General features: G+C 63.5%; 54 protein-coding genes, 1 tRNA gene and 1 pseudogene (2 of these 56 cut by a window edge). 23 read left to right on the top strand and 33 right to left on the bottom strand.

Annotation, left to right across the window (positions count from 1 at the left end; genetic code table 11):
• The 7 genes from CAY82_RS10765 to CAY82_RS10735 form a co-directional block, all read left to right on the top strand.
• Window positions 1–1,247, top strand: partial view of a nitrite/sulfite reductase gene (locus CAY82_RS10765; RefSeq protein WP_087501169.1) — the 3' portion only. 406 nt of this gene lie to the left of the window's left edge; 1,247 of the gene's 1,653 nt are visible here — the last part of the coding sequence; its start codon lies off the left edge, out of view; the stop codon is at window positions 1,245–1,247.
• The gene (locus tag CAY82_RS10760; protein WP_087501168.1) at window positions 1,231–1,725 is read left to right on the top strand and encodes a DUF934 domain-containing protein; all 495 of its coding nucleotides are present in this window, start codon (window positions 1,231–1,233) and stop codon (window positions 1,723–1,725) included. Before CAY82_RS10765 ends, CAY82_RS10760 begins: the two co-directional genes overlap by 17 nt.
• A gap of 127 nt (window positions 1,726–1,852) precedes the next feature.
• Window positions 1,853–3,424 carry a hypothetical protein gene (locus CAY82_RS10755; protein WP_087501167.1) on the top strand — a complete coding sequence of 524 codons (1,572 nt, stop codon included), beginning with the start codon at window positions 1,853–1,855 and terminating at the stop codon, window positions 3,422–3,424.
• Window positions 3,425–3,662: 238 nt separating this feature from the next.
• Entirely contained in the window at window positions 3,663–4,466 is an 804-nt protein-coding gene (dkgB, locus tag CAY82_RS10750) for a 2,5-didehydrogluconate reductase DkgB (protein ID WP_087501166.1), read from the top strand.
• Window positions 4,467–4,470: 4 nt separating this feature from the next.
• Window positions 4,471–5,463: a TIGR03571 family LLM class oxidoreductase gene (locus tag CAY82_RS10745; RefSeq protein ID WP_087501165.1), complete on the top strand. Its 993-nt coding sequence runs from the start codon at window positions 4,471–4,473 to the stop codon at window positions 5,461–5,463.
• Window positions 5,460–6,632, top strand: coding sequence for an MFS transporter (locus CAY82_RS10740; RefSeq protein ID WP_087501164.1), 1,173 nt, complete (start codon window positions 5,460–5,462; stop codon window positions 6,630–6,632). The genes CAY82_RS10745 and CAY82_RS10740 overlap by 4 nt, the downstream gene beginning before the upstream one ends.
• 147 nt (window positions 6,633–6,779) lie before the next feature.
• Window positions 6,780–7,244 (top strand): nuclear transport factor 2 family protein, encoded by a 465-nt coding sequence (locus CAY82_RS10735; RefSeq protein WP_087501163.1) that lies wholly within the window; start codon window positions 6,780–6,782, stop codon window positions 7,242–7,244.
• Here the strand turns inward: CAY82_RS10735 and CAY82_RS10730 are convergent, their stop codons facing one another.
• Both CAY82_RS10730 and CAY82_RS10725 read right to left on the bottom strand, forming a co-directional pair.
• Complete coding sequence (locus CAY82_RS10730) at window positions 7,245–8,600, bottom strand: ATP-binding protein (protein WP_087501162.1); 1,356 nt, start codon at window positions 8,598–8,600, stop codon at window positions 7,245–7,247. It abuts the gene before it with no gap.
• A complete protein-coding gene (locus tag CAY82_RS10725) occupies window positions 8,597–9,307 on the bottom strand; it encodes a response regulator (protein ID WP_087501161.1) in 711 nt (236 codons plus the stop codon). The genes CAY82_RS10730 and CAY82_RS10725 overlap by 4 nt, the downstream gene beginning before the upstream one ends.
• A gap of 168 nt (window positions 9,308–9,475) precedes the next feature.
• Between CAY82_RS10725 and CAY82_RS10720 the strand changes: the two genes are divergently transcribed.
• Together CAY82_RS10720 and CAY82_RS10715 are read left to right on the top strand one after the other, a co-directional pair.
• A complete protein-coding gene (locus CAY82_RS10720) occupies window positions 9,476–10,258 on the top strand; it encodes a VacJ family lipoprotein (protein WP_087501160.1) in 783 nt (260 codons plus the stop codon).
• 13 nt (window positions 10,259–10,271) lie between these two features.
• Window positions 10,272–10,487 carry a hypothetical protein gene (locus CAY82_RS10715; protein WP_087501369.1) on the top strand — a complete coding sequence of 72 codons (216 nt, stop codon included), beginning with the start codon at window positions 10,272–10,274 and terminating at the stop codon, window positions 10,485–10,487.
• A 41-nt stretch (window positions 10,488–10,528) separates the two neighbouring features.
• Here CAY82_RS10715 and CAY82_RS27240 read toward each other — a convergent pair.
• A pseudogene (locus tag CAY82_RS27240) lies at window positions 10,529–10,639 on the bottom strand (DUF3303 family protein); the annotation flags it as partial.
• Between the two features lie 205 nt (window positions 10,640–10,844).
• Here CAY82_RS27240 and CAY82_RS10710 point away from each other — a divergent pair.
• Entirely contained in the window at window positions 10,845–11,993 is a 1,149-nt protein-coding gene (locus CAY82_RS10710; RefSeq protein ID WP_087501159.1) for a M14-type cytosolic carboxypeptidase, read from the top strand.
• Between the two features lie 193 nt (window positions 11,994–12,186).
• On the opposite strand, the gene CAY82_RS10705 is transcribed toward CAY82_RS10710, so the two are convergent.
• The 8 genes from CAY82_RS10705 to CAY82_RS10670 form a co-directional block, all read right to left on the bottom strand.
• Entirely contained in the window at window positions 12,187–13,158 is a 972-nt protein-coding gene (locus CAY82_RS10705; RefSeq protein ID WP_087501158.1) for a spore coat U domain-containing protein, read from the bottom strand.
• Window positions 13,155–15,452: a fimbria/pilus outer membrane usher protein gene (locus CAY82_RS10700; protein ID WP_087501368.1), complete on the bottom strand. Its 2,298-nt coding sequence runs from the start codon at window positions 15,450–15,452 to the stop codon at window positions 13,155–13,157. The genes CAY82_RS10705 and CAY82_RS10700 overlap by 4 nt, the downstream gene beginning before the upstream one ends.
• A gap of 108 nt (window positions 15,453–15,560) precedes the next feature.
• Window positions 15,561–16,337 (bottom strand): molecular chaperone, encoded by a 777-nt coding sequence (locus CAY82_RS10695; protein ID WP_087501157.1) that lies wholly within the window; start codon window positions 16,335–16,337, stop codon window positions 15,561–15,563.
• A gap of 39 nt (window positions 16,338–16,376) precedes the next feature.
• The gene (locus tag CAY82_RS10690; RefSeq protein WP_087501156.1) at window positions 16,377–16,880 is read right to left on the bottom strand and encodes a spore coat U domain-containing protein; all 504 of its coding nucleotides are present in this window, start codon (window positions 16,878–16,880) and stop codon (window positions 16,377–16,379) included.
• 3 nt (window positions 16,881–16,883) lie between these two features.
• A complete protein-coding gene (locus CAY82_RS10685) occupies window positions 16,884–17,411 on the bottom strand; it encodes a spore coat U domain-containing protein (protein ID WP_087501155.1) in 528 nt (175 codons plus the stop codon).
• An 18-nt stretch (window positions 17,412–17,429) separates the two neighbouring features.
• Entirely contained in the window at window positions 17,430–17,966 is a 537-nt protein-coding gene (locus CAY82_RS10680; RefSeq protein ID WP_087501154.1) for a spore coat U domain-containing protein, read from the bottom strand.
• A gap of 30 nt (window positions 17,967–17,996) precedes the next feature.
• Window positions 17,997–18,524, bottom strand: a complete 528-nt coding sequence (locus CAY82_RS10675; protein ID WP_087501153.1) for a spore coat U domain-containing protein — start codon at window positions 18,522–18,524, stop codon at window positions 17,997–17,999.
• A gap of 195 nt (window positions 18,525–18,719) precedes the next feature.
• Window positions 18,720–18,794: transfer RNA gene (locus CAY82_RS10670), tRNA-Gln, on the bottom strand.
• 260 nt (window positions 18,795–19,054) lie between these two features.
• On the opposite strand from CAY82_RS10670, the gene CAY82_RS10665 reads away from it, so the two are divergent.
• Window positions 19,055–19,297, top strand: a complete 243-nt coding sequence (locus tag CAY82_RS10665) for a DUF465 domain-containing protein (protein ID WP_063914043.1) — start codon at window positions 19,055–19,057, stop codon at window positions 19,295–19,297.
• 1 nt (window position 19,298) lies between these two features.
• Here the strand turns inward: CAY82_RS10665 and CAY82_RS10660 are convergent, their stop codons facing one another.
• The gene (locus CAY82_RS10660; protein ID WP_087501152.1) at window positions 19,299–19,724 is read right to left on the bottom strand and encodes a DUF1810 domain-containing protein; all 426 of its coding nucleotides are present in this window, start codon (window positions 19,722–19,724) and stop codon (window positions 19,299–19,301) included.
• Window positions 19,725–19,881: 157 nt separating this feature from the next.
• Between CAY82_RS10660 and zapE the strand changes: the two genes are divergently transcribed.
• Window positions 19,882–20,952, top strand: coding sequence for a cell division protein ZapE (gene zapE, locus CAY82_RS10655; RefSeq protein WP_087501151.1), 1,071 nt, complete (start codon window positions 19,882–19,884; stop codon window positions 20,950–20,952).
• A gap of 65 nt (window positions 20,953–21,017) precedes the next feature.
• Here zapE and CAY82_RS10650 read toward each other — a convergent pair whose 3' ends face one another.
• Entirely contained in the window at window positions 21,018–22,907 is a 1,890-nt protein-coding gene (locus CAY82_RS10650; RefSeq protein ID WP_087501150.1) for a propionyl-CoA synthetase, read from the bottom strand.
• A gap of 179 nt (window positions 22,908–23,086) precedes the next feature.
• On the opposite strand from CAY82_RS10650, the gene CAY82_RS10645 reads away from it, so the two are divergent.
• Window positions 23,087–23,953 (top strand): LysR family transcriptional regulator, encoded by an 867-nt coding sequence (locus tag CAY82_RS10645; RefSeq protein ID WP_087501149.1) that lies wholly within the window; start codon window positions 23,087–23,089, stop codon window positions 23,951–23,953.
• On the opposite strand, the gene CAY82_RS10640 is transcribed toward CAY82_RS10645, so the two are convergent.
• From CAY82_RS10640 to CAY82_RS10615, 5 genes are all read right to left on the bottom strand, one after another.
• On the bottom strand, window positions 23,927–25,081 hold the full coding sequence (locus CAY82_RS10640; protein WP_087501148.1) for an HPP family protein: 1,155 nt from the start codon (window positions 25,079–25,081) through the stop codon (window positions 23,927–23,929). The two genes, CAY82_RS10645 and CAY82_RS10640, sit on opposite strands and share 27 nt — an antisense overlap.
• A 341-nt stretch (window positions 25,082–25,422) precedes the next feature.
• On the bottom strand, window positions 25,423–26,742 hold the full coding sequence (locus CAY82_RS10630) for a sensor histidine kinase (protein WP_087501147.1): 1,320 nt from the start codon (window positions 26,740–26,742) through the stop codon (window positions 25,423–25,425).
• Window positions 26,739–27,407 carry a response regulator transcription factor gene (locus CAY82_RS10625; protein ID WP_087501146.1) on the bottom strand — a complete coding sequence of 223 codons (669 nt, stop codon included), beginning with the start codon at window positions 27,405–27,407 and terminating at the stop codon, window positions 26,739–26,741. The genes CAY82_RS10630 and CAY82_RS10625 overlap by 4 nt, the downstream gene beginning before the upstream one ends.
• Entirely contained in the window at window positions 27,408–27,722 is a 315-nt protein-coding gene (locus tag CAY82_RS10620; protein ID WP_087501145.1) for a PepSY domain-containing protein, read from the bottom strand.
• Window positions 27,722–28,033, bottom strand: coding sequence for a PepSY domain-containing protein (locus CAY82_RS10615; protein ID WP_087501144.1), 312 nt, complete (start codon window positions 28,031–28,033; stop codon window positions 27,722–27,724). The genes CAY82_RS10620 and CAY82_RS10615 overlap by 1 nt, the downstream gene beginning before the upstream one ends.
• A gap of 189 nt (window positions 28,034–28,222) precedes the next feature.
• Between CAY82_RS10615 and CAY82_RS10610 the strand changes: the two genes are divergently transcribed.
• Together CAY82_RS10610 and queD are read left to right on the top strand one after the other, a co-directional pair.
• The gene (locus CAY82_RS10610; RefSeq protein ID WP_087501143.1) at window positions 28,223–29,302 is read left to right on the top strand and encodes a patatin-like phospholipase family protein; all 1,080 of its coding nucleotides are present in this window, start codon (window positions 28,223–28,225) and stop codon (window positions 29,300–29,302) included.
• 53 nt (window positions 29,303–29,355) lie between these two features.
• Window positions 29,356–29,712, top strand: a complete 357-nt coding sequence (gene queD / locus CAY82_RS10605) for a 6-carboxytetrahydropterin synthase QueD (protein WP_025338446.1) — start codon at window positions 29,356–29,358, stop codon at window positions 29,710–29,712.
• A 41-nt stretch (window positions 29,713–29,753) separates the two neighbouring features.
• On the opposite strand, the gene CAY82_RS10600 is transcribed toward queD, so the two are convergent.
• Both CAY82_RS10600 and CAY82_RS10595 read right to left on the bottom strand, forming a co-directional pair.
• Complete coding sequence (locus CAY82_RS10600) at window positions 29,754–31,013, bottom strand: hypothetical protein (RefSeq protein ID WP_087501142.1); 1,260 nt, start codon at window positions 31,011–31,013, stop codon at window positions 29,754–29,756.
• Window positions 31,014–31,084: 71 nt separating this feature from the next.
• Window positions 31,085–31,552, bottom strand: a complete 468-nt coding sequence (locus tag CAY82_RS10595) for a DUF1289 domain-containing protein (protein ID WP_170931063.1) — start codon at window positions 31,550–31,552, stop codon at window positions 31,085–31,087.
• 406 nt (window positions 31,553–31,958) lie between these two features.
• On the opposite strand from CAY82_RS10595, the gene acnB reads away from it, so the two are divergent.
• Window positions 31,959–34,568, top strand: coding sequence for a bifunctional aconitate hydratase 2/2-methylisocitrate dehydratase (acnB, locus tag CAY82_RS10590; protein ID WP_087501140.1), 2,610 nt, complete (start codon window positions 31,959–31,961; stop codon window positions 34,566–34,568).
• Window positions 34,569–34,744: 176 nt separating this feature from the next.
• Here acnB and prpD read toward each other — a convergent pair whose 3' ends face one another.
• From prpD to CAY82_RS10560, 6 genes are all read right to left on the bottom strand, one after another.
• Window positions 34,745–36,229, bottom strand: a complete 1,485-nt coding sequence (gene prpD, locus CAY82_RS10585; RefSeq protein WP_087501139.1) for a 2-methylcitrate dehydratase — start codon at window positions 36,227–36,229, stop codon at window positions 34,745–34,747.
• A gap of 162 nt (window positions 36,230–36,391) precedes the next feature.
• Window positions 36,392–37,582: a 2-methylaconitate cis-trans isomerase PrpF gene (gene prpF, locus CAY82_RS10580; protein WP_087501138.1), complete on the bottom strand. Its 1,191-nt coding sequence runs from the start codon at window positions 37,580–37,582 to the stop codon at window positions 36,392–36,394.
• A 134-nt stretch (window positions 37,583–37,716) separates the two neighbouring features.
• A complete protein-coding gene (acnD, locus tag CAY82_RS10575) occupies window positions 37,717–40,305 on the bottom strand; it encodes a Fe/S-dependent 2-methylisocitrate dehydratase AcnD (RefSeq protein ID WP_087501137.1) in 2,589 nt (862 codons plus the stop codon).
• Window positions 40,306–40,474: 169 nt separating this feature from the next.
• On the bottom strand, window positions 40,475–41,602 hold the full coding sequence (gene prpC, locus CAY82_RS10570; RefSeq protein ID WP_087501136.1) for a 2-methylcitrate synthase: 1,128 nt from the start codon (window positions 41,600–41,602) through the stop codon (window positions 40,475–40,477).
• A gap of 179 nt (window positions 41,603–41,781) precedes the next feature.
• Window positions 41,782–42,672, bottom strand: a complete 891-nt coding sequence (gene prpB, locus CAY82_RS10565) for a methylisocitrate lyase (RefSeq protein ID WP_003259689.1) — start codon at window positions 42,670–42,672, stop codon at window positions 41,782–41,784.
• On the bottom strand, window positions 42,669–43,385 hold the full coding sequence (locus CAY82_RS10560) for a GntR family transcriptional regulator (RefSeq protein WP_013971909.1): 717 nt from the start codon (window positions 43,383–43,385) through the stop codon (window positions 42,669–42,671). Before CAY82_RS10560 ends, prpB begins: the two co-directional genes overlap by 4 nt.
• A 329-nt stretch (window positions 43,386–43,714) precedes the next feature.
• Here CAY82_RS10560 and CAY82_RS10555 point away from each other — a divergent pair, with 329 nt between their 5' ends.
• The 5 genes from CAY82_RS10555 to CAY82_RS10535 all read left to right on the top strand — a co-directional run bounded on the left by CAY82_RS10555 (window position 43,715) and on the right by CAY82_RS10535 (window position 49,138).
• Complete coding sequence (locus CAY82_RS10555) at window positions 43,715–44,251, top strand: ATP-dependent zinc protease (protein WP_051097772.1); 537 nt, start codon at window positions 43,715–43,717, stop codon at window positions 44,249–44,251.
• Window positions 44,252–44,256: 5 nt separating this feature from the next.
• On the top strand, window positions 44,257–45,792 hold the full coding sequence (locus CAY82_RS10550; protein WP_025338437.1) for an inactive transglutaminase family protein: 1,536 nt from the start codon (window positions 44,257–44,259) through the stop codon (window positions 45,790–45,792).
• On the top strand, window positions 45,792–46,772 hold the full coding sequence (locus CAY82_RS10545; RefSeq protein ID WP_063914025.1) for an alpha-L-glutamate ligase-like protein: 981 nt from the start codon (window positions 45,792–45,794) through the stop codon (window positions 46,770–46,772). The genes CAY82_RS10550 and CAY82_RS10545 overlap by 1 nt, the downstream gene beginning before the upstream one ends.
• Window positions 46,773–46,944: 172 nt before the next feature.
• Window positions 46,945–48,288, top strand: a complete 1,344-nt coding sequence (pabB, locus tag CAY82_RS10540) for an aminodeoxychorismate synthase component I (RefSeq protein WP_087501135.1) — start codon at window positions 46,945–46,947, stop codon at window positions 48,286–48,288.
• A 115-nt stretch (window positions 48,289–48,403) separates the two neighbouring features.
• Complete coding sequence (locus CAY82_RS10535; RefSeq protein ID WP_087501134.1) at window positions 48,404–49,138, top strand: phosphoadenylyl-sulfate reductase; 735 nt, start codon at window positions 48,404–48,406, stop codon at window positions 49,136–49,138.
• Between the two features lie 122 nt (window positions 49,139–49,260).
• Here CAY82_RS10535 and cysB read toward each other — a convergent pair whose 3' ends face one another.
• From cysB to CAY82_RS10520, 3 genes are all read right to left on the bottom strand, one after another.
• The gene (cysB, locus tag CAY82_RS10530) at window positions 49,261–50,235 is read right to left on the bottom strand and encodes an HTH-type transcriptional regulator CysB (protein WP_087501133.1); all 975 of its coding nucleotides are present in this window, start codon (window positions 50,233–50,235) and stop codon (window positions 49,261–49,263) included.
• 128 nt (window positions 50,236–50,363) lie between these two features.
• On the bottom strand, window positions 50,364–50,861 hold the full coding sequence (locus CAY82_RS10525) for a universal stress protein (protein ID WP_087501132.1): 498 nt from the start codon (window positions 50,859–50,861) through the stop codon (window positions 50,364–50,366).
• Window positions 50,862–50,986: 125 nt separating this feature from the next.
• The gene (locus CAY82_RS10520; RefSeq protein WP_087501367.1) at window positions 50,987–51,934 is read right to left on the bottom strand and encodes a putative 2-dehydropantoate 2-reductase; all 948 of its coding nucleotides are present in this window, start codon (window positions 51,932–51,934) and stop codon (window positions 50,987–50,989) included.
• A gap of 231 nt (window positions 51,935–52,165) precedes the next feature.
• Between CAY82_RS10520 and CAY82_RS10515 the strand changes: the two genes are divergently transcribed.
• A complete protein-coding gene (locus CAY82_RS10515; protein WP_063914021.1) occupies window positions 52,166–53,242 on the top strand; it encodes a 3-deoxy-7-phosphoheptulonate synthase in 1,077 nt (358 codons plus the stop codon).
• A 130-nt stretch (window positions 53,243–53,372) separates the two neighbouring features.
• Here CAY82_RS10515 and CAY82_RS10510 read toward each other — a convergent pair whose 3' ends face one another.
• Window positions 53,373–53,654, bottom strand: a complete 282-nt coding sequence (locus tag CAY82_RS10510; protein ID WP_025338432.1) for a GNAT family N-acetyltransferase — start codon at window positions 53,652–53,654, stop codon at window positions 53,373–53,375.
• Window positions 53,655–54,161: 507 nt separating this feature from the next.
• Between CAY82_RS10510 and oprI the strand changes: the two genes are divergently transcribed.
• Window positions 54,162–54,413: an outer membrane lipoprotei OprI gene (gene oprI / locus CAY82_RS10505; RefSeq protein WP_003259780.1), complete on the top strand. Its 252-nt coding sequence runs from the start codon at window positions 54,162–54,164 to the stop codon at window positions 54,411–54,413.
• 132 nt (window positions 54,414–54,545) lie between these two features.
• Here oprI and CAY82_RS10500 read toward each other — a convergent pair whose 3' ends face one another.
• The 3 genes from CAY82_RS10500 to CAY82_RS10490 all read right to left on the bottom strand — a co-directional run.
• Window positions 54,546–55,523 carry a L,D-transpeptidase family protein gene (locus CAY82_RS10500; protein WP_087501131.1) on the bottom strand — a complete coding sequence of 326 codons (978 nt, stop codon included), beginning with the start codon at window positions 55,521–55,523 and terminating at the stop codon, window positions 54,546–54,548.
• 111 nt (window positions 55,524–55,634) lie between these two features.
• A complete protein-coding gene (locus CAY82_RS10495; RefSeq protein WP_013971899.1) occupies window positions 55,635–55,925 on the bottom strand; it encodes a hypothetical protein in 291 nt (96 codons plus the stop codon).
• A 58-nt stretch (window positions 55,926–55,983) separates the two neighbouring features.
• Window positions 55,984–56,445: the 3' portion of an arylesterase gene (locus CAY82_RS10490; protein WP_170931062.1), read on the bottom strand. 144 nt of this gene lie beyond the right edge of the window; 462 of the gene's 606 nt are visible here — the last part of the coding sequence; its start codon lies off the right edge, out of view; its stop codon occupies window positions 55,984–55,986.

The following is a 56,445-nucleotide window of genomic DNA, read 5'->3' as shown; positions in this document are numbered from 1 at the left end:
CAGACGAAATCATCGACCCGCGCCCGTGGTGCGAAATCGTCCGCCAGTGGACCACCTTCCACCCGGAATTCGCCTACCTGCCGCGCAAGTTCAAGATTGCCATCAACGGCTCGCAGGAAGACCGCGCCGCCATCGAAGTGCACGACATCGGCCTGGAGCCTGTGCGCAACGCCGCTGGCGAGCTGGGCTTCCGTGTGCTGGTCGGTGGCGGCCTGGGCCGTACCCCGGTGGTGGGCTCGTTCATCAACGAGTTCCTGCCGTGGCAAGACCTGATCAGCTACCTCGATGCCATCCTGCGCGTGTACAACCGTTACGGTCGCCGTGACAACAAGTACAAGGCGCGGATCAAGATCCTGGTCAAGGCCCTTACTCCGGAAGTGTTCGCCGAGAAGGTCGAGGCCGAAATGGTCCACCTGCGTGGCGGCAGCACCACCCTGACCGAAGCCGAAGTGCAGCGTGTATCGCGACACTTCGTCGACCCGGCCTACCTGGCCCTGGACAACGTCGACTACGCCGCCCAGGACGCCGAATACCCAGGCTTTGCCCGCTGGCGCTCGCGCAACACCCGCGCCCACAAGCGCCCTGGCTACGTGGCCGTGACCCTGTCGCTGAAGCCCACCGGCGTTGCCCCGGGTGACGTGACCGACAAGCAGCTGGACGCCGTGGCAGACCTGGCCGAGCGCTACAGCTTCGGCTTCCTGCGCACCTCGCACGAGCAGAACATCATCCTCGCCGACGTCGAACAGCGCCAGTTGCACGCCCTGTGGCTGGAATTGCGTGAAAGCGGCTTCGCCACCCCGAACATCGGCCTGCTGACCGACATCATCTGCTGCCCAGGTGGTGACTACTGCTCGCTGGCCAACGCCAAGTCGATCCCGATCGCCGAATCCATCCAGCGCCGCTTCGATGACCTGGACTACCTGTTCGACATCGGCGAAATCGACCTGAACATCTCCGGCTGCATGAACGCCTGCGGCCACCACCACGTGGGCCACATCGGCATCCTCGGCGTGGACAAGAAGGGCGAGGAGTTCTACCAGGTGTCGCTGGGCGGCAATGCCGCGCGTGGCGCGAGCCTGGGCAAGATCCTCGGCCCGTCGTTCGCCCAGGATGACATGGCTGATGTGATCGAAAAGCTGATCGCCGTGTACGTCGAGCAACGTACCGAGGAAGAGCGTTTCATCGACACCTACCAGCGTATCGGCATCGACCCCTTCAAGGAACGCGTCTATGCAGCGAATCATTAAGAACAACCAGATCGTCGACGAAACCTGGCATCTGCTGCCCAAGGAAACGTCCTTTGACGAGCTGACCAACTGCGACGACTACATTGTCCCGCTGCAGATGTGGCGCGACCATGCCCACGTACTCAAGGCCCGCGACGGCGGCCTGGGCGTGTGGCTGGACAGCGACGAGCAAGCGGAAGAAATCGGCGAGGACGTACATCACTTCCAGGTCATCGCGCTGAACTTCCCGGCGTTCACCGACGGGCGCAACTACTCCAATGCGCGTCTGCTGCGTGATCGCTACAAGTTCAAGGGCGAGTTGCGCGCCATTGGCGACGTGCTGCGCGACCAACTGTTCTACATGGCCCGTTGCGGTTTTGACGCGTTCGCCATCCGTGCCGACAAAGACCCGGAAGACGCGCTGCAAAGCCTGAAGGACTTCTCGGTGACCTACCAGGCCGCCGCCGACGAGCCGCTGCCACTGTTCCGCCGCCGCTGATCGTCACCTTGCAATACCAGACGGCCCGCCTATATGGCGGGCCGTTTCGTTTCCTGAGCGAATATTCAAGTTCGTTAATGGCCAGCCGACACCATGTACGAACGTACCAGAAGCGCAGGGAGCGTAGATGAATCCTATTACTCCAATCAATCGCACGTTGCTGACGTACCTTCCCGTTGCCAGGACAACGCCAGGCCACGCCATACAAGCCGCAACATCGACAGCCGCAAGCAGCCGAATCAGCATTGGCCAGTCAACCACCAGTGCAGAAACTGGCACCTACAATGCCAAAGGCACCCTCGACAGTAGGCCTGCTCGCTACGTCTGGGAGCACGACGGCATCGACAAGCTGAGCATGTACATGTACAGCGCGATCCAATCCTCATCCACCGGCTCCCGCTTCCGGGGCTTGGGTGCAGCACTGCTGGAACAGCTGGCAGCCAATGGCGGCCAGCGTATCTCCCAGTCAGGGTTTGCAGTGAACAGCGGCACTGCAACCGAGCCCATGCTGCTTGGCCTGCAACAGTCGAGACTGCGCGAGTTCGCCACAGACAGCGTGACCTTCACACTCAACACGGCCTCCGGCGCGACCGTTTCACTCGGGCTGTTCAACAGCGCCAGTGGCTTGGCCGTTGATGCCGAGGTTCTGGGTGGCAACCTGACCGTCAACGAACTCAAGGGCCTATCGATGTTGGCGGATAGTTTTCAGACCGCCCTCAACGGCCTTACCCAGACGCCACCGAGTTTGAAGCTCGGTACGCTGGTAACGCTCGACCCTACACTCTTCACCGGTCTGAAATTCGAAGCACAGCTGGAGACCGCCGACAGCGGTCGGCAGACGTTCACCTTGCAGATGGACCAGCATACGCGCCGCATGGAACTTCAAGCATCGTCCGGCAACGTGAAAATGAACTTCGATACACAAGGCGGCACCTTGCTGGGCAGCGAGGCGCAACGGCAAGCAGCGGTATCCAACTACCTGGCCCAGTTCGATGCAGCACAGAAACGCGGAAACGGCGATGAACACCTGATGACGCTGTTCAAGGATGGTTTTCGCCAGCTCACCAGTGTGGACGATGCCACGCTACGCCCAAAGAACCATGACACCCTGCTGAACCAAACCAGCCGCCTGCTGCTGAGTGGCATGGCCGATTTCAATGCATCGGTGACCCAGCCCGAGCGGCGAATCAACCCCATGCGCAAGAATGAAGTGGATAGCTTCGAATACAACGTCTCTCAGACGACCACCCTCAGGGGTGGAGCGGCGAACCGGAGCCTGCAACAGGACCAGCAAAGCGATCTGAAAGCCGCCTGGCACGAAAGCCTGAACCCATGGGTAGAGCTACGACTGAGCCTTGACAGCGAATCGCAAGACTACCGGTACCACGAGGTTCATGACCAGGCCAGCAGCTCGACTCGCATGGCATTTGCCAACAATGTGATGATCGAGGCCACAGCTACGCAACAAGCCAGTCAGCAGGAGCGTGTGCGCACTTACCAGCAAGCCGAACTGCAGGCCGATGAAACCACCACCGCCGCAGCCGAACAATCACGCGACCTGCTGGACATGCTCGAGAAACTCCTTGCCCAGGACCAGCAGGCGCGGCGCCTTGGCCTCGCCTCCAGCCTTGAACAACAACTCCAATCGCTGCGAGGTTTGTGGCTGCTGCAGTCCAACCCGTCACTGATCGACAAGTGATAGCTGCCCTTGCCTCTCCCTGGCGCCCTTCAATGAGCGTCAGGGACGACAAGGCTCAATTGCCTGTCCTTCAATCACGACCTGCGGCTGATTCTTGACCTCAAGTCAAATGATCTTGGCCCGGCCCCCACTTAATCAATCCCCCCCGACCCTTCACACTGCTCCCCACACGAAGAGCGATCGAACCCGAGCGACCAGGCTCGGTTCGGCTCCCCTCTCACTCACCAGGAGCAGATCCATGAGCATTCCATCCTTCGGCCTCGGCACCTTCCGCCTCACCGGCCAAGCCGTCATCGATTCTGTCAAGTCGGCCCTGGAGCTGGGCTACCGGGTCATCGACACCGCGCAGATCTACCAGAACGAAGCCGACGTTGGCCAGGCCATCGCCGAAAGTGGCGTCAAGCGCGACGAACTGTTCATCACCACCAAGATCTGGGTCGAAAACTACGCCGCCGACAAGCTGATTCTCAGCCTGCGCGACAGCCTGCAGAAACTGCGTACCGACTACGTCGACCTGCTGCTGATCCACTGGCCAGCCCCAGGCAACGGCGTTGAACTGCCCGAGTACATGGCCGCCCTGGCCGAAGCCAAGAAGCTGGGCCTGACCCGCCAGATCGGTGTGTCCAACTTCAACATCGAACTGACCCGCCAGGCCATCGATGTGGTCGGCAAAGGCGAAATCGCCACCAACCAGATCGAACTCAGTCCGTACCTGCAGAACAGCAAGCTGACCGCGTTCCTCAAGGAACAAGGCATCACCGTCACCTCGTACATGACCCTGGCCTACGGCAAGGTCCTGAAAGACCCGGTACTGGCCGACATCGCCGCCAAGCACAAGGCCACCGTCGCTCAGGTTGCCCTGGCCTGGGCCCTGCAGCTGGGCTACGCGGTGATCCCGTCGTCGACCAAGCGCGAAAACCTGGCCAGTAACCTGCTCGCCCGTGATCTGAAGCTGGACGCCGACGACATGGCACGCATCGCCAAGCTCGAGCGCAATGGCCGCGAAGTCAGCCCTGAAGGCCTGGCGCCAATCTGGGATTGATACCATGACCACGCCCCTCGAACGCCTGACCGCAGGCGGCTTCAGCATCGGCCTGGAAGCGCCGCTGGACCACGACTGGACGCCCGCCGGTGAACAGGCACGGCGCCGCGACGGCCGCCAGTTCGGCGAGCCGGACATGGCCCGCCATGCAGAACTGGCACAAATGGCCGACCGCCTGGGCTACCGCGCCCTGTGGGTCCGCGATGTGCCGCTGTACGACCCGTCGTTCGGCGACGCCGCCCAGGTGTTCGAGGTGTTTGCCTACCTCGGCTATCTGGCCGGGGTGACCCGCGACATCCTGCTCGGCACGGCTGCCGTGGTGCTGCCGATTCGCGAAGCGCTGCTGACTCTGAAGTCGGCCAACAGCGTGCAGCGCCTCAGCGGCAACCGCCTGCTGCTGGGCGTGGCCAGTGGTGACCGGCCGGTGGAGTACCCGCTGTTCGGTCGGGATTTCGAGGGACGTGGCAATACCTTCCGCGAACAGGTCGCGCTGCTGCGTGATGGTGCCAACGGCCACCTGCCCGAAGGGCTGGCCGTGTTACCCGGCACAGTCTCGCCGTTACCGCTGCTGGTAGCCGGCCTGGCCCAGCAGAGCCCGGCATGGATCGGCAGCAACCTGGATGGCTGCCTGGCCTATCCCGGTCCACCGGACGACCATCGCCGACGGGTCGCAGCCTGGCGCGCGGTGGCGGGCGACAAGCCCTATAGCAGCTTCATCCACCTGGATCTGGCGGACAACCCCGACGAACCGCTGCAGCGCTGGCGCTTCGGTTTCCGCGGCGGCCGCAAGTCACTGGCGGCCGAGCTCGGCGCCCTGCGTGCGGCGGGCGTCGACCATGTCGGCCTGCACCTGCGGCGTAACGTGCGGCCGCTGGACGAAACCCTGCACGAAATCGCCGAATACGTACTACCGCAATTCCATGAAACACAAGTCAAACTGACGGAGGCCACCCCATGCCCATTGACCGAGCTGGACGCGCAGGAGCACGCGCAATGAACGCCGGGCGCGTCCTGTTTGCCCTGGCCATCGGTGCCTTCGGCATCGGCACCACCGAGTTCACCCCGATGGGCCTGCTGCCGGTGATCGCTGAAGGTGTCGATGTCAGCATCCCCAGCGCTGGCATGCTGATTACCGCCTATGCCATTGGTGTGATGGTCGGAGCGCCGATCATGACCTTGCTGTTCAGCCGTTTCGGCAAGCGCGCTGCACTGATGGCGCTGATGGCCATCTTCACCCTCGGCAACCTGCTGTCGTCGCTGTCACCGGACTACTACACCCTGCTCGCCTCGCGGCTGGTCACCAGCCTCAACCATGGTGCGTTCTTCGGCCTTGGCGCGGTGGTGGCCGCCAGCGTGGTGCCCAAGGAGAAACAGGCCAGTGCCGTGGCCACCATGTTCATGGGCCTGACCATCGCCAATATCGGCGGCGTGCCGGCCGCCACCTGGATCGGCCAGCAGGTCGGATGGCGCATGGCCTTTGCCGGTACCGCCGTGCTGGGCCTGCTGGCCATGGCCGCGCTATGGTACGCCCTGCCCAAGGGTGAACGCGGTAGCGTGCCGCACGTGCGCAGGGAGCTGGCGGTCATCGCCCGCCCCAGCGTGCTGCTGGCAATGGCAACCACCGTGCTCGGTGCCGGCGCCATGTTCACCTTGTACACCTATGTCGCACCGGTACTGGCCGAACTGACTGGTGCCTCGGACAGCTTCGTCACCCTGGGCCTGGTCCTGATCGGTATTGGCTTCACCCTGGGCAACAGCCTGGGTGGCCGCCTGGCCGACTGGTCGCTGGATGGTGCAGCGCGGATCTTCCTCGCAGCGCTGGCAGTGATCATGTTACTGATGCCACTGGCACTGGGCAGTCACATCGGTGCTGCCATCGCCTTGCTGGTATGGGGCATGTTCACCTTCGCCGTGGTACCGCCGCTGCAGATGCGAGTAATGATCGCCGCCATCGAAGCACCAGGGCTGGCCTCGTCGATCAACGTCGGCGCCTTCAACCTGGGCAACGCCGTGGGCGCGGCGCTGGGGGGGGCGATGATCAGCCTGGAGCTGGGCTATGCGGCAGTGCCGATGGCAGGTGGCGTGCTGGCGGCTGCCGGGCTGCTGCTGGTGTGGCTGGGCGGACGTAGCAAGGCTGCCGGGAAAACTGCAGCCGAGATGGCCTGATCACGCCCGTACAACGGGGACCGCGCCTGGCATGGCACCTCAGCATTGTTCCACACACTGCAATTATGAAGTGCCAGGCACACCCATTCTCTGTTCGGCCATCGGCTACTACTCTCCTACAAGCCAATCGACCCGAGGAGTACCCCGATGTCCCGCCCACCCCTGCCGCCCTTCACCCGCGAAAGCGCCATCGAAAAGGTCCGCCTGGCCGAGGATGGCTGGAACAGCCGCGACCCGGCCAAGGTCGCCCTTGCCTATACCATCGACACCATGTGGCGTAACCGCGCCGAGTTCCCCCGCGGCCGAGCCGAGGTCGAGGCGTTCCTGACGCGTAAGTGGAACCATGAACTGGAGTACCGCCTGATCAAGGAGCTCTGGACTTTCACCGGCAACCGCATTGCCGTGCGCTATGCCTACGAGTACCACGACGACAGCGGCCAGTGGTACCGCGCCTATGGCAACGAGAACTGGGAATTTGCCGACGACGGGTTGATGCAGAACCGTCATTCGAGCATCAACGAACACCCCATCAGCGAAGCCGAGCGCAAGTTCCGCTGGCCGTTGGGCCGGCGCCCGGACAATCACCCCGGGCTCAGCGAGCTGGGGCTCTGATCAGCCCAGCGGCAGCATGATCCTGACTTCCAGCCCGCCACCCGGGCGGTTGCCCAGGGTCACGCTGCCCCCCTGCTCCAGCACGATGGCCCGTGCTGCGGGCAGGCCCAGCCCAACGCCACCAGTATTGCGGTTGCGTGAGCCTTCGATACGGTAGAACGGCGCGAATACCTGCTCATGCAGCTCCGGAGCGATGCCCGGCCCGCGATCCTGCACGGTAATCTCGATCTGCCTTGTGCTTACCGCCAAGACCACCGAGGGCTCACGGCCGTACTTCGCAGCATTGTCGATCAAGTTGACCAGCACACGCTTGATACCGACTGGCCGCCCCGTGTACACACAGCGGCGTGGCCCGCTGAGGCCGACCTCGACTCCCGCATCCTTGAAATCGTCCACCACGGTCAGCAGCAACTCGCCCAGGTCGAATACGGTCGTCTGTTCCAGCCGTGCATCATCACGGAAAAAACCCAGTGCCGCATCGACCATCGCCTGCATCTCATCGACGTCCTTGAACAACCTGGCCTGTAACTGGGCATCGTCAATGAACTCGGCGCGCAAGCGCATGCGCGTCAGCGGTGCACGCAAGTCATGGGAAATGGCCGCAAGCATCTGGGTGCGGTCGTTGAGAAAATGCTTGAGCTGCGCCTGGGTGGCATTGAACGCAAGAATGGCCTGGCGCAAATCGTGCGGGCCGACCACCGGAATGGGCGGAGCGTTGAAGTCCTTGCCAAATCGCCGCGCACCTTCGGCAAAGCGCTCCAGCGGCTTGGCCAGGTAGCGCGTGGCCAGTAGCGCGACGGCAAGGCTGGAAACCAGCATCAGGCCCAGGATGATCAGGTTGCGCGGCAGTTCGTCCAGGCCCCAGCTACGGCTGGTGGCACGGAACAGCACCCAGGACTTGTCGGTCAGCTCGATCATCAGCGCATAACCGCGTTCAGGTGAGTATTCCGGCATGTCGGACGGTGCGAAGGCCTCGACCCTGGCATCCGGGCGCTTGAGCAGTGCACGCAGGATCGGCGTGCCCTGGCTGAACGCGGCATCGACCAGCACTGGCACGCCCGCTTCGTCATGGCGGCGCAACCATCGCACGGAGTATGAGCCGTCGCCCGCCGCACTGGCGATGTTGGCACGCTGCGCCATGGGCGCGGCATCGAGGATGCGGGTGACCGCTGCCACCTTTTCGATCACCCCGCTCTCCAGCAGCGGTGGCTGCGCCCAGACACTCAGCAACAGGCTGAACAGCCCCTTGAGCAGCAGCAGGAACAGCATCGCCGTCAAGGTGGTCAGCGCGATCCAGCGGGCAATGGTGATTTTGGGTCGAGGCAGAGCCTGCCGAACCCTGGCGAGCAGCTTCATCGCTTCGCGACCGTGGGCGTGAAAAGGTAACCCGCGTTGCGCAGGGTACGGATCAAGGGCTCGTGGCCATGGTCGGTTTCAAGCTTGCGGCGTAGCCTGCTCACCTGGACATCAATGCTGCGATCATAGGCGTCGTAGGCATCGCCACGGGCCATGTCCAATAACTGCTGGCGGCTGAGCACCCGCCGCGGGTGTTCGGCGAACACCAGCAACAACTCGAATTCACCGTTGGACAAGGGGATCATGACGTTGTCCGGCGAACGCAGTTCGCGCCGCACCACATCCAGCCGCCAGCCGGCAAACTCCAGGATCGCGCAGGCATGGCCTGCCGCGCCATTGGTCGCTTCGCCGGCACGACGCAGTACGGCCCTCACCCGGGCCAGCAGCTCACGGGCGGCAAACGGTTTGGTCAGGTAGTCGTCCGCCCCCAGCTCCAGGCCAACCACCCGGTCACTCAACTCGCCCATGGCGGTGAGCATGATCACTGCCACCTTGTGCTCGGCCAGCAAGCGCTGGCACAACACCAGGCCACTGTCGCCAGGCAGCATCACATCCAGAATGACCAGGTCTGGCACCCGCCGCTCAAGGGCCTGCCAGAGCGCCTTGCCATCCCTGGCCACGTCAACCTCGTAACCCTGCTGGCAGAGAAACTTCTGCAGCAGGTCGAGTACCTCGACATCATCGTCGACTATCAGCAAATGGCTCACAAAAAAGCACCGCAAAACAAGGTTACCAAGCCGTACTTTAAGGCCATCCCCACGCAGCCGTCATATATTTCAACCCGGAAACAAAGTGTCGATGCCGAGACAATCCGGACATTCCTGCGCAAAAAAAACTACGCAGCATCGCCGCCAGTTCTTGCCAGGAATGTATCTATGTCCCGTTCATCATCCGCCTCCCGTTCAGCGCGCTCTGCCGTACTGGCCTTGTCGCTGCTCGCGGCGGGAGGCTGTAGCCAACGCGCACCGGCAACGGCTGCCTGCGGCAATGTCGCCTACCAGGTCAGTGACCCAGCCGAGCCCGCCAACCGCGCCGTATTCGCCTTCAACCGCACGGTCGATGACTATCTGCTGGCCCCTGTCGCCCGGGGCTACACCGCGCTGCCCGGTTTTGCCCGGCAGGGCATGCACAACTTTGCCAGCAACTTCGGGGAGCCCAAGGTGTTCGTCAACGACCTGCTGCAGGGCAATGGCGAACGGGCGATGACCAGCCTCACTCGCTTCATCTTCAACACCACCCTGGGTGTGGCGGGGCTGGTCGATGTGTCTGGCAAAATGGGGCTGAGCCAGCACCGCTCGGACTTTGGCCAGACCTTCGGGGTGTGGAACATCGCCGCAGGCCCAATCGTCGAGCTACCGCTGTTGGGCACCCACAACCTGCGCGATGCTAGCGGCACGGTACTGGGCTTGGCGCTGGACCCGTTTGGCAGCAACAGCGACACCATCGAAACCTTGGGCAACGTAGCCACGGCTGGAGACATCGTCGACACACGGGCCGAAGCACTGCCACTGACCGACTTGCTACGCACCTGGCCTGATTACTACCTCGCGTTGCGTGACTACACTGCGCAGCGGCGCAGCAACCGGGTGGCAGAAGGCAAGGCCGGCGTGCCGGGAGCATGGCCAGTAGATTGTGCAGGGGGTGCCCGTGAAGAATGATGCCCAAGCCACCATGCTGCTGTTCAGGCGCCTGGAAGGCGCTGCCCGGCAACCGCTGTTGCTGCATGAACTGGAGGCCCGGGTTTCTGCCGATGGCCGGAGCCTGGTGCTGAGCCGCTATCGCGAACGCTTCACCGCCGAAGGCAAGCCCTACCGGCACGAGGCTCACCGCAGTGTACCGATTGCCGCCTTGCTGCGTTGGATGGCGCGGCACGATCAATCATGCTGAAAGGGGCCGGGCATTGTCCGGCCCCTTCGTACCCCTTCGGGTCAGGCGGCATTGTTGTTGAGTGCCGCAAGCAACAGCGGCGCGGCCTGTTCATCGGCCATTGCCGGGTAAACGTGCATGTGCATCAAGTCACTCCACTCCAGGCTCCATCGCAATGTGGCACCTTCCAATTGCGCGCGGCACCTGTTCGGAGCGCCCACCCGCGGGGCGGGGCGGTTGCCATGAAACCAGGCGCTATTATGCAATATCGTGACACATCAGCCGCCTGATCGACCCCGCGTTGCCTGATCTCGCGCAGCAACCCTGCCAAGCCGTGTACAGTACCCTGATAACAATGCCCCAGAAGGAGCCCGGCACATGACCGTGACGCTGCCCCCCCTGCAGATCGACTGCGATTTCGACTCCGGCAACATCCAGGTGCTGGATGCCAGCAACCCGGCCCGGGTGCACCTGGCCATCCGACCGGACACCCACAGCGACCATTACCAGTGGTTTCACTTCAAGGTCAGCGGCCTGACGCCCGGCCATGTCCATCGCTTCAGCCTCGACAACGCCTCCGGCTCCTCCTACAAGAACGCCTGGAGCGGTTACAACGCCGTGGCCTCCTACGACCAGCAAACCTGGTTCCGCGTACCTAGCCAGTTCGACGGCACGGCACTGTCGTTCGAGGTAACAGCCGAACAACAACAAATCTGGTTCGCCTACTTCGAGCCCTACCCCCGCGCGCGCCACAACCAGCTTATCGAACGTGCCCGGCAACTGCCGGGGGTCGAATTGCTCGCCAATGGCCGCAGCGTACAGGGCCGTGACATTCCCCTGCTGCGTGCCGGTGATGGTGCCGCTGGCAAGCGCAAGCTGTGGCTGATTGCCCAACAACACCCTGGCGAACACATGGCCGAATGGTTCATGGAAGGCGTGATCGACCGCCTGCAGGCCAACGACGCGGTGATCCAGCAGTTGCTGGCCAAGGCCGACCTGTACCTGATCCCCAACATGAACCCCGACGGTGCCTTCCTCGGCCACCTGCGTACCAACTTCAAGGGCAAGGACCTCAACCGTGCCTGGCAGGACGCCAGCGTCGAGTTCAGCCCCGAGGTGTTCTTCGCCCAGGCGCAGATGAAGCAATACGGCGTGGATGCGTTCATCGATGTGCATGGTGACGAAGAGATTCCCCACGTGTTCGTCGCGGCCTGCGAGGGCAACCCAGGCTACACGCCGCGGCTGGCCAAGCTGGAAGAGCAGTTCCGCAGCACCCTGTGCAGCCTGACCCGCGACTTCCAGACCGTGCATGGCTACACCCGCGATGAACCGGGGCAAGCCAACACGACGCTGGCCTGCAATGCGGTGGGAATGGCACATGACTGCCTGTCACTGACCCTGGAAATGCCGTTCAAGGACCACGACGACGCGCCAGATGCCGTCACCGGGTGGTCGGGGGCGCGCTCTAAGGCGTTGGCCGGGGCGGTGTTGGAGACATTGGCGAAGATGGTTGGCGATTTGCGTTGACTGAAACGGCCCATCGCCGGCAAGCCGGCTCTCACAGGACTGCACATGACTCATGGCATTAGCAGGGACCCTGTGGGAGCGACTTTAGCCGCGAACACCGGCGTAGCCGGTGCCATGCACCGCGTTGGATTCTTCGCGGCTAAAGCCGCTCCCACAGGTTACGCGGACCGCCGCTCCCACAAGGTCCCTGCACTCAGAACTGCACATCCAGAATCACACTGTCGGTATAGGTCGCCGCCGGCGGTGTAGCCTGGTCGGTGTAGACCTTGGCGTTGTAGTTGAACACCTGGCTACCGGTGCCGGTACCCGTGCCGGGGTTTACATCGGCATCGGCACTGGCCCGTCGCGCAGCCCCTACCGAACCCCAGCGCACCGCGCCGGCGCTCTTGAAAATGTCATAGGCCAGGTAGTTGTTGGCCGCCGACTTCATCCGCCGTCGCCCGTTGGCCACATTCTGCCCGTCATCCAGGCCCACGGTGTAGTTGCTGCCCTTGGTGCACGACACACTCAGGCTCTGGCTCACCGTACCGAACCCCGCCACCACCGGCGCGCTGGCAAAGCTGATGCTGGGTGTGGTGATCTGGCAGTCGTTGGTCACCATCAGGCTCACGTACAAACTTTGGCTACCCGAATTGATGTCACGCCCCGCGCAAAAACCACCGACGCCGATCCCGGCACAGTAGTTCCAGCTCCAGGCCACGGTCAGGGTTTCCTGGTACAGGCCGGCGGCGACGTTGCTGCCGATCTGGGTGCGCATGTAGATCGGCACAGTCTTGGGCGTGGGGCTGCCGAGCAACCCCAGCAGGTCGATGATGCTGTTGCGAGCGAAGTCGTAGGGCTGGCCACGGGTCAGCGGATAGTTGGTACTGTTGTCGGCATACAGCGTGTAGGGGATGACGTCGCCCGTCGGACCGACCAGGCCGCCCGACGCGGGCAGGATGGTGGCGTAGAAGTGATCATCGCTGCTGAGCAGGGTGAGCAGCGAACCGCTGCACTGTAACCCCGAGTTCAGCGTCGAGGTGCTTTGTACCGTGTTGAGTACCTGCCGCGAGCTGAGGCTGCCGAACGCTGCCGGCGACGTCGCGACCGACGAGCACAGCGCCCACGCCGAACCTGCCGGCAGTAACAGTAACCCCGCCCACAACCCGCGCCAGCAGGCCGTCATTTGCACACCAACGGGCCGATCAAGGGGATCGAGCCTTGCGCTTCAGGCAGGTCGAACGCCACCTGGCAATGCCCACCCCCTTCCAGCTCCACCTGCAGGCGGTTATGCGGCGTCAGGTACTCCAGGTACACCAGGCCATCCCAACCGACTACAGCCTGGCCACCACTTTCAGCATGGGTGACACGGCTGCCCAGCTTGAGCGCCTGCCGGTCAGCGTCCACCAGTTCGACACTGGCCGCCAGCACGCGCCTGAGCGGGAACTCCAGCAAGTAGCCGCTGCCCCGGCGCACTGCCACCCGCTGTTCCACTTCCGGCGCGAGGATGTCCGGCGGCAGGTCCATGGGGTCGATCTCGTACTTGCCGCGGTAGTAACCGCTGCCGTACGGCACCAGCAGGTGGCCGTCGGCATCGGTGCGGCCGACCTCCTGGTTTTCATAGCGCACCGGCACATCGGCGTAGCCACCGGTGCTGACCACCACGAAAGCATCGTCGATGCGGTTGGCAGCGAACAGCCCGGCATCCATCCACACCAGTGAGCCACTGGCGTCGGCCCAGCGGGTCATCTCGCCACTGCTGCCATACACACCGGCCTGCAACTGCACCGACTGCAGGCGCCAGGTGACATCGGCCTGGTGGTAAGCATCGCGCTCGCTACCTGCGGCGTAGCCCAGGTTGTAACCGACACCACCACCCACCGGCGTCGCGCGGCTGTAGTTGACCCGCTGCAGGCTCTCGCCTTCCTGGCTGCGCTCCATGCCCAGGGCCAGGGTGCCATGCAGGTCGAACGGGATCACCAGTTGCGCCTGCACCGCCCACCGGCTGTCTCCCACTTCACGGTTGGCCGACAGGTACACGCTGCTGCTGCCCCACAGCGGCCTGCTGTAGCTCAGGTTGATCAGCCGGGTACGCGTGCCATCGCCGGCGCGCACATCGAAGTAGCCGGCGCCGATACTGCCGTATTCGTTCAGGTTCAGGCTCAACGTGACCTGTTCGCTACGCTGGCTCAGCTGTATGTCCTGGCTGTCGACCCGGGTCAGGTCGGCGTAGTCGCCGTAGCGTTGCAGGTGCTGGTAGCTGAAGCCGATGCGCTGGCTGTTGTACTGGTAGCCGAGGGTAACCTGGTGGCCCTTGTCGCCATCGAACCGGCTCTGCGCCAGGGCAGCGTTGAGCACGCCGAAGTTGCCCAGGCGCATGTTGCCGCCCAGGCCGCCCAGCATCAGCGATTCGGCGGTTTCGGCATGGGTCTCCAGGGTGAAGACGTCGCTGACCCCGTAGCGCAGGCTGGCCGAGGCAACCCCAGGGCCATAGGCAAAATCGCGCACCCCGTAGTCACGGCGCAGGCTACCGGCCGCCACCGAATAATCCGCAAGGCCCTGCTGCAGCAGGCTGCTGGTGACGTAGAACGGCAAGGTGGTCGACACCTGCCGGCCAAGGGCATCGGTGGTGACCACCACCGCTTCCCCAGCGCCGTTGATGAACGGAACGTTGGTCAATGTGTAGGGGCCCGGCTGCAACTCGGTGGTGCTGGACTTGTAGCCATTGATGAACAGGTCCAGCGAGGTCGGTACCGCCGCTTCGCCGGCGAACGCCGGTAACGGGTAGGTGACCAGGTCGGGTCGCGCAGCGAAATCGCGCGACAATTGCAGACCGCCGACCCGCACCGAGCTGGTCCATGGCAAGGCGCCGGTCACCAGGTCTCCGGCTTCGTAGGTCAGCAGGCGCTGCTCGTCGGTGAAGCGCCAGGTGGTGTCGTAACGCAAGAAGCCCTGGCGCGTGTCGTCGGCCGGCGCACCATTGAACGACTGGCGCCACTGGCCAGTGCTGGAGAACGTACCCCAGCTGTCGAACAGACGCAGTTCGTTCCAGGCCGCCAGGTAGCTGCCGCCGTCTTCGGTGTCGTTGAGGTACAGGTCGTAGTTGAACAACGCGCCGAAACTGCTGCGCGCATCGCTGGCCGGGTACAGGTTGCGGTCGCCCAGTTGCTGGTCGGGCAGCCAGGCCGGCGGCACTTGCAGCAGCAGGCGCTGGTTCTGGCTGTCGTAGTCGGCGTGCAGCCCCGCGATGGTCTCCAGCACCACCTCGCCCTGGGGATTGCCCGGCAGCGAGACACCGGCCCCGCGCAACACCTCGCTGTCCAGGTACAACCGACCGGCGCGCTGCTGCACCGGCACCAGTTCAGCCTTGGGCATCTGGTTCACCAGCAGCTCGAGGTACAGCGTGGCGTCGGCGATGACGGACAGCTCGGTGGGCGGTGGCGGCAGGTCGTCGGCCAGCACCAGGCCAGAGCCGACCAGGGCCAGCCCCAGGCACCAGCGGTGCGCCGTCGCCGTCAGCCACCCCACACACGGTTTCCAACCATTGCCGGGTCCTCCCAGGCCCCTGCGCGGCATTCAGGCGCAGGCTCATCGGCTTTGGCGGATGGCGTCCGCACTGCTCTGGCCGTTCACCCTCCCCTTCAGCACACTGCCGGCATTCGGTGCCAGCGGTGCCGGCCAGCGCATGCTGGCCCCCGGTAGCACATAGCCCAGCAGGCCCTCGGCCAGTGGCTTGCTCTGGCTGCCCTGCTGCACCACCACATCAGTCAGGCGTGCATGCACCGGGCCGGTATTGCGCAGTTCCACATAAGGCTTGCCCTGCACGGTCACCGCGCGCCAACTGAGTTGCGGCTTGCCGACGCCCTCGGCATTGCGCTTGCCCGCAGGGTCGGCCTTGCCCCACAGGCCTTCGCCGTAGACGAACAGGGGTACCGAGTAGCGCATCTGCAGGCGGATCGCCGCGGTTGTGCCGGGCTCGGCCTTGCCTGCCGGGATGGCGGGCGGGATCTCGTCGATGATGATGCGGTAGGCCTGCTCCTGGCCGACTGGCGAAGGGCCGGTGCGGGTCAGGCGGATCAGTTGCTTCTGCCCGGGAGCGATGTTGGCCACCGGCGGGCTGCCAATGATCTCGCGCTGCGCCTGGTACTGTTCCTGGTAGTCACCCTGGCGCCAGGCGAACACCCGCACCTGCAGGTTGGCCGGTGCAGTGCCGCGGTTTTCCAGCCACAGTCCGCCGGCTTTCTGGTCAGCCTCCAGCACGGGGTCGATCGGCCAGATCAGCACCGAGGTGGCCGCCCCGGCCGGCACGCTCGCCAGCCACAATGCTCCGATCATTCCACGCGCCCACTTCGCGCCTGCCCCCATGAAGCCCTCCTTGGATACTGGTCATTGGTACCGATGTATTCACCAGGTCACCGTCACTTGCACCACATCGGTGTAGGTCCCTGCCTGCAGCGTGCCGGTCAGCTGGACCCGCCCGTACACCGGCAGCTTGATCGCCGTCGGGTCGGTATAGCTCACGTCCACGCTCTGGCCGATCCCCAGGCTCTGGCTGTAGGCAGCATCCCGGTACAACTGGTAGGCCAGCACCTGCGTGCCGCCCGTGCGCTTGAGGTTGCGTGTGCCACTGGCACTGTTCTGCCCGCCATCCACGCTCATGCTCAAGGCCACACCCGGGGTGCACTGGAAGGTCACCGTGGTGCCGCCCAACGAGGTGGCGAGAACCCCGGTGGCCAGCGCCGATTGCGAGCCGTAGTCGAGCGTCCCATAGCTGCTCACACCGCCCACCACCAGGCACCCGGCGACGATCTGCGCCGTCACCATGAAGCTGCTGGTGGTCGCCGCATCCAGGGGCGCGGTCAGCAACACGCCGAGGCCGCTCAGGCCACCCGCCAGCCAACTGCGCATGGTTCAGAACGACAACTCGACGGACACCGTGTCGGTGTACACCCCCGCCGGCAGGCCTTCCTTGCCGCGCGCCTGGCCATACAGATTGACGGTCTGGGCCACGCCACTGCTGGTTGGCAAGGTGATGGTGTCGTCGATAGCCAGCAGCTGCGTGTGCCCGGCATCGGTATAGAAGTCATAGGGCACGAAGTTTCCATCGCCATCCGCCAGCGCACGGTTGCCCCCGGCTGACTGGCCATCGTGGAGGCCGCCCCTGACACGGATCACCGGTACCGTGCCGGCCGAACAGAGAATGCTCATCGCCCCTCCGCCGCCGATTACCTGGGCGTCGGCAGTGGTGAACAGGGCGTCCTTGGTGCCGAAGTCCAGGGCACCAAAGCTAACCCCCGAGGTGCCTGAACTGCCATTGACCTGGCACGCCGCGGTCAAGGTCAGCGTTGAGTCGATGGTCCCGGTCGTGGCGGCCTGGGTCTGGGAGGCCAGCGCCAGGCCCAGACCGGCGAGGATGCAGCGTGAAAGGTTCATTCGCATCGAAGTCTCCTTGCGTCGTTACCAGTCCAGGGTCACCCTGAGGGTGTCACGGTACAGCCCGGCCGGCAGCGCGCGCGGTTGCGCCACTACCACACCGTAGATGGGGATCGGTATCTGCCGGGTACTGCTGATGGTGAAGGCACGCGCCTGGCCGATGCCGTAGCGGCTGTTGCCGCCTGGGTCGATCGCCAGCTGATAAGGGATCAGCTCGCGGCCGTTACTCAGGCGCCGTATGCCGTCACTGCCATTCAGGCCACCGTTGATGCGCACGTTGAACGCCCGTACTTCGGGCGTGCAGCTGATCTGCAGGCTGCCCTCACCCCTCACATCATCGACCTGGCTACGCAGCGGTTGGTCCCAGTGCGGACCGCGCTCGCCGAAGTCCAGCACCCCCGGGTTGCCCACCACTGTCGGTTGCGTCTCGTTGCTGCTGACCTGGCAAGCCGCGCTGATTACCAGCCGCGCCTGGATGAAACCGGTGCTGGTGCCATGCGCGGCACCGCCGGGCACCAGCAGCGGGCCCAGGGTAAGCAGCAGGATAGAGGTGCGATTCATGGCGTCGCGTCCTTGTGCATGTTGGCATCCCTACCAGGTGACGGTGACTTTGAGCAGGTCGGCATACATACCTGCGTGCGGTACCCAGGCCAGCTTGCCGATCCGTGCATACAGCGGCAGCTCGACCGAGCCGCTGTCCGGCACCCGCGCCGAATGCGCCACATTCACCGCCAATGGTTCGCGCCAGGCGGCGTCGCGGTAAAGGCGATAAGGGATGGGCCGGGCCTTGTCATCGTCGCTGGCCAGGAAACGCAGCTCGCCGACGCCGCCATGCTGACCACCGTCGACGCGGACCTGGTACGGGGTGTCGGGATTGCACTCCAGGCGTGGCGGGCGCTGGCTCAACAGAACGCCGCTAAGCGGCGCGCCAGGGCCATCCAGCCGCGCAGCAGCGCCCATGTCGATCCGCCCCAGCGCCTGTGCACCAGCATCGCGGGGCTGGCTGACCAGCATGCAGCCGCGCTGCACCAGCACCCGTACCTCCACCAGGAAGTCCGTCGCCATGGCACCACTGCTCAACATGAGGCCCAACAGGGCGGCCAGGGAACGCTCCGTCACCTTATTATCCTTGTCGATGTCTGCTGATCTGAGCGTAGCAGCGAGGTGGTATCACAGTGCTGGCATCAAGCCACTTTTTTTGTATTAGTGATAAAGCGGAAGGAAGGGCTGCATATGGATGCAAAAGGCAGAAACGACAAAGCCCAGCGCTTGTCTTTCCAAGCACCGGACCGATATACGTTTGAAACAAGAAAATGGCAGGGGCGGCTGGATTCGAACCAACGCATGGCAGGATCAAAACCTGCTGCCTTACCGCTTGGCGACGCCCCTGTATCGGATGCAGCGTTTGCTGCTCTGACAATTCCAACTGAGTGACAACTGGGTTGTTGTCTTGGAATGCGCGGCACTTTAACAACAAACTTTCGGTCTGTGAACCCCCTGATGAAAAAAAATTACCAAAAAACAGCGAGTTAGTCATTTTCGCGGTTGGCGCAGCGACCATCCGTCGTTTTCCCCCCGCTTGGCTTCAACACAATCGCATTCCTCCCTTCCAATCAGATGAACCAACTGCATTGACCAAGGAGGACTCCATGCCTGTTTCCCACGATCTTTACCAGGACTTGCACTACCCGCGCGAAATCGTCCAGCAACGCCGTCAGGAGGACAAGGAGCTGGACCGGCTGCTGGACGAGTACATGGACATCGACAACCAGGTGCTGGCCGCCGAGTCGATCTCGGCTGGCAACTTCGAAGATGAGGACCTGCGCCGCCTGAAGGAGCGCCGGCTGGCCGTGAAGTACATGATCGAACGCCAGCTTCAGCACAAGCCCTGAGCTAACCCGACAACATGGCCAAGGTCAGGGCGTCCGGCTCACCGTCGTAGAACTGCACCAGCGCAAACTGGAACAACGGGTTGTCAGGCGCTGCCCGGGCGAACAGGGTCAGGCACGAGCGCAACTTGAGATGGTCGGGGCTACCGAGGATTTCGCGGGCACTCTTGTCGCCGTGCTGCAGCAGTGCGGTCACGCAGGCTTCCAGGCGCGGGCCAAGCAGCGGATGAGCCAGGTAGGCCCGGGCCTCGTCGATTCCGGCCAGCGCATAACGTTCGGCCATGGCACTGTGGCCGAGGCCATCGAGCTGCGGGAACACGTACCACATCCAGTGGCTGCGCTTGCGCCCGGCCTGCAGCTCCTGCATTACCTGGTCATACACCCGGTTCTGCGCCTCGACGAAGCGCTCCAGATCAAAGTCGGCGCGCATGCTCACTCCTCCTCGCAACGGTTCCATGCCTTTACTGTACGCCTGCATGGCCTACCTATCTCGTCAGGCGATAATTGCCGCGCACTTTCTGTATTAGTCAAAATGGCCGCCCTTGGGCAAGCTGCACGCTGCCCGCCATCGCCAAGGAGCTTTGCTTTTGTCTGCCTGGATTCCTACCCCGCTACGCCAGCTTGGCCAACGCTTGCGCGGCGCCGCCACCAACCAGCGCGAACTGCTCGACTGGTTCGAGGACAAGGCGAACAGCCGCGGTTACCAGCTTAGCAACGGCCAACGCCGGGTGATCCACTGCATGGCCGAGCAACTGGCGCAGCTCGAACAGGGCCAGCCGCGCAGCCTGTACCTGTACGGCTCGGTGGGCCGCGGCAAGAGCTGGCTACTCGATGGCTTTTTTGAGGCCGTGCCAGTGCAGGCCAAGCGGCGCCTGCACTTCCATGACTTCTTTGCCCGCCTGCACCAGGGCATGCACCGCCACCGAGCGCTGGACGACGCGCTGGGCGCGACCCTCGACGAACTGCTGGGCGATTGCCAGGTGCTGTGCTTCGACGAATTCCATGTGCATGACATTGGCGATGCCATGCTACTCACCCGCCTGTTCAACGCGCTGTTCGCCCGCCGCGTGTTCTTGCTGGTGACCTCCAACTATGCGCCCGAAGGGCTGCTGCCCAACCCGCTGTACCACGAGCGCTTCCTGCCAGTGATCCGCCTGATCAACAGTTCGATGGAAGTGCTCGAAGTGGCTGGCGACACCGATTTTCGCAGCTTGCCAGCCAACCGCCAGCATCAGCGTTTCACCCAAGGCCACTATGTATGGCCGGGTAATGCGGCACAGCGCCAGGCGCTGAGGGTACCGGACGAACAGCCAGTGATGCTGGAAGTGAACAAGCGCCCGCTGCGCGCGCTGGCCATCGATGGCCGGCGGGTGGTATTTGCCTTTGAAGACCTGTGCGAGAAGGCCACGGCGGTCATCGACTATCTGGTGCTGGCCGGGGAGTACGATGAATGGATCGTCGATGGGCTGGATGATCTGGCGGAATGTTCACTGGCCGCGCAGCAGCGCTTCGTCAACCTGGTGGATGTGCTGTATGACCAGGATAGGCAGGTGATGGTGATCGGCAAACGGCCGCTGGAGGAAAGCCTGGGTGGGCCGCTCGCCGACCTGATGCGTACCCGTAGCCGGTTGGGGCAGCTGCATCAGGTTGCCCCCTAGAACTGCATTGCCTGGACTGGCCTCTTCGCGGGCACGCCCGCGAAGAGGCCGGCAAGGTCAAACCCTCAGCCAGCCCTGGGCAAATCCGCCAGCACCGCCTCGATCTCCCCCAGCACTGCCGGGTCATCCAGGGTCGAAGGCGGCACATAGTCCTGCCCGTCGGCAATCTTGCGTAGCACCGCCCGCAGAATTTTCCCGGAGCGGGTCTTGGGTAAGCGCTTGACCAGCCGCACCCGGTTGAAACACGCCAACGCGCCAATTTCCTCGCGCACGCTGCCCACCAGGTCTACCAGCAACTGCGACTCGGCAATACCCTCGCCATCCTTGAGCACCACCAGAGCCAACGGCACCTGCCCCTTGATCTCGTCATGCACGCCAATCACCGCGCACTCGGCCACCGCCGGGTGGCGCGCCACCAGGTCCTCCATCTCACCGGTGGACAGCCGATGCCCGGACACGTTGATCACGTCATCCGTGCGCCCCATGATGTAGACGAAGCCATCATCGTCCAGGTAGCCGCCATCGCCGGTGTGGTAATACCCCGGGTAGGTACGCAGGTAAGCCTGCAGGTAACGCTCGTGGTCGCCCCACAGCGTCTGGCTGCACCCGGGCGGCAACGGCAGGGCGATAACGATCGAGCCCTGGTGGTTCGGCCCCAGCAGGTGGCCCTCGTCATCCAGCACGCGCACGTGGTAGCCCGGCACCGCCCGGTTGCTCGACCGCGGCTTCGCCGCGCTGCCTTCCAGCCCTACGCAGGGCGCGGTGACCGGCCAGCCGGTTTCGGTCTGCCACCAATGGTCGTGCACCGGCTTGCCACTGACCCGTTCCAGCCATTCGTGGGTGCTGGAATCCAGTTTTTCGCCCGCCAGGAACAACTGGCGCAGCGAGCTCAGGTCGTGCTTGCGGATCAGCTCACCCTCCGGGTCTTCCTTGCGGATGGCGCGCATGGCGGTGGGCGCGCAGAACAACGCGTTGACCTTGTATTGCTCCACCACCCGCCAGTAGGCTGAAGCGTCCGGGGTGCGGATCGGCTTGCCTTCGTAGAACACCGTGGTGCAGCCGCTCATCAGTGGCCCATAGACGATCAGCGAATGGCCGACCACCCAGCCCACGTCGGAAATGCCCCACCACACATCACCGGCCTGCATGCCGTAGATATGGCGCATGGCGTAGCACAGCGCCACGGCATTGCCGCCGTTTTCCCGCACGATGCCCTTGGGTTTGCCGGTGGTGCCAGAGGTGTACATGATGTAAAGCGGGTCGCCCGCATCCAGCTCCACCGGTGCCACCGGTTCGGCTTTGGCCAATGCCGCCTGCCAGTCCAGGTCACGGCCTGGCAGCAGCTGGGCACGCGCCTGCGGCCGCTGCAGCACCAGCACGTTGCGCGGCTGGTGGCGGGCCAGTTGCAGGGCACGGTCGACCAGCGGCTTGTATTCGATTACCCGATCGAACTCCAGCCCGCAGGACGCCGTCAGCAGCAGCGTCGGCCGGGCATCATCGATACGCAAGGCCAGTTCGTTGGCGGCAAAGCCACCGAACACCACCGAGTGAACTGCGCCAATGCGCGCGCAGGCCAGCATGGCCATGGCCGCCTGCGGCACCATGGGCATGTAGATGATCACGCCATCGCCCTTGTTCACCCCCAACTGGCGCAACAAACCGGCCAGGCGCGCCACCTCGTCACGCAACTGGTGGTAGGTGTAGGCCTGTTGTACGCCGGTCACCGGCGAATCGTAGATCAGCGCCAGTTGCTCGCCACGGCCCTGCTCGATCTGGTGATCGAGGGCCAGGTAGCAGCTGTTCAGGCGACCATCGGCAAACCAGCGGTGAGTGCCGTCGGCATTGCCTTGCAGCGTGAGGGCAGGCTTGCGGTGCCAGGCCAGGTGTGCGGCCTGTTCCGCCCAGAAAGCGGCAGGGTCGGAAATGGAATGGGCGTAGCTGTGCTGGTAGCTCATATCGAAAGAAACCCGGTACTTGTTGTTATTGAAGGGCGAAACTTGAGTATGGACCGCTACACCCACGCCGCCATGGGACTAAAGTCACAACCGACCTGCAAATTTGCAGACAATGCAAAAACGCCCCACAACGGTGCAAAGCTTCTAGAATAGGCCTCCCTTCAGCTACCGAGCAGCTCATGGACATCGATCAGGCCCGTACCTTTCTGGAAATCGTGCGTTGCGGCAGCCTGGTCGCCGCCGCCGAACGCCTGTTCGTGTCACAGACCGCGATCAGCGCACGGGTGCAGCGCCTGGAGCAGCAACTGGGCTGCCAGCTGTTCGTGCGCAGCCGCAACGGCGCCAGCCTGACCAGCGATGGCGAGGCATTCGTCAGTTACGCCAACCAGATGGTGCAAACCTGGGAAGCGGCGCGCCGCGACCTGCCGCTGCCCGAAGGCTGCCAGCAAGTGCTGCACGTGGGCGGCGAGGTGAGCCTGGGCAACCCGATGCTGCTCGACTGGGTCAGTGCCCTGCACCGCGAACTGCCCAGCCATGCCATCCGCAGCGAGGTGAGCGACGGCGAATCGCTGCTGCGCAAGGTCGAGATGGGCCTGCTGGACGCCGCGCTGGTCTACCAGCCGACCTACGGCCCGGGCCTGCAGGTGGAGCAGTTGATGGAGGAGAAGCTGATCCGCGTGCGCCGGGTCGACCAGCCAGACCCGTATATCTATATCGACTGGGGCGAGGCCTTCCGTCGCCAGCACGATGCCGCCCTGCCCGACTGCGCGCGCCCGGCGCTGAGTTTCAACCTGGGCCCGCTGGCCTTGCAGTTCATACTCGACCAGGGCGGCAGTGGCTACTTCCGTACGCGGGTGGTGCAGGCCTATCTGGACAGCGGGGTGTTCGAGCGGGTACCGCAGGCGCCAGAGTTCACCTACCCGACCTTCCTGGTGTACCCGCGCAAACGCGACAGCGAAGCCCTGCAACAGGCCTTCGCCATCCTGCGCAGGCTGGTGGCCGCCGACGCCAGCGACTGGTCACAACGCTGGGACCCGGTTATCTGAAACCTCGGCCTTGCTGAGCAACTGGCGCTTGAGGCCGGCGATCAGGTCGGTCTGGGTGATCACCCCCACCAGCTGGTCGGCATCGAGCACCGGCAGGCAATGCAGGCCCTGTTCGCACAGCAATGGCAGCAAGCGCTCCAGGGGGTGCTGGCTGCTGACGCTGATTACCCGACGGCTCATCACCTGCTCCATGCGCACCGCCTTGCGGCCGAACAACCCGCGCCAACTGAAGCGGCCACGCTGCATGGCCGGGCCGACCAGGTCGCTGAGGCTGACTATCCCCACCAGCTTGCCCTGCTGCAGCACCGGCAGGGTTTTCAGGTGGTGGTTGGCCAGCATTTTCCAGGCCTGCTCCAGGGTGGTGTCGGGGGTGGCGAACTGCACGTCGCGGGACATCACCGAGGCTGCGGTGATGCCGCCGAGGCTTCGCTGCAGCGCGTGTTGCTCGGTGGCCAGGATGATGCGTTCCAGTTCGTCACGGGTGACGTCGACGAACTCGCCCAGTTCTTCCAGGGCCTGGTCCAGGTCTTCCCCACGGATGCCGACCCGCTCGCTGGGCAGCGGGTCATGGGTGTGGTGCAGGTCCTTGCGCGGCACCGCGCCTTTCGGGTAGCGCACACCGGTGAGGCGGTTGTAGAGGATCGCCACCGTTACCAGGATCAGTACGTTGAGCAGCACTGGCTCCAACAGGTGGTCGCCCATGGCGGTCAGCCCCGAGTCGGCCAGCACCGCACTCACCGACACCCCGCCACCCGGTGGGTGCAGGCAGCGCAGCAGGCACATCATCAGGATCGAGATACCCAGGGCGGCGGCAGCCACCCACAGTTCCGGGCCGAAGCCCTGACGCATGGCCAGGCCGACCACGCCGGCCACTGCGTAGCTGCCCAGCACAGGCCAGGGCTGGGCCAGCGGGCCGGAGTGCACGGCGAACACCAGTACGGCCGAAGCCGCCAGCGGGCCGAGCAGGTGCAAAGCGATGCCGGGGCCATAGGCCATGCTGGTCAGCCAGCCGGCGAGGAACAGGCCGAGCAGCGCGCCGATACCGGCACGCAACCATTCTTTGGGGGGAATATTCAGGGGCGCTGGCAACAGCCGCTGCAGACGACTTTCGGAACGCGAGGCAGACATGTAGGTAATAGGAATCTGTGGTTTTTCTGGTTAAAAAGAAAGCCCATCCGAGTTGGCCTGGGCCTCGTATTGCGGTTGCAATAGCACAAGGGGCTCCGTCCGTGGAGAGATGGAAACCGCAGGGTTTCGTGGGGGGATTTTGCCGGGCGGGGTGGGATTGGGCTAATTCAAAAAAATGCGCCTGCACTGCAATTTTTTTGCAGTGGTGATATGGCCAGCAAATTCCACAAGCGCACCGCGCAACCTGTGGGAGCGGGTTCACCCGCGAAGAATGCGACACGGTGCATGGCACCGGCTTCGCCGGTGCTCGCGGGTAAACCCGCTCCCACAGGGCCCCGGTATTACCGAGCCTTGCGCGGCAAGTCGATGCTCACCCGCAAGCCGCCCAGGGGGCTATCCAGCAGCGCCAGGCGCCCGTCCCAAGCCTCAACGATATCGCGCACGATACCCAGCCCCAGCCCGTGCCCGTCAACCTGCTCGTCCAGCCGCGAACCGCGCTCCAGCACCTGTTGCCGCTGGCCCTCGGGGATACCGGGGCCATCGTCATCGACCCACACCTGGTAGCCCTCGGCATTCGGCGCAATACCCAGCCGTACCTCGCTGTCGGCCCACTTGCAGGCGTTGTCCAGCAGGTTGCCGAGCAGCTCCAGAAAGTCCTCGCGGTCCCACGGCAGCAGCAGCCCGGGCGGCACATCCCTGGCCAGCAGCAGGCCCTCGCCATGGATCATGCCCAGCGTCCCCAGCAACCCTGGCAGCTCTACGTCGCAGTCGAACTGCGCGCCGGGCAGCGCATCCCCCGCCAGACGCGCACGGTTCAGCTCACGCGCCAGGCGCTGCTGAATCTGCTCCAACTGCTCGCGCATCTGCGCACGAACATCTGGCAGGTCCCTCAGGCGCTCGCTGGAGGCCAGGCTCAGCAACACCGCCAGCGGCGTCTTCAGTGCATGGCCCAGGTTGCCCAGGGCATTGCGCGAGCGGCGCAGGCTGTCTTCGGTATGGCTCAGCAAATGGTTGATCTGCCCCACCAGCGGCGCCAGTTCGCTGGGCACTTCGGCATCCAGTTGCGAGCGCTGGCCCTGCTGCAACTGGGCGATCTGCTGGCGTGCCCGTTCCAGTGGTCGCAGCGAGCGGGTCACGGTGATGCGCTGCAACACCAGCACCAGGATCAGCGCCACCAAACCCATGCCCAAGCCGATCTGCTGCAGGCGCCGGAAACCTTCGCGGACCGGCGAATAATCCTGTGCCACGCTGATAGAGATATCCTGGCCCAGGCGCCGGTAATCGGCACGCAGGGCCAGCAGCTGCTGGCCTTCCGGGCCGAGTTCGTGGCTGTCGGAAAGGCCTGGCACGGCGGGTTTGGGCATGTCCAGATCCCACAGCGAGCGGGAACGCCAGGTACCTTTATCGAAATCTATGCGGAAGTAATAGCCGGAGAACGGCCGCTGGTACGCAGCCGAAATTCGCCGCTCATCCAGCTGCAGGCCTGAAGGCCCGCGCACAAGGGCCACCAGCAGGTTTTCGCTTTCCTTGCGCAAGCCGTTTTCCAGGTAGCGCTGCAGGCCGACCTCGAACAACCACAAGGTCAGCTGCGCCAGCACCAGGCCAACCACTACCAGCACCGCCACCAGGCCCAGGCTCAGGCGCGCCTGGATCGACTTCACGCGGCGCTCCCGGCGTAGATGTAGCCTTGCCCGCGGCGGGTCTCGATGACGCTGCGGCCCAGCTTGCGCCGCAAGTGATTGACGTGCACCTCCAGCACGTTGGAGTCGCGCTCGGTTTCACCGTCGTAGAGGTGTTCGGCCAGGTGGCTCTTGGACAGGATCTGCTGCGGATGCAGCATGAAGTAGCGCAGCAGGCGGAACTCCGCGGCGGTCAGCTGGATATCCACGCCATCACGGTTCACGCACTGTCGGCTTTCGTCCAGCTGCAGGCCAGCCGCTTCCAGCGTCGGCTGGTTGGCCAGGCCACGGGCTCGGCGCAACAACGCCTGGATGCGCAGTTGCAGTTCTTCGGGGTGGAAGGGTTTGCTCAGGTAGTCATCCGCCCCGGCCTTCAGCCCTTCGATACGCTCGGCCCACGAGCCACGGGCGGTAAGGATCAACACCGGCGTGACCATACCGGCAGCGCGCCACTGGGCCAGCACTTCCAGCCCCGGCAAGCCCGGCAGGCCAAGGTCCAGAATGATCAGGTCGTAGGGTTCGCTCTGGCCCTGGTACACCGCGTCGCGGCCGTCGGCCAGCCAGTCCACGGCGTAGCCCTGGCGCTGCAGGCCAGCGGTCAGTTCATCGGCCAGCGGCACATTGTCCTCGACAAGCAACAGGCGCATTCAGTCGTCTTCCTCGTCTTTGAGCAGGGCACCGCTACTGGCGTCGAGCTTGATCTCGCGCACCACGCCTTCAGCCGTCAGCAACTCGACTTCGTATGCGTAGCGATCGTCGTCTTCTTCCAGCTCTGCCTCCAGCAGACGCGCCCCGGGGTGACGCCCCAGGGCGGTTTCCAGCAGGTGTTCGAGCGGCAGGATGATGCCCTTCTGGCGTAGTTCCAGAGCTTCGTCCTGGTCGAGGTCGCGGCCGGCGGCCAGGGAACAGACGGCCAGCAGGGCCAGCGCGAGGTAGCGCGCCGGCCGCGGTACGTGGATCATCAGTTGTCCCGCTCGTCCTTCAGCACTTCACCGGTCTTGGCGTCCAGCGCCACGTCCCATTCGACGTTCTGGGTGTCGCGCAGCTCGACTTTGTAGATATAACGGCCGTACTCGTCTTCAAGCTCCGAGTCGGTGACGGTGGCGCCCGGGTGCTTGGCCACGGCGGCTGCCTTGAGCTCGTCCAGCGACTTGACGGTCTTGGCGTTGACCAGTTTGACCACTTCGTCGGGCTGCACGTCCTTGGCGATGGCGGAATGGGCGCCCAGGGCAAGGGCGGCGGCGACGGTGAACAGGGCAGTCAAGGTTTTCATCGTTCTTCTCTCCTGAGAACTGTGCAAGTTGTCTATGGGGTTAAGATTACCCGCCGGTCCTTAATTCAACCTGAAAACAACTGGCGCCATGATAGCGCAGCTCTCACAGGTTCATCACAGGGCTCCTGCAGGTCCTGTGTAAGCCTTGAAACCTTTACAATGACCCGCCTGCCGCCCAAGAGGTCCGCCATGAGCGCCATTCACATCAAATACCCCGCCCTGACCTTCAAGGCCGGCCAACGTGCCCTGCGGCAGGTCCGCGAGCGCGGCCTGCAGGCGGCCGATGTCGGTGTGCTGCCGGGTGCGGCGGGCGGGCCGAAGCCGCTGGGTATCCAGGGCCTGGACCTGGCGCTGTTCGGTGAATGGCTACCGTCGGCACCACGCCAACGTGCGCTAATCGGTGCCTCGATCGGCGCCTGGCGCTTCGCCAGTGCCTGCCTCGACGACCCGGTCGCCGGCATCCGTCGCCTGGGCGAACTGTACACCGAGCAGGATTTCGCCAAGGGCGTCACCCCGGCCGAAATCAGCCGCAGCTGCCAACACATGCTCGATAACCTGCTGCAAGGCCGCGACGGCCAGCTGCTGGCCAACCCGCACTATCGCCTGAACATACTGGTGGTAAAGAGCCATGGCCAGCTCGCCCACGACCATCGCGGCCGCCTCGGCCTCGGCCTGGGTTCGGTGATTGCCAGCAACCTGCTCGGCCGTTCGCGCCTGGCCCGGCACTTCGAGCGCATCATCCTGCACGACGACCGCGCCGCACCGCCGCTCGACACGCTGACCGACTTCCCCTCGCGCTGCCTGCCGCTGGACCTGGCCAACCTGCGTCATGCCCTGCTCGCCTCGGGTTCCATTCCCATGGTCATGGAAGGCGTAAAAGACATCCCCGGCGCCGGTGCAGGCACCTACCGCGACGGCGGCCTGCTCGATTACCACCTCGACCTGCCCTACCGCGGCGATGACCTGGTGCTGTACCCGCACTTCACCGACAAGGTCGTACCCGGCTGGTTCGACAAGGCCCTGCCCTGGCGCAAGGGCGATGCCACCCGCCTGCAGAACGTGCTGCTGATGGCGCCATCGCCGCAGTACCTGGCGGCGCTGCCCTACGGCAAGCTGCCCGACCGCAACGACTTCAAGCGTTTCATGGGCGATGCGCCTGGCCGCAAGCGCTACTGGTACAAGGCCATTGCCGAGAGCCAGCGGCTGGGCGACGAACTGCTGGAGCTGATTGCCACCGGGCGGTTGCATGAACGGCTGCAAGCCTTGTAGCGGCCATGCTGGTAGACTGCGCGCATTCTTGATTCACACAGAGTTATGACAGCGTGGAAATTTTTAAAGAATTTACATTCGAGTCGGCCCACCGCCTGCCACACGTACCTGCCGGGCACAAATGCGGCCGCCTGCACGGCCACTCGTTCAAGGTCGGCCTGCACCTGACCGGCCCGCTGGACCCGCACACCGGCTGGATCCGCGACTTCGCCGAAATCAAGGCGATTTTCAAGCCGATCTACGAGCAGCTGGACCACAACTACCTGAACGACATCCCGGGCCTGGAAAACCCCACCAGCGAAGTGATCGCCAAGTGGATCTGGGACCAGGTCAAGCCGCTGCTGCCGGAACTGTCGAAGGTCCGCATCCACGAGACCTGCACCAGTGGCTGCGAGTACAGCGGCGACTGAACCCCGGCAGGGGCGCTGTGCAAGCGCCCTTGCACCCGCCCCTAGAACCTGGCTGAGGTTTCCACCACCTGCACGGCCAGGGATCCTTCGTCACCCAGCTCCTCCGTACCCAGCCGGCGCTCGCTACGATCGGCCAGCTTCATGACTCGGCCACTGCTGTGCCTGAGTTTCACGTTGGTCACTGTTGCCCCCACCTGCAGGGCAACCGGGTCCAACCCGTCCAGATGCCAGAGAAAATCCGCCTTCGCACGATCCGACTGCCAGCGCTGCGCCAGGCTTGTGGTCCAGCCCTGCTGTTTGCGCAGCGTGAAATTCAGGCGCCGACCACGCTCGTCAAGCGGCCAGATCTCATACGCATACTCCCCGTTCTCGATGTAGGCAGCAAACCAGAAACGCTCGCATGCCGGGCGGGTTTCATCGCCGCGCCAGCGCGTGCTCAAAACATCGGTCTGCTCCACACTCAACCTTGCCCTCGGGTTCCACTCCCAGCCCTCGTCAAAGCGAGCTGCCACCAGGCCCTGCAGGCCGTCCGTCGAGCCGGTCGAGGCGGCTGGTATCGGGTCGGGCCGCCACCACAAACGGGCGATGAAGCTGTGCTCTGCCTTGAACGCATAACTACTGCCCGTACGCTGCAGGCCCGAACCCCAAGCGACCTCACGCGCTTCATGGGCGTAGTCCAGTACTTCCAGGGCCATCAGACCTGGCTGGCCGGTCAGTGTGTTTATCAGCCTCGCCCCTTGGTTGGAGAAGCGCCTGGCCCGTTGCCCGGCGGCGTTGACCAGAACAACATTGCATAACCGCGCCCCGCGCTTGATGTCCTTGTGGTTGATACCCGACAAGTTCCACAGGTGCTGCGGGTCAGTCAGACGCTGGCGCCCGGCCGGCGCCTCGCGCTGGTCCTTGACGCCTGCATAGCCTGACAGCGTACTCGAGTTACTGTGGACGATCCGGTTCAGCGGTTTCCAGTTCCGGTCATAGGGCCGCATTTCATAGCGCAGCGTTGCCCCGGTCCGGTCCGAACCGCTGACATAGGCGCCAAACCAGAACAGCTCGCCATAAACATGACTGGACGAGGTGAAGTTCCCCGGCTCCAGCCTCAATGGCCCGGAGCCCTCGGGCTCGGCCCGCAGATACCTGTACCAGTGGTCGTTGTGAATCGCGGCCCCACCATAATGCAGCCACATGGGAGCAAGCTTGGCGGTCGAAGCGTCCCACTGGTCGGGGTGCAGGAATTCATCGCTCAGCTGCCACCAGCAGCGGGCCAGAAAAGAAAATTGCGGATGGTAGACATAGTCACTCATGGGCGTTTCCTGAACATGGGAAACGCCGGACACTACGCGAGCAATGCCATCCTGAATCAGCAGGAAACGGCCTACTCCAAAGCCTGCTGCAGGAAGGCCGGGGCGATGTAGCGCTGGTAATGCGCCTCGGACAGCAAGAAGAACTCCCGGTCGATGGCGTCGCGCAACTGCGGCAGCTCCCAGTCGCGAAACTCCGGCAGCAGCACCATGCCATAGGCTTCCAGGTCACGGATCATCCGCGCCCCGCGGGCAATCAGCTGGTACGCCCAGCAATATTCCGACTGCTGCTCGACAAAGCGAATGGAACGCTGCTCCAGTTGCTGGCGCAGCAGCCCTTTGTCGAACACCTCCACCTTGGCCATCATCACCTGCACCAGCAACTGCTCCAGACGCAGCCACACGGCGCGCTTTTGCGCATCGTCGTAGCCGTTCCAGTTGATCACTTCATGGTGAAAACGCTTGCAGCCACGGCACACCGTGTCTCCGTACACCGTGGAGCACAGGCCGACGCAAGGGGTCTTGATGGACTTGTTGGACATGAAAAACAACAGCTTGGCGGTGGAACACGGGCTCATGTTAGCCCTTTGTCTAACCAGGGTCACTCGTTAAAGTCATCTTCGCCGCCTTACCTTCGGGCATTTTTTGCCGTAGAATCATCCCGCCTTTTCAAAGGCAACAATGTCCGTTGGAAGCTGTTTTCAAAGCGTCACGAGCACAGTTCATCCGGTAGAACGGCGTTGGCCCGGGCCATGCATCCCTCGCATGCCCGTGCCAGCCCTCATCAGCTCCCCGTTCTGCTGGCGTAAAACTTTGAAAGCAGCTTCTGTAAGGATTCTTTGCGACCCTGGTTGGGCGGCCCACAAAGCCGTGGCAGCGCATGGGTGCATTGAATGCTGGATGAGCGTCCCGGACTCCCTTTAGGGACCACTGATGAGGGTAATAACTGTGCTTGAAGCCTACCGCAAACACATCGAAGAGCGTGCCGCCCTGGGCATCGTGCCCCAGCCGCTGAACGCCGAACAAACTGCAGGCCTGGTCGAGCTGCTGAAAAACCCGCCGGCCGGCGAAGAAGCCTTCCTCGTAGACCTGATCACCCACCGCGTACCACCAGGGGTCGACGAAGCTGCCTACGTCAAGGCCGCTTTCCTCTCTGCCGTCGCCAAGGGCGAAACCAAGTCGCCTCTGATCGACCGCAAGCACGCCACCGAACTGCTGGGTACCATGCAGGGCGGCTACAACATCGAAACGCTGGTCGCACTGCTGGATGACGCCGAACTGGGCGCCGTCGCGGCCGAACAGCTCAAGCACACCCTGCTGATGTTCGATGCCTTCCACGATGTGGCCGAAAAAGCCAAGGCCGGCAACGTTCACGCCAAGGCCGTGCTGGAATCCTGGGCTGCCGGCGAGTGGTTCACCTCGCGTCCGGCCATTGCCGACAAATACACCCTGACCGTGTTCAAGGTGCCTGGCGAAACCAACACCGACGACCTGTCCCCTGCCCCGGACGCCTGGTCGCGCCCTGACATCCCGCTGCACGCCCTGGCCATGCTGAAAATGGCCCGCGACGGCATCGAGCCGCAGCAGCCTGGTTCGGTCGGCCCATTGGCCCAGATCGAAGCCGTCAAGGCCAAGGGTTTCCCGGTTGCCTACGTCGGTGACGTGGTCGGTACCGGTTCCTCGCGTAAATCCGCCACCAACTCGGTGCTGTGGTTCTTCGGCGACGACATCCCGTACGTACCGAACAAGCGCGCCGGTGGCTTCTGCTTCGGCACCAAGATCGCCCCGATCTTCTACAACACCATGGAAGACGCCGGCGCCCTGCCGATCGAATTCGACTGCACCAACCTGGCCATGGGCGACGTCATCGACGTTTACCCGTTCAAGGGCGAAGTGCGCCGTCACGGTAGCGACGAGCTGGTCACCTCTTTCGAGCTGAAAACCGAAGTGCTGCTGGATGAAGTCCGCGCTGGCGGCCGCATCCCGCTGATCGTCGGCCGTGGCCTGACCGAAAAAGCCCGCGCCGAGCTGGGCCTGGGTACTTCCGAACTGTTCAAGAAGCCAGAGCAGCCTGCCGATTCGGGCAAGGGCTTCACCCTGGCACAGAAAATGGTCGGCCGTGCCTGCGGCCTGCCGGAAGGCAAGGGCGTGCGCCCAGGTACTTACTGCGAGCCGAAGATGACCACCGTCGGTTCCCAGGACACCACTGGCCCGATGACCCGCGACGAGCTGAAAGACCTGGCGTGCCTGGGCTTCTCCGCTGACCTGGTGATGCAGTCGTTCTGCCACACCGCGGCCTATCCGAAGCCAATCGACGTCACCACCCACCACACCCTGCCAGACTTCATCCGCACCCGTGGCGGCGTGTCGCTGCGCCCGGGCGACGGTATCATCCACAGCTGGCTGAACCGCATGCTGATGCCTGACACCGTGGGTACCGGTGGAGACTCGCACACCCGCTTCCCGATCGGCATCTCGTTCCCGGCCGGTTCCGGCCTGGTGGCCTTCGCCGCCGCCACCGGCGTCATGCCACTGGACATGCCAGAGTCCGTGCTGGTGCGCTTCAAGGGCAAACTGCAGCCAGGCATCACCCTGCGTGACCTGGTCCACGCCATCCCTTACTACGCCATCCAGAAGGGCCTGCTGACCGTCGAGAAGAAGGGCAAGAAGAACATCTTCTCCGGCCGCATCCTGGAGATCGAAGGCCTGAACGATCTGACCGTCGAGCAAGCCTTCGAGCTGTCCGACGCCTCGGCCGAGCGTTCCGCTGCCGGCTGCACTATCAAGCTGCCAGAGAAGGCCATCGCCGAGTACCTGCAGTCCAACATCACCCTGCTGCGCTGGATGATCGGCGAAGGCTACGGCGATGCCCGCACCCTGGAGCGCCGCGCCCAGGCCATGGAAGCCTGGCTGGCCAAGCCTGAGCTGCTGTCGGCCGACGCCGATGCCGAATATGCCGAAATCATCGAAATCGACCTGGCCGAAGTGAAAGAGCCTGTGCTCTGCGCGCCGAACGACCCGGACGATGCCCGCCTGCTGTCTTCGGTACAGGGCGAGAAGATCGACGAAGTATTCATCGGTTCGTGCATGACCAACATCGGTCACTTCCGCGCTGCCGGCAAACTGCTGGACAAGGTCAAGGGCGGTATCCCGACCCGTCTGTGGCTGGCTCCGCCAACCAAGATGGACGCTCACCAGCTGACCGAAGAAGGCTACTACGGCATCTACGGCAAGGCCGGTGCGCGCATGGAAATGCCAGGCTGCTCGCTGTGCATGGGTAACCAGGCACGTGTGCAGACCGGTTCGACCGTGGTCTCCACCTCGACCCGTAACTTCCCGAACCGTCTGGGCGACGCCACCAACGTGTACCTGGCATCGGCCGAGCTGGCTGCTGTCGCTTCGATCATCGGCAAGCTGCCGACCGTCGAAGAGTACATGCAGTACGCGAAAGACATCGACAGCATGGCTGCCGACGTTTACCGCTACCTGAGCTTCGACCAGATCGCCGAGTTCCGCGAAGCGGCAGCCAACGCCAAGATCCCGGTGGTTCAGGCGTAAGCTGAGTTGTAAGATGTAAAAGAAAGCCCCGGCAGAAATGCCGGGGCTTTCTTGTTTCAACCTGTACCGGCCTTTTCGCGGCTAAAGCCGCTCCCACAGGGCCCCCACAGTTTTCCAGGGCTGTACAGGACCTTGTGGGAGCGGCTTTAGCCGCGAAGAGGCCAGCACAGACAACCTCAGATCACAAACAGATCCACAAACCTGTGCACCGCCATCTGTTCCAGCTTCTGCTGGTCCTTGCACACATCCACAATCTCCCCGCACCGCTGCCGCGCAAAGCGCGTCGCCAGGTTGTCCCTGAACTTGGCCTCCAGCAACGGTATGCCCTCCCCTCGCCGCCGGCGATGCCCGATCGGGTATTCCACCACCACCTGCTCGGTACTGCTGCCATCCTTGAAGAACACTTGCAGTGCGTTGGCGATCGAGCGCTTGTCCGCCTCCAGGTACTCACGGCTGAAGCGCGGGTCTTCAACCACCTCCATCTTCTCACGCAGGCGGTCGATGCTTGGGTGGTTGGCATGGAAGGCATCTTCATAATGCTCGGCCACCAGATGACCGAAAATCAGCGGCACTGCCACCATGTACTGCAGGCAGTGGTCGCGGTCAGCGGCATTGGCCAGCGGACCGCTCTTGGAAATGATGCGGATCGCCGACTCCTGGGTGGTGATGACGATACGGTCGATTTCGTGCAGGCGGTTACGCACCAGTGGGTGGAGGGCTACCGCCGCCTCGCAGGCAGTCTGAGCGTGGAACTCGGCAGGGAAACTGACCTTGAACAGCACGTTTTCCATCACATAGCTACCCAGGGCCTGCGGCACGCGCAGCTCTTGCTGCCCGGCAGGCTTGAGCGCCAGGTCCTTGTTGGTGTGGCTGAACAGCACATCGTAGAAGCCCCACTGTGGCGCGGTGAGCACGCCCGGCACACCCATCTCGCCACGCAGGGCGATATCGGCCAGGCGCACGCCACGGCTGGAAGCGTCACCAGCGGCCCACGATTTGCGCGAGCCAGCGTTGGGTGCATGGCGATAGGTACGCAGCGCCTGGCCGTCGACGAAGGCATGGGAAAGAGCGCTCAGCATCTGCTCACGGTTGGCCCCCATCAGCCTGGCACACACCGCGGTTGAGGCCACCTTGACCAGTATCACGTGGTCGAGGCCAACGCGGTTGAAGGCGTTTTCCAGCGCCATCACGCCCTGAATCTCGTGAGCCATGACCATGGCTTCGAGCACATCACGCATCAGCAGCGGTGCCTCACCTGCGGCCACGTGCTTCTGCGACAGGTGATCGGCAACGGCCAGGATTCCGCCAAGGTTATCCGAGGGGTGGGCCCACTCGGCGGCCAGCCAGGTATCGTTGTAGTCCAGCCAGCGCACCGTGCAGCCGATGTCCCAGGCGGCCTTGACCGGGTCGAGGCGATAGGCGGTGCCGGGGACGCGCGCACCATTGGGCACCAGGGTGCCTTCCACCTGGGGGCCGAGCAGCTTGGTGCATTCAGGAAAGCGCAGGGCTAGCAGGCCGCAGCCGAGGGTATCCATCAGGCAGTTGCGCGCGGTGTCCAGGGCTTCGGCGGATTCGACCCGGTACGTGAGGGCGTAGTCGGCGAGGGTTTGCAACACCCGGTCGTAGTCCGGGCGGGCGTTGAGGTCTACGTTGGCGCTCATATGCAGCTCCGTTCAGAATTGCCGGGGCCGCTTCGCGCCCCTTTCACGACACAAGGCCGCTCCCACAACAGGAGTACACCGCCCGCCATGTGGGAGCGGCCTTGCGTCGCGAAAGGGCTGCGCAGCAGCCCCAACCAACTAAAGCCGAGCGCCAGTGGTGCGTTAGAAGCTATCGCCAGGCACGCGAACCCAGCCCTCCATCAGCACGCGAGCACTGCGGCTCATGATTGCCTTGGTCACTGTCCATTCGCCATTCACCTGGCGCGCCTCGGCCCCCACCCGCAGGGTGCCCGAGGGGTGGCCGAAACGCACGGCGCTGCGCTCGCCCCCGCCTGCCGCGAGGTTGACCAGCGTGCCTGGAATGGCTGCCGCGGTACCGATGGCCACCGCGGCTGTACCCATCATTGCATGGTGCAGCTTGCCCATCGACAAGGCACGTACCAGCAGGTCGATATCACCCGCCTGCACCGCTTTGCCACTGGACGCAGTGTAGGTGTTCGGCGGCGCGACGAAAGCTACTTTCGGCGTGTGCTGACGCCCGGCAGCCTGATCGACGTTGTCTATCAGCCCCATGCGCACGGCGCCATAGGCGCGAATCGTCTCGAAGCGCAACAGCGCCTGAGGATCGCCGTTGATAGCGTCCTGCAGTTCGGTGCCGGTGTAACCGATATCCGCCGCGTTGACGAAGATGGTCGGGATACCAGCATTGATCAGGGTCGCCTTGAACGTACCGACGCCCGGAACCTCAAGGTCATCGACCAGATTGCCGGTGGGGAACATCGCCCCGCCGCCGCCATCTTCGTCGGCCGCCGGGTCGAGGAACTCCAGCTGCACCTCGGCAGCCGGGAAGGTCACCCCGTCCAGCTCGAAGTCGCCGGTTTCCTGCACTTCACCTTCGGTGATCGGCACATGGGCAATGATGGTCTTGCCGATGTTGGCCTGCCAGATGCGCACGGTAGCAATGCCATTGCGCGGAATGCGTGCGGGGTCTACCAGGCCGCTGCTGATGGCGAACGAACCGACCGCGGCGGAGAGGTTGCCGCAATTACCGCTCCAGTCGACGAAGGCCTTGTCGATGCTGACCTGGCCGAACAGGTAGTCGACATCGTGCTCAGGCTTGATGCTTTGCGACAGAATCACGGTCTTGCTGGTGCTCGAAGTGGCGCCGCCCATGCCGTCGATCTGCTTGCCGTACGGGTCGGGGCTGCCGATCACCCGCAACAGCAGTGCATCGCGGGCTGGACCGGGGATCTGCGCCTGCTCGGGCAGGTCTTGCAGGCGGAAGAACACGCCTTTACTGGTGCCGCCACGGATGTAGGTGGCGGGGATTTTTACTTGCGGTACATGTGCCATGTTCAATTCCTGTCTTGCATAGCCCCCTGTGGGAGCGGGTTCACCCGCGAAAGCGTCCGATCAGAAAACAATGTTGTATCTGCCGATGCATTCGCGGGTAAACCCGCTCCCACAGAGGACCGCGCTGCTCTTGATTAAGCGGTCGCTTCGAGGAAGTCCTGGGCAAAGCGCTGCAGCACCCCGCCGGCCTCGTAGATCGATACCTCCTCGGCGGTGTCCAGGCGGCAGGTCACCGGTACCTCCAGGCGCTCGCCGTTGGCGCGGGTAACCACCAGGGTCAGCGTCGCCCGCGGCGTGCGTGCACCCAGCACGTCATAAGTCTCGCTGCCGTCCAGACCAAGGGTCTTGCGGTCGGTGCCCGGTTTGAATTCCAGCGGCAGTACACCCATGCCCACCAGGTTGGTACGGTGAATACGCTCGAAGCCTTCAGCGACGATCGCCTCGACACCGGCCAGGCGCACACCCTTGGCCGCCCAGTCACGGGACGACCCCTGGCCGTAGTCGGCACCGGCGACGATGATCAGCGGCTGCTTGCGCTCCATGTAGGTCTCGATCGCCTCCCACATGCGGGTGACCTTGCCCTCAGGCTCGATACGCGCCAGCGAGCCCTGCCTCACGCTGCCGTCTTCCTTGCGCACCATTTCGTTGAACAGCTTGGGGTTGGCGAAGGTGGCGCGCTGGGCGGTCAGGTGGTCGCCACGGTGGGTAGCGTAGGAGTTGAAGTCCTCCTCCGGCAGGCCCATCTTCGCCAGGTACTCACCGGCAGCGCTGTCGAGCATGATGGCGTTGGACGGCGACAGGTGGTCGGTAGTGATGTTGTCCGGCAGCACCGCCAGGGGGCGCATGCCGCGCAGGGTACGCTCGCCGGCCAAGGCCCCTTCCCAGTACGGCGGGCGGCGGATGTAGGTACTCATCGGACGCCAGTCGTACAGCGGCGCCACCTTCGGCCCACGATCTTCCTCGATGGCGAACATCGGGATGTACACCTTGCGGAACTGCTCCGGCTTGACCGCGGCACGCACCACGGCGTCGATCTCTTCGTCGCTGGGCCAGATGTCCTTTAGGCGGATTTCCTTGCCATCGACCACACCCAGCACATCCTTCTCGATGTCGAAACGGATAGTACCGGCGATGGCGTAGGCCACTACCAGCGGCGGCGAGGCAAGGAAGGCCTGCTTGGCATACGGGTGGATACGCCCGTCGAAGTTGCGGTTGCCCGATAGCACGGCAGTGGCGTACAGGTCACGGTCGATGATCTCTTGCTGGATCACCGGGTCCAGGGCGCCGGACATGCCGTTGCAGGTGGTGCAGGCGAAGGCGACGATGCCAAAGCCGAGCTGTTCCAGTTCCTTTTCCAGCCCCGCCTCCTCCAGGTACAACTGCACGGCCTTGGAGCCAGGCGCCAGCGACGACTTGACCCACGGCTTGCGGGCCAGGCCCAGCTTGTTGGCGTTGCGTGCCAACAGGCCTGCGGCAATCACGTTACGCGGGTTGCTGGTGTTGGTGCAGCTGGTGATGGCGGCAATGATCACCGCGCCATCAGGCATTTGCCCCGGCACTTCTTCCCAGCTGCCGGCGATGCCTTTGGCCGCCAGGTCGCTGGTCGCGACACGGGCGTGTGGATTGGACGGGCCGGCCATGTTACGCACCACGCTCGACAGATCGAAGCTCAGGGTGCGCTCGTAGACGGCGCCGCCGAGGCTGTCGGCCCACAGGCCGGTAGCCTTGGCATAGGTTTCCACCAGCTTGACCTGCTGCTCTTCGCGACCGGTCAGGCGCAGGTAGTCGATGGTCTGTTGGTCGATGGCGAACATCGCCGCGGTAGCGCCATATTCCGGGGCCATGTTGGAGATGGTGGCACGGTCGCCCAGGGTCAGGGCACGAGCACCCTCGCCGTGGAACTCCAGGTAGGCGCCGACTACTTTCTGCTTGCGCAGGAATTCGGTCAGGGCCAGCACCAGGTCGGTGGCAGTGATGTTCGGTGCCAGCTTGCCGGTCAGCTCGACACCGACGATTTCCGGCAGGCGCATCCACGAGGCACGGCCGAGCATCACGTTCTCGGCTTCCAGGCCACCCACGCCGATGGCGATCACGCCCAGGGCGTCGACATGCGGGGTGTGACTATCAGTGCCGACGCAGGTGTCCGGGTAGGCCACGCCACGGTCGTTGTGGATCACCGGCGACATCTTCTCCAGGTTGATCTGGTGCATGATGCCGTTGCCAGGCTGGATCACGTCGACGTTCTTGAACGCCTTCTTGGTCCAGTTGATGAAGTGGAAGCGGTCTTCGTTGCGGCGGTCTTCGATGGCGCGGTTCTTTTCGAAGGCCTGTGGGTCGAAGCCACCGCACTCGACGGCCAGCGAGTGGTCGACGATCAGCTGCACCGGCACCACAGGGTTGACCTGGGCCGGGTCGCCGCCTTTGTCGGCGATGGCGTCACGCAGGCCGGCGAGGTCGACCAGCGCGGTCTGGCCGAGAATGTCGTGGCACACCACGCGGGCCGGGAACCACGGGAAGTCGAGGTCGCGCTTGCGCTCGATCAGCTGACCCAGCGAGGCGTCGAGGGTGGCCGGGTCGCAGCGGCGCACCAGGTTTTCGGCGAGTACGCGAGAGGTGTAAGGCAGGCCATCGTAGGCGCCGGGCTTGATGGCCTCGACCGCCGCGCGGGCATCGAAGTAGTCCAGGTCGGTGCCTGGCAGGTGCTTGCGGAATGCTGTGTTCATATCGTTATCAGGCTCGGTCACGGTATTCGGGGGCAGGTGCGGCTCAGGCCTCGGGGGCGCTACGCGCCCCTTTCGCGACACAAGGCCGCTCCCACAGGTACTGCGCCGTCCCTGCGGGAGCGGCCTTGTGTCGCGAAAGGGCTGCGCAGCAGCCCCAGCGATCTATGACTCAGCGCTGCTCGATCGGCACGAACTGGCGCTGCTCGACGCCAACATACTCGGCGCTTGGGCGGATGATGCGGTTATTGGCCCGCTGTTCGAAGACGTGCGCCGCCCAGCCGGTCAGGCGCGAGCAGACGAAGATCGGGGTGAACAGCTTGGTCGGGATGCCCATGAAGTGGTACGCCGAGGCATGGTAGAAGTCGGCGTTGGGGAACAGGCGCTTCTGCTCCCACATGGTCTTGTCGATGGCTTCGGAAACCGGGTACAGCACCTTGTCACCGACCTCGTCGGCGAGTTGCTTCGACCAGCCCTTGATCACTTCGTTGCGCGGGTCGGACTCTTTGTAGATGGCATGGCCAAAGCCCATGATCTTGTCCTTGCGCTCGAGCATGCGCAGCAGCTCGGCAGTGGCTTCCTGCGGGCTCTGGAAGCGCTCGATCAGCTCCATCGCCGCCTCGTTGGCGCCGCCATGCAGCGGGCCGCGCAGCGAACCGATGGCGGCGGTGATGCAGGAGTACAGGTCGGAAAGGGTCGAGGCACAGACGCGGGCGGTGAAGGTCGAGGCGTTGAATTCGTGCTCGGCGTAGAGGATCAACGACACGTTCATGACCTTGACGTGCAGCTCGCTCGGCTTCTTGCCGTGCAGCAGGTGCAGGAAGTGGCCACCGATGGTGTCTTCGTCGCTGGTGCAGTCGATACGCACGCCGTCGTGGGTGAAGCGGTACCAGTAGCACATCACCGCCGGGAACAGCGCCAGCAGGCGGTCGGTCTTGTCGCGCTGAGCCTCGAAGGTCAGTTCGGGCTCCAGGGTGCCCAGCACCGAGCAACCCGTGCGCATCACATCCATCGGGTGGGCGTCACGCGGGATGCGCTCGAGCACTTCCTTCAGGGCTTGCGGCAGGTCACGCAGGCCCTTGAGCTTGCGCTTGTAGTCGGCCAGTTCGGCTTTGCTCGGCAACTCGCCGTACAGCAGCAGGTAGGCAACTTCTTCGAACTCGGCACCGGCGGCCAGGTCACGAACGTCGTAACCACGGTAGGTCAGCCCGGCACCGGCCTGGCCCACGGTCGACAGCGCGGTCTGGCCGGCCACCTGGCCGCGCAGGCCTGCACCACTGAGTACTTTTGCTTCGGCCATGGTGTTTCTCCTTTCTTGAACTTGTTATGGAAATCTGGCTAATCGTTGAAACCTGGGTCGCCCCCTTCGCGGGTAAACCCGCTCCCACAGGGGTCCACAGGCATCAAGCATCACGCCGTACTTGTGGGAGCGGATTCACCCGCGAAGAGGCCAGCCGCTCCAACGCAAATCTTTGACCTTCAGCCCTTCTTCTGGGCAAACAGCGCATCGAGGCTCTGCTCGAAGGCGTGGTAACCAATGGCATCGTAGAGCTCCATGCGGGTCTGCATGGTGTCGATCACGTTCTTCTGCGTGCCGTCACGGCGCAGCGCGGTGTACACATTCTCGGCCGCCTTGTTCATGGCGCGGAACGCCGACAGCGGGTACAGCACCAGCGACACGTCGACCGAGGCCAGTTCCTCGGTGGTGTACAGCGGCGTGGCGCCGAACTCGGTGATGTTGGCCAGGATCGGTGCCTTCACCCGGTCGGCGAAGGTCTTGTACATCTGCAGTTCGGTGATGGCTTCCGGGAAGATCATGTCGGCACCGGCTTCGACGCAGGCGGCAGCGCGGTCCAGGGCGGCGTTCAGGCCCTCGACGGCCAGGGCGTCGGTACGCGCCATGATCACGAAGCTGTCATCGGTACGGGCATCGACTGCGGCCTTGATGCGGTCGACCATTTCCTGCTGGCTGACGATTTCCTTGTTCGGGCGGTGGCCGCAGCGCTTGGCGCCAACCTGGTCCTCGATATGGATGGCAGCAGCGCCGAACTTGCTCATCGAGCGCACGGTACGGGCGACGTTGAAGGCAGAAGCACCGAAACCTGTGTCGACATCCACCAGCAGCGGCAGGTCGCACACGTCGGTGATGCGGCGCACATCGGTGAGTACATCGTCAAGGCCGCTGATGCCCAGGTCCGGCAGGCCCAGCGAACCGGCGGCGACGCCGCCACCGGACAGGTAGATGGCCTTGAAGCCGGCGCGCTTGGCCAGCAGGGCATGGTTGGCGTTGATGGCGCCAACCACCTGCAGCGGATGTTCAGCGGCAACGGCGTCGCGGAAACGCTGACCGGGGGTGCTCTTCACAGTCATTTCTCACCTCGTGGGCTATTGTTGTGGGCGTCCAGATAGTGACGCTCGATATTGCGCTTGGACGCGCCGATGTGGCGGCGCATCAGGAGTTCGGCCAGCTCACCGTCACGGTCGGCGATGGCGTCAAGAATGCGGTGGTGTTCGGCAAAAGCCTGGCGTGGCCGGTTGGGCGTGGCGGAAAACTGGATGCGGTACATGCGCACCAGCTGGTACAGCTCGCCGCAGAGCATCTTGACCAGGGTCTGGTTGCCGCTGCCCTGGATGATCCGGTAATGGAAGTCGTAGTCGCCTTCCTGCTGGTAGTAGCCCAGCCCGGCCTGGAACGCGGCATCACGCTCGTGGGTATCGAGCACCCGGCGCAGTTCGTCGATATCGGCCTGGCTCATGCGTTCGGCGGCCAGGCGGCAGGCCATGCCTTCCAGTGATTCGCGAATTTCGTACAGTTCGATCAGTTCGGCGTGGTTGAGCGACACCACCCGCGCTCCCACATGCGGCACGCGCACCAGCAGGCGCTGGCCTTCGAGGCGGTGGATGGCCTCGCGCAGCGGCCCGCGGCTGATGCCGTAGGTGCGGGCCAGCTCCGGTTCGGAGATCTTGCTGCCGGGGGCGATATCACCCTTGACGATGGCCGCTTGAATGCGCCTGAAGACGTTTTCGGACAAGGTTTCCGTTTCGTCTGTCAACACGGGGCTGGGGGTGGATAGGTCCTGCATATTGTCGACACCTTGCAAATCTCTTCGCCAGAAATTAGCTAATTAGACCACGACAGTCAAAGACAAAATGAATATTGTCGACAATCGTCTAAGAACGAACTAACCCCGGCCCGCCGCTGTCAGATCGCGCACCGCTGGCGTCAAGACGCCGCCGTGATAGAATGCCGCGCCTCCGATGGAGTATGGATAGCCTGTCTGTCATCCATTCATGCTGTTGACAGATGAACGAGGAAGCTTGCGCAGTCGCTGCCAGTCGCCTTGCCCTGAACACGGCTCTGAACATGGCTTTGAAAATAGCCCCGAACCTTGCACTGCACCGCGCCAGGAATATGAGACTTACACCCGTATTATTGCTGCTCTGCCTCACCCTGCTTCCGGCCCTTGGCCAGGCCGCAGGCAAGACCGTATACGGTCTCAACGAATATGCACGCCTGGGCGACCTGGACCTGGAAGTGGCCGCCAAGCTCGACACCGGTGCCAAGACCGCGTCGCTCAGCGCCCGCGACATCAAACGTTTCAAGCGCAACGGCGAAAGCTGGGTGCGCTTCTACCTGGCCATCGACGCCGCCCATTCGCACCCCATCGAACGCCCGCTGGCACGCGTAAGCAAGATCAAGCGCCGGGCCGGCGACTATGATGCTGAATCGGGCAAGGCCTACACTGCACGCCCGGTCATCGAACTTGAAATCTGTATGGGCCAGGCCGTGCGCACCATCGAAGTCAACCTCACCGACCGCAGCGCCTTCCAGTTCCCGCTGCTGATCGGCTCCGAGGCGCTCAAGCACTTCGACGCGCTGGTCGACCCAAGCCTTAAATATGCGGCCGGCAAACCTGCCTGTGCCACCGACGCTCCCAAAGCAGAGTAATCCCGATGCGCTCTCTTACCCTCCATCTGAAAGTCCTGATCACCGTGCTGGTGCTGTTGGGCGTGGCGGTCACGGCTTATCAGATCTTCGTACTCGGCATCCCGGTAACCGAGGATGAAACCGACGACCTGTGGAACATCGACGCCAAGGTCGAGTTCGTGGCCAGCACCAAGGATCCGGTCAAGGTGCAGATGTTCGTGCCACCGCTGAACCGCGACTATGTCAGCCTCAACGAGAGCTTCATCTCCAACAACTACGGGGTGAGCGTCAACCGTGCCGACGGCAACCGCAAGGTCACCTGGTCGGCCCGCCGCGCCAGCGGCAACCAGACCCTCTACTACCGCCTGGTGCTGACCAAGCGCTACAGCAACGAGAAGACCACGGTCAAAGGCCCGACCTTCCGTGACAGCCTGGCAGTGGAAGGCCCCGAGAAGATCGCCGCCGAAGCACTGATGGCACCTATCCGCCAGCACTCGGCCGACGTCGAGACCTTCGTCAGCGAGACCATCAAGCGGGTCAACAATCTCAACGACGACAACGTCAAGCTGCTGCTGGCCGGCGATACCACGGCCATGAAGAAGGCCCAGGTCATCGACCTGCTGTTGTCGATCGCCCACGTGCCGATGGAGAAGGTACACACCATCCGCCTGGTAGCCGACACCCCGCAAACCCCGGAGCTGTGGCTGCGCAGCTTCAACGGTACCGACTGGCTGTACTTCAACCCGGATACCGGCGAGCAGGGCCTGCCCAGCGATCGCCTGCTGTGGTGGACCGGTGACGATAACCTGATCACCGTCGATGGTGGCAAGAAGGCCAACGTCACCTTCAGCATGAACAACAGCGAGATGAACGCCATCCGCCTGGCCAAGCTGACCGACGAGAATACCGACGCCGACTTCCTCGAATATTCGCTGTACGGCCTGCCGCTGCAGACCCAGCAAACCTTCATGATCATGGTGATGATCCCGATCGGCGTGCTGGTGATCCTGGTGCTGCGTAACCTGGTCGGCCTGCAGACCCTGGGTACCTTCACCCCAGTGCTGATCGCCCTGGCCTTCCGCGAGACCCAGCTGGGCTTCGGTATCGTGCTGTTCACGGTAATCACCGCCCTGGGCCTGTCGCTGCGCTCGTACCTGGAACACCTGAAGCTGCAGATGCTGCCACGCCTGTCGGTGGTACTGACCTTCGTCGTGGTGCTGATCGCCGCCATCAGCCTGTTCAGCCACAAGCTGGGGCTGGAGCGCGGGCTGTCGGTGGCGCTGTTCCCGATGGTGATCCTGACCATGACCATCGAGCGCCTGTCCATCACCTGGGAAGAGCGTGGAGGCGGCCATGCCATGAAAGTGGCCATCGGCACCCTGTTCGCCGCTTCCCTGGCGCACCTGTTGATGATGGTGCCGGAGCTGGTGTACTTCGTGTTCACCTTCCCGGCCGTGCTGCTGATCCTGGTGGGCTTCATGCTGGCGATGGGCCGTTATCGCGGCTACCGCCTGACCGAGCTCGTGCGCTTCAAGGCATTCCTGAAGAAGGCTGACGCCTGATGTTTGGCCTGATCAAGACGTGGAAAGCCCTGGAGGCCCGGGGCATCATGGGTATCAACCGGCGCAACGCGGACTACGTGTTGAAGTACAACAAGCGCCACTTGTACCCGATCGTCGACGACAAGATCATCACCAAGGAGCGCGCCCTGGCGGCCGGCATCCATGTGCCGGAAATGTACGGCATCATCGAGACCGAGAAAGAGATCGAGAAGCTCCACCAGATCATTGGTGGGCGCAGCGATTTCGTCATCAAGCCGGCGCAGGGCGCCGGTGGTGACGGCATCCTGGTGATCGCCGACCGCTTCGAGGACCGCTACCGCACGGTGTCGGGCAAGATCATCAGCCACGAGGAGATCGAGCACCAGATCTCGAGCATCCTCACCGGCCTGTATTCGCTGGGCGGTCACCGCGACCGCGCGCTGATCGAGTACCGGGTCACCCCCGACCAGATTTTCAAGAGCATCAGCTACGAAGGCGTGCCGGACATACGCATCATCGTGCTGATGGGCTACCCGGTGATGGCCATGCTGCGCCTGCCGACCCGCCAGTCCGGCGGCAAGGCCAACCTGCACCAGGGCGCCATCGGTGTGGGTGTCGACCTGGCCACCGGCGTGACCCTGCGCGGTACCTGGCTGAACAACATCATCAGCAAGCACCCGGACACCACCAACGCGGTGGATGGCGTGCAACTGCCGAACTGGGACGGCTTCATGAAGCTGGCCGCCGGCTGCTACGAGCTGTGTGGCCTGGGCTACATCGGTGTCGACATGGTGCTGGACCAGGACAAGGGGCCACTGATTCTCGAGCTCAACGCCCGCCCCGGCCTGAACATCCAGATCGCCAACGACTGCGGCCTGACCCAGCGCACCCACGCCATCGAGGCGCACATCGAAGCGCTGGCCAAGGATGGCATCAGCGAAGATGCCGAACAGCGCGTGCGGGTATCGCAAGGCTTGTTCGGGCACGTGCATCCGCGCTAGCAACCCGGGGCCGCTTTGCGGCCCATTCGCAGCACAAGGCTGCTCTCTGTAGGAGCAGCCTTGTGCTGCGAATGGGCTGCAAACACAATGCTGAATGTCGCCCCAGTGCTAGGCGCATTTCCTGCACAGGTCTACAATCGCCCTCCTCGCTTTTACATCGCCGTCCACACTGATGCCGACCTGTACGCTCCACCCCCTGCCCTACCAGCCCGACCCTGCCGCCTATTTTGCCCACCTGCGCCAGGCTCCCGGTGCGATCCTGCTGGACAGCGCCCGCCCCGGCGCCGAGCGCGGCCGTTTCGACCTGCTCAGCGCCTGGCCACTGCAACACTTGCAGGCGCAACACAACGAAGATGGCCGCGCCTTCCTCCAGCGCCTGCGTGCCGGCCTGGCGCAACTGGGCCACGCGCAGCTGCCCGCAGGCAGTGAGCTGCCGTTCGCCGGCGGCCTGATCGGCTACCTGAGCTATGACTTCGGCCGCCGCCTGGAACACCTGCCCAGCCTGGCCGTGGACGACCTCGGCCTGCCTGACGCGCAACTGGGCCTGTATGCCTGGGCGCTGGTCACCGACCACCAGTGCGCGACCAGCCAACTGGTGTTCCACCCGAGCCTCTCGGGCAGCGAACGCGAACGCTTGATCGCCCTGTTCGAAGGTGTCGACAAAACTGAAAGCGGCAGCTTCCAGCTACTCGCGCCGATGGCCGGCGATCTGCAGCCCGAGCAGTACAAGGCTGCCTTCGACCAGGTGCAGCAATACATACAGGCCGGCGACTGCTACCAGATCAACCTGACCCAGCGCTTCCGCGCACCCTGCCAGGGCGACCCATGGCACGCTTACCAGGCTCTGCGCAAAGCCTGCCCCACCCCCTTCTCCGGCTACCAGCAACTGGCCGACGGCAGCGCCCTGCTGAGCTTTTCGCCCGAGCGCTTCATCCGCGTCAGCAAGCGCCAGGTGGAAACCCGCCCGATCAAGGGCACCCGTCCGCGCGCCAGCAACCCGGCCGAAGACGTGCGCAATGCCGAGGAATTGCTGCATAGCCCCAAGGATCGCTCGGAAAACCTGATGATCGTCGACCTGCTGCGCAACGACCTGGGACGCACCTGCGAGATCGGCTCGGTGAAGGTGCCGGAGCTGTTCAGCCTGGAGAGCTACCCCAACGTGCACCACCTGGTCAGCAGCATCACCGGCCAACTGGCCAGCGACAAGGACGCCCTGGACCTGATCGGCGACAGCTTCCCCGGAGGCTCGATCACCGGTGCGCCGAAGATCCGCGCCATGCAGATCATCGACGAACTGGAGCCGGCGCGCCGGGCGCTGTACTGCGGCTCACTGCTTTACGTGGACGTGCGCGGCGAGATGGACAGCTCGATTGCCATTCGCAGCCTGCTGGTCAAGGACGGACAGGTCAGCTGCTGGGGTGGCGGCGCAGTGGTGGCCGACTCCGAATGGCAGGCCGAGTATGAAGAGTCGATTGCCAAGGTGCGGGTGCTGATGGAGACCTTGCAGGGCTTGTGATCGGCGGCGCCCGCGAAGGGCCAGACACCGATATCAGCCCGTCTACCCCGCCATTTTTTGTTACCATCACCTTACTACGAGCGCACAGCGCCACAGCCACGATGGAAACCGCCTGATGAGCCAACCCTTCGACGTCGCCGCCCTGGCCGCGACCTATGCCAACAAGTCCCCACAGGACATCCTCAAGCTCGCCTTCGAGCACTTCGGTGATGACCTGTGGATCTCCTTCAGCGGCGCCGAGGATGTGGTGCTGGTGGACATGGCCTGGAAGCTGAACAAGCAGGTCAAGGTGTTCAGCCTCGACACCGGCCGCCTGCACCCGGAGACCTACCGGTTCATCGACCAGGTCCGCGAGCAGTACAACCTGCCGATCGAAATCCTCAGCCCCGACCGCGCCAAGCTCGACCCGTTCGTCAAGGAAAAGGGCCTGTTCAGCTTCTACAAGGACGGCCACGGCGAGTGCTGCGGCATCCGCAAGATCGAGCCGCTGCGTCGCAAGCTGGCCACCGTGAGCGCCTGGGCCACCGGCCAGCGCCGCGACCAGAGCCCGGGTACCCGCAGCCAGGTGGCGGCAATCGAGATCGACAGCGCCTTCTCCACCCCCGAGCGCACCCTGTACAAGTTCAACCCGCTGGCGCAGATGACCAGCGAGGAAGTGTGGGGTTATATCCGCATGCTGGAGCTGCCGTACAACAGCCTGCACGAACGCGGCTTCATCAGCATTGGCTGCGAGCCCTGCACCCGTCCGGTGTTGCCAAACCAGCATGAGCGCGAAGGCCGCTGGTGGTGGGAAGAGTCGACGCAGAAGGAATGCGGGTTGCACGCGGGCAACCTGATCAGCAAGGCTTGAAATAGCCGGGGCTGTTTCACAGCCCATCGCGACACAAGGCCGCTCCTACAGGGGAATGTGATCTCCTGTAGGAGCGGCCTTGTGTCGCGATGGGCCGCAAAGCGGCCCCCTGCAATTCCGGATCAGTGCACCGGCAGCTCGACGCCCTCGAACAGGTCTTCCAGCTCCTGCTTGTTGTGGCACTGAATGGCCTTGGCCATCACTTCACGGGTCAGGTGCGGGGCGAACTTCTCGATGAAGTCGCACATGAAGCCGCGCAGGAAGGTGCCACGGCGGAAGCCGATCTTGGTAATGCTGGCTTCGAACAGCTCGCTGGCATCCAGGGCCACCAGATCGCTGTCGAGCTTGGTGTCCACCGCCATCTTGGCGACGATCCCCACGCCCAGCCCCAGACGTACATAGGTCTTGATCACGTCGGCGTCAGCCGCCGTGAATACCACTTTCGGCGTCAGGCCCCGGTGATTGAACGCTTCGTCCAGCTTCGAACGCCCGGTGAAACCGAACACGTAGGTAACGATCGGGTATTCGGCGACCGCCTCCAGGGTCAGTTTCGGCAGTTTGGTCAACGGATGGCCCTGCGGTACCACCACGCAGCGGTTCCACTTGTAGCACGGCATCATGATCAGGTCGCCGAACAGTTCCAGGGCCTCGGTGGCAATAGCGAAATCGACCGTACCGTCCGCGGCCATCTCGGCAATCTGCATGGGTGACCCCTGGTGCATGTGCAGGGACACTTCCGGGTACTGCTTGATGAAGCTGCTGATCACCGGCGGCAAGGCATAACGCGCCTGGGTGTGGGTGGTAGCGATGGACAGCGTGCCCTTCTTCTCGTTGGAGAACTCCTGGGCAATCTGCTTGATGCTTTCGACCTTGCGCAGGATCTCGCCGGCGGTATTGATGATGCGCTCACCGGCCGGAGTGACGCGAGTCAGATGCTTGCCACTGCGGGCAAAGACTTCAACACCCAGCTCATCCTCGAGCAGGCGGATCTGCTTGCTGATACCCGGCTGGGAGGTATACAGGCTTTGCGCCGTCGCGGAGACATTGAGGTCGTGGTGCGCCACTTCCCAGATGTAGCGCAGTTGTTGAAGCTTCATAGGTTCCCCTCGGTTCAGCGATGAGTCCGCGGCAGCAGGCAGCGACGATATATAACTATATTAGTGGTTCTGGAAATAAATCTAGAACTATTTTGTTACATACCCCCGGAAATGGCCTACGGCCATCTTCATGCTTTCCTACGCCCCAAATGCTGCGCCAGCGGCACCATGTACACCGGCACCGGCGACAGCTGCAGCAGCCGTACCGCCGTGCGCCCCAATGGCACATCCACACCGGCGCCAGCACTGTGGCTACCGAAAATCAGCAGGTCGACGCTCAGTCGCTGCGCCTGGTCGAGGATCACCTGCGCCGGGTCGCCCTGACGTACCCGCACGGCCTTGATCACCGCCAGGTCGGCTTCCTCGCCCAACTCGTCGCGAAAATTTTCCAGTACACGCCGCTCGATGTTGGCCATCACGGTGTTCACCCCCTGGCTGTGCAGCTGGTCGAGCGTCTGTTCATCAAGGTAGCTTTGCAGGAGAGATTCAGCGAACTGGCCCATAGGCTCTACCGCATGAATCACATACAGCTCGGCGCCGAATGTGCGCGCCAGCGCCAGCGCGTGCTGCATGACAAAAGGGGCGTAGACACCGAGGTCGGTGGCGTACAGCATGGAGTGGATCATTCGACCTCCTCGACTGCCGCTGCGGCAGAGCAAGCTTCAGCTTAGCAGCGCGCCGGACGTGCGCTTTGCCGTCCGGCGCGCTGCCAGCGCGGGCTGGAGAGCCCCTGGCGAGGCCAAAGCCATCCTTAGCGGGGCTGCTCGCCACGGTCGATGAAAGCCAGTGCCTGGTACAGCATCTCCATCCGTGGCAAGCGGCAGCCTGCCGCACGCGCCTGCGCCAACGGCTCGGCATAGATGGCCTGCAGCTCCAGCGGGCGCTTGTGGACATGGTCGTGGTACATGCTGGGCCAGTAGTCGGGCATGCGTTCGGTCACCTGGAACAGGTGCTCGGCATAACCCGCGGGCAACACATGGCCACACGCCGCCGCGCCCTGTACCACCTCGGCCATCAAGGCCTGGATCAGAGCGCGGCTGTGACTGTCGGCCATCAGTGGCGTGGTGCTGGCACCGAGCAGCACCGACAGGCCGTTGTAAGGCACGTTCCACACCAGCTTCTGCCAGCGTGCCTGGGCCAGGTTGGGCATGGCCTGCGAGTCGATGCCCGCGGCCTGGAACAGCCCCGCACCTTCATTGACCAGCGCGGCTCCGCCGTCGCTGGCCGGCCCGCTGTGGTATCCAAGATTGACTGCGCCCAGCGCCTGGTGCCGGATCACGCCAGGCGCCTGACGGTTGACGCAGATGAAACACAGGCCGCCGAGCAGGTGCATGTCGCTGCGCAAGGCCGGACGCAACTGCTCCTCCACGCCCAGGCCGTTCTGCAGCAGTACCACCTTGGCGCCCGGTGCGGCCGCCTGCACGATCATCGGCGCCAACTGGTCATTGCTGGTAGCCTTGGCCCCCACCAACAGCCAGTCGCAGGGCGGCATGTCGGCGGCACTGGCATAGGCCTGCACCTTCATCTGCAAGGTGCCGTGCACGGCACTGTCCAGCGCCAACCCCTGCCTGCGGACAACCTCGTACTCGCCGCGCAACAGAAAATGCACATCAAAGCCGGCCCGGGCCAGCATCAACCCATAGAAGCCGCCGATGGCGCCACTGCCGATGATGCCGATACGTGGTGTATGCGGATGCATGACGATCTCCAGGTAAAAGTCAGTCCTCTTTTTACACAGCTTGTGCAGCGCTGGGCAGCCCATGCGCGGCAAACACCTGCCATCTCGGAAAAACCCCACACTGACTGGGCCCCGCCCATTGTCGCGCCACCTGTAACGCGCTAAGGTTCGGCTCCCCGTTGCGATTATTCTTGCTGCTGGGCCGCACGGGGATAGTTGGCGGCCGGCACCCGTGACCTGACGAGTAACACGATGGCTGATTTACCGATCGATGACTTGAACGTTGCCTCCAACGAGACCCTGATCACCCCCGATCAGCTCAAGAAGGAAATCCCCCTCAGCGCCAAGGCCCTGCAGACCGTGACTGCCGGCCGTGAAGTGGTGCGCAATATTCTCGACGGCAAGGACCATCGCCTGTTCGTCGTGGTCGGCCCTTGCTCGATCCACGACATCAAGGCCGCCCATGAGTACGCCGAGCGCCTGAAGGTGCTGGCCGAGGAAGTGTCCGACACGCTGTACCTGGTCATGCGCGTGTATTTCGAAAAACCGCGCACCACCGTCGGCTGGAAAGGCCTGATCAACGACCCGTACCTGGATGACTCGTTCAAGATCCAGGATGGCCTGCACATTGGTCGCAAGCTGCTGCTGGACCTGGCTGAAATGGGCCTGCCAACCGCCACCGAAGCGCTCGACCCGATTTCCCCGCAGTACCTGCAGGACCTGATCAGCTGGTCGGCCATCGGCGCCCGCACCACCGAATCGCAGACCCACCGCGAGATGGCTTCGGGCCTGTCCTCGGCGGTCGGCTTCAAGAACGGCACCGACGGCGGCCTGACCGTTGCCATCAACGCCCTGCAGTCAGTGTCCAAACCGCACCGTTTCCTCGGCATCAACCAGGAAGGCGGCGTGTCGATCGTCACCACCAAGGGCAACCCCTACGGCCACGTGGTACTGCGCGGCGGCAACGGCAAGCCGAACTACGACTCGGTCAGCGTCGCCCTCTGTGAGCAGGACCTGGCCAAGGCCAGGATCAAGGCCAACATCATGGTCGACTGCAGCCACGCCAACTCCAACAAGGACCCGGCCCTGCAACCGCTGGTGATGGAAAACGTCGCCAACCAGATCCTCGAAGGCAACCAATCGATCATCGGGCTGATGGTCGAGAGCCACCTTAACTGGGGCTGCCAGTCGATTCCGAAGAACCTGGACGAGCTGCAGTATGGCGTGTCGATCACCGATGCCTGCATCGACTGGTCAGCTACCGAGAAGACCCTGCGCAGCATGCGTGCCAAGCTGAAGGATGTGCTGCCGCAGCGCAAGCGCGGCTGATGCGATAAAGAGCGGGGCCGCTTCGCGCCCCATCGCGACACAAGGCCGCTCCTACAGGGTTATGCGATCTCCTGTAGGAGCGGCCTTGTGTCGCGATGGGGCGCGAAGCGGCCCCGCTTTTTTTACACAATCAGACCTTGCTCGAATGCCGCTGCTGGCGCTCCATGTAGCGCTCCACATACGAGCAGGACGGAATCACCGTGTAACCCATCTGCTCAGCGTATTCCAGGGCCCGCTCGGTCAGGGCGGCAGCAATCCCGCGGCCTCGCAGGGCGTTGGGTACGAAGGTGCGATAGATGTCCAGCGTCTGCTTACCCAGATCCATGTACGTCAGATAGGCACGATGACCGTCCACGTTGGTCTCGAACTGATGACCGGCCTGGTCATGGTGGATGGTCAGCGCTTCGCTCATCACTACTCCTCGCAGGTCTTCTCGGCAGACCCATACCTTAACCGATGGTGGTTTATCCGGCACAGAATCCTCTACGCCACCTGTTGCCCCTTCGACCACTGGACGATTGCAATCGTTCGGATCCTCTGGCACTCACAAGATAGTAGGCGTCGCAGGCAGGATTGCTCAAGGTGGTGGCGGTTAAAAATGGCGAAAGCGCAGCCAGAATGACTCTTGCTTGCACGCCCAGCAGCCACCGGATGTACTAGGGCTTAAGACGCTGAAGGACAGTTAAAGTCACCGTTAGTTCAACAAAAAAGTTCCTGTCGTACAAACGCTTGCGAACCCTGTACGTTTTTTTCACAGGCGTGTCGCAAATCTTGTCGGAAAGGCGTCAAGCAACATTTTTTTTGCAGTTCTTGCGCTTAGTCAGTTTACTTACTACAAGTAATGGGTACTATGTACGCCGGCCAGTTTCTCTTTTCCGAGAGATGGCTATTTAATAGAAAGTCCTTGAAGGGGAACACGATGAACAACGTTCTGAAATTCTCTGCTCTGGCTCTGGCCGCAGTTCTGGCTACCGGTTGCAGCAGCGTATCCAAAGAAACCGAAGCTCGTCTGACTGCGACTGAAGACGCAGCAGCTCGCGCTCAAGCTCGTGCTGACGAAGCCTACCGTAAGGCTGACGACGCACTGGCAGCCGCTCAGAAGGCTCAGCAGACCGCTGACGAAGCCAACGAGCGCGCTCTGCGTATGCTGGACAAAGCCAGCCGCAAGTAATAGTCCTCACGGATTGTTATGGAGCCGACCCACTTGTGGGTCGGCTTTTTTATTGCCTGCGCACAAGGCAAACGCGCCAGACAGAAACGAAAAGGCCTGCACTAAGGCAGGCCCGGGTGTGTTGCAATTACCTTACTGCAGTTCGGGCGGGATGCTCGAAACCATTGGTGCGCCACCCTGGTTTTCGGCCGGCACGGCAATTTCCACCGGCATGCCATCTTCCGCAGCCACCACGTCACGCACCATATCCCAGTTCATGCGTAGGTTATTGGCCAGGTCTTCGCGCTTGAGCAAGGCGTTGATAACAGCGGTGTGTTTATCGACCACCGACGGATTACCCTGGTCGTCCAGCGGCGTGTGCGCCTCCAGATAGACCTTGCCACCACTGATACCGAACTTGTAGGGCTCGTTGATGATGCGCACCGGCGTACCCACCGGCACCATCTTCGACAGTTCCAGCACGTTGTTGTTGAGCATGCGGAAGCAACCATGACTGGTGCGCATGCCAATGCCGAACTTCTTGTTCGAACCATGGATCAGGTAGCCCGGTACGCCCAGGGTGAACTTGAACGGCCCCAGCGGGTTGTCAGGGCCGGCCGGCACCACGCTCGGCAGGATGTCGCCATCAGCGGCGTGCTCGGCACGGATGGACGCTGGCGGGGTCCAGGTCGGGTTTGGCGTCTTGGCAGTGATCCTGGTGTTGGCGATTGGTGAACCCCAGCCTTCGCGACCAATGCCCAGCGGGAAGGTATGCACCACGTTCTGCCCTTTCGGGAAGTAGTACATGCGGTATTCGGCCAGGTTGATGACGATGCCCTCACGCGGGCCCGGCGGCAAGATGTAGCGGGTCGGCAGGATGATCTCTGTGCCGGCGCCCGGCAGCCAAGGGTCTACGCCCGGGTTGGCGGCGATCATTTCCAGGTAGCCGAGGTCATTGGCAGTGCCGATATCGGCGAACGTGTCCTCGTACTTTGCCTTGATCACATGCACCTGGCCGATGATGTCTTCACCGGGTGGTGGCAGTGGCAGCTCCAGCGCAGCAGCGGGGCCTGCTACCAGCAGGGCGGCCAGGGACAGGCTACGGGTGACGGCAGGAAAGCGCGGCAACATCCGGTAAATCCTTCGAAAGGTGGGTCAAGAGAATCGATTGTACACCCGAGCCGATGCAAGCGGGAGGCATTGGCGCCAGGCAAGCGTTTCAGATGATGAAAGGTGCAGCGTTCAGCCGCCCTGCAGCTCCGGCCACACCGGGCGCATGCCGCGGCGCTGGGCATCGAGGATGGCACGGCACAGGTCGCACAGGCGGCCGTCGCGATAGATCGAGCGCGGCACCCCCGACCAACGCGGTTGCGCCGGCAGCAGGCCACCACACAGGGTACGGTCGGCCGGTACGCCCAGCTCGAGCTGGCGGGCCACCAGATGGACGCGGATTTCCTGGCAGGCGAACAGGTCGAGCTGCTCATCAGGCTCGATCAGTTGGTAGGCATACAGGGACCAGGCAGGGCGCGGCATCGGGGACACTCGAAACGGGGGGCGCAACATTAGCCGAAAGCCGGCGCCGTTTAAAGCGTCACAGCAAGGGTTTTATCACCGGCCAGGCATTTTCCAGCAGGCGCTGCTGGGCGGCCTGGGCCGGGTGGATGCCATCCGCCTGCATCAACTCAGGCACGCCCCCTACCCCCTCGAGGAAGAACGGCACCAACGGCACCTTTTTTTCTGCCGCCAGCTGTTCATACACCTGAGCAAAAGCGGTGGTGTAGCGCACCCCATAATTGGGTGGCAGGCGCATGCCCAGCAGCACCACCTTGGCACCCGCCTTGTGCGAACTCTCGATCATCGAGGCAAGATTTTGTTGCAATTGCGCGGGCGGCTGCCCGCGCAGGCCGTCATTGCCACCCAGCTCCAGCACCACCAGGCTTGGTTTATGGGCTGCAAGCAGCGCCGGCAGGCGCGCCTGGCCACCTGCACTGGTGTCGCCACTGATCGATGCGTTGACCACTTTGTCATCAAAACCTTCGTCCCGCAGACGGGT

The organism is Pseudomonas sp. SID14000 (genome assembly GCF_002165135.1).
In the GTDB taxonomy this organism is placed as follows: domain Bacteria; phylum Pseudomonadota; class Gammaproteobacteria; order Pseudomonadales; family Pseudomonadaceae; genus Aquipseudomonas.
The sequence above is the reverse complement of the archived record's forward strand: the minus strand, read 5'-3'. Positions and strand labels throughout refer to the sequence as shown.

Coding starts and splice junctions, on each gene's coding strand:
- CAY82_RS10760 (WP_087501168.1), top strand. CDS start 1,231: ATGCAGCGAATCATTAAGAACAACCAGATCGTCGACGAAACCTGGCAT.
- CAY82_RS10755 (WP_087501167.1), top strand. CDS start 1,853: ATGAATCCTATTACTCCAATCAATCGCACGTTGCTGACGTACCTTCCC.
- dkgB (WP_087501166.1), top strand. CDS start 3,663: ATGAGCATTCCATCCTTCGGCCTCGGCACCTTCCGCCTCACCGGCCAA.
- CAY82_RS10745 (WP_087501165.1), top strand. CDS start 4,471: ATGACCACGCCCCTCGAACGCCTGACCGCAGGCGGCTTCAGCATCGGC.
- CAY82_RS10740 (WP_087501164.1), top strand. CDS start 5,460: ATGAACGCCGGGCGCGTCCTGTTTGCCCTGGCCATCGGTGCCTTCGGC.
- CAY82_RS10735 (WP_087501163.1), top strand. CDS start 6,780: ATGTCCCGCCCACCCCTGCCGCCCTTCACCCGCGAAAGCGCCATCGAA.
- CAY82_RS10730 (WP_087501162.1), bottom strand. CDS start 8,600: ATGAAGCTGCTCGCCAGGGTTCGGCAGGCTCTGCCTCGACCCAAAATC.
- CAY82_RS10720 (WP_087501160.1), top strand. CDS start 9,476: ATGTCCCGTTCATCATCCGCCTCCCGTTCAGCGCGCTCTGCCGTACTG.
- CAY82_RS10715 (WP_087501369.1), top strand. CDS start 10,272: ATGCTGCTGTTCAGGCGCCTGGAAGGCGCTGCCCGGCAACCGCTGTTG.
- CAY82_RS10710 (WP_087501159.1), top strand. CDS start 10,845: ATGACCGTGACGCTGCCCCCCCTGCAGATCGACTGCGATTTCGACTCC.
- CAY82_RS10705 (WP_087501158.1), bottom strand. CDS start 13,158: ATGACGGCCTGCTGGCGCGGGTTGTGGGCGGGGTTACTGTTACTGCCG.
- CAY82_RS10695 (WP_087501157.1), bottom strand. CDS start 16,337: ATGGGGGCAGGCGCGAAGTGGGCGCGTGGAATGATCGGAGCATTGTGG.
- CAY82_RS10690 (WP_087501156.1), bottom strand. CDS start 16,880: ATGCGCAGTTGGCTGGCGGGTGGCCTGAGCGGCCTCGGCGTGTTGCTG.
- CAY82_RS10685 (WP_087501155.1), bottom strand. CDS start 17,411: ATGCGAATGAACCTTTCACGCTGCATCCTCGCCGGTCTGGGCCTGGCG.
- CAY82_RS10680 (WP_087501154.1), bottom strand. CDS start 17,966: ATGAATCGCACCTCTATCCTGCTGCTTACCCTGGGCCCGCTGCTGGTG.
- CAY82_RS10665 (WP_063914043.1), top strand. CDS start 19,055: ATGCCTGTTTCCCACGATCTTTACCAGGACTTGCACTACCCGCGCGAA.
- CAY82_RS10660 (WP_087501152.1), bottom strand. CDS start 19,724: ATGCGCGCCGACTTTGATCTGGAGCGCTTCGTCGAGGCGCAGAACCGG.
- CAY82_RS10650 (WP_087501150.1), bottom strand. CDS start 22,907: ATGAGCTACCAGCACAGCTACGCCCATTCCATTTCCGACCCTGCCGCT.
- CAY82_RS10645 (WP_087501149.1), top strand. CDS start 23,087: ATGGACATCGATCAGGCCCGTACCTTTCTGGAAATCGTGCGTTGCGGC.
- CAY82_RS10640 (WP_087501148.1), bottom strand. CDS start 25,081: ATGTCTGCCTCGCGTTCCGAAAGTCGTCTGCAGCGGCTGTTGCCAGCG.
- CAY82_RS10625 (WP_087501146.1), bottom strand. CDS start 27,407: ATGCGCCTGTTGCTTGTCGAGGACAATGTGCCGCTGGCCGATGAACTG.
- CAY82_RS10620 (WP_087501145.1), bottom strand. CDS start 27,722: ATGATCCACGTACCGCGGCCGGCGCGCTACCTCGCGCTGGCCCTGCTG.
- CAY82_RS10615 (WP_087501144.1), bottom strand. CDS start 28,033: ATGAAAACCTTGACTGCCCTGTTCACCGTCGCCGCCGCCCTTGCCCTG.
- CAY82_RS10610 (WP_087501143.1), top strand. CDS start 28,223: ATGAGCGCCATTCACATCAAATACCCCGCCCTGACCTTCAAGGCCGGC.
- CAY82_RS10600 (WP_087501142.1), bottom strand. CDS start 31,013: ATGAGTGACTATGTCTACCATCCGCAATTTTCTTTTCTGGCCCGCTGC.
- CAY82_RS10595 (WP_170931063.1), bottom strand. CDS start 31,552: ATGTCCAACAAGTCCATCAAGACCCCTTGCGTCGGCCTGTGCTCCACG.
- prpD (WP_087501139.1), bottom strand. CDS start 36,229: ATGAGCGCCAACGTAGACCTCAACGCCCGCCCGGACTACGACCGGGTG.
- prpF (WP_087501138.1), bottom strand. CDS start 37,582: ATGGCACATGTACCGCAAGTAAAAATCCCCGCCACCTACATCCGTGGC.
- acnD (WP_087501137.1), bottom strand. CDS start 40,305: ATGAACACAGCATTCCGCAAGCACCTGCCAGGCACCGACCTGGACTAC.
- prpC (WP_087501136.1), bottom strand. CDS start 41,602: ATGGCCGAAGCAAAAGTACTCAGTGGTGCAGGCCTGCGCGGCCAGGTG.
- prpB (WP_003259689.1), bottom strand. CDS start 42,672: ATGACTGTGAAGAGCACCCCCGGTCAGCGTTTCCGCGACGCCGTTGCC.
- CAY82_RS10560 (WP_013971909.1), bottom strand. CDS start 43,385: ATGCAGGACCTATCCACCCCCAGCCCCGTGTTGACAGACGAAACGGAA.
- CAY82_RS10555 (WP_051097772.1), top strand. CDS start 43,715: ATGAGACTTACACCCGTATTATTGCTGCTCTGCCTCACCCTGCTTCCG.
- CAY82_RS10550 (WP_025338437.1), top strand. CDS start 44,257: ATGCGCTCTCTTACCCTCCATCTGAAAGTCCTGATCACCGTGCTGGTG.
- CAY82_RS10545 (WP_063914025.1), top strand. CDS start 45,792: ATGTTTGGCCTGATCAAGACGTGGAAAGCCCTGGAGGCCCGGGGCATC.
- pabB (WP_087501135.1), top strand. CDS start 46,945: ATGCCGACCTGTACGCTCCACCCCCTGCCCTACCAGCCCGACCCTGCC.
- CAY82_RS10535 (WP_087501134.1), top strand. CDS start 48,404: ATGAGCCAACCCTTCGACGTCGCCGCCCTGGCCGCGACCTATGCCAAC.
- cysB (WP_087501133.1), bottom strand. CDS start 50,235: ATGAAGCTTCAACAACTGCGCTACATCTGGGAAGTGGCGCACCACGAC.
- CAY82_RS10525 (WP_087501132.1), bottom strand. CDS start 50,861: ATGATCCACTCCATGCTGTACGCCACCGACCTCGGTGTCTACGCCCCT.
- CAY82_RS10520 (WP_087501367.1), bottom strand. CDS start 51,934: ATGCATCCGCATACACCACGTATCGGCATCATCGGCAGTGGCGCCATC.
- CAY82_RS10515 (WP_063914021.1), top strand. CDS start 52,166: ATGGCTGATTTACCGATCGATGACTTGAACGTTGCCTCCAACGAGACC.
- CAY82_RS10510 (WP_025338432.1), bottom strand. CDS start 53,654: ATGAGCGAAGCGCTGACCATCCACCATGACCAGGCCGGTCATCAGTTC.
- oprI (WP_003259780.1), top strand. CDS start 54,162: ATGAACAACGTTCTGAAATTCTCTGCTCTGGCTCTGGCCGCAGTTCTG.
- CAY82_RS10500 (WP_087501131.1), bottom strand. CDS start 55,523: ATGTTGCCGCGCTTTCCTGCCGTCACCCGTAGCCTGTCCCTGGCCGCC.
- CAY82_RS10495 (WP_013971899.1), bottom strand. CDS start 55,925: ATGCCGCGCCCTGCCTGGTCCCTGTATGCCTACCAACTGATCGAGCCT.